The 57,671-nt window shown below is 33.5% G+C and carries 44 protein-coding genes and 1 other RNA gene (2 of these 45 cut by a window edge); 26 read left to right on the top strand and 19 right to left on the bottom strand.

Annotated features, from left to right (window positions below):
- Together IPZ78_RS06705 and IPZ78_RS06700 are read right to left on the bottom strand one after the other, a co-directional pair.
- A protein-coding gene (locus tag IPZ78_RS06705) for a hypothetical protein (RefSeq protein WP_225552225.1) crosses the window boundary here: on the bottom strand, positions 1-1,688 show its 5' portion. It extends 286 nt beyond the left edge of the window; 1,688 of the gene's 1,974 nt are visible here — the first part of the coding sequence; the start codon lies at positions 1,686-1,688; its stop codon lies beyond the left edge, outside the window.
- Positions 1,689-1,700: 12 nt separating this feature from the next.
- Positions 1,701-1,892, bottom strand: coding sequence for a hypothetical protein (locus tag IPZ78_RS06700; protein ID WP_225552224.1), 192 nt, complete (start codon positions 1,890-1,892; stop codon positions 1,701-1,703).
- Between the two features lie 404 nt (positions 1,893-2,296).
- Here IPZ78_RS06700 and IPZ78_RS06695 point away from each other — a divergent pair, with 404 nt between their 5' ends.
- Positions 2,297-4,060 (top strand): sigma-70 RNA polymerase sigma factor region 4 domain-containing protein, encoded by a 1,764-nt coding sequence (locus IPZ78_RS06695; protein WP_225552223.1) that lies wholly within the window; start codon positions 2,297-2,299, stop codon positions 4,058-4,060.
- 429 nt (positions 4,061-4,489) lie between these two features.
- Complete coding sequence (katG, locus tag IPZ78_RS06690; protein WP_317197569.1) at positions 4,490-6,748, top strand: catalase/peroxidase HPI; 2,259 nt, start codon at positions 4,490-4,492, stop codon at positions 6,746-6,748.
- 93 nt (positions 6,749-6,841) lie between these two features.
- Here the strand turns inward: katG and IPZ78_RS06685 are convergent, their stop codons facing one another.
- Both IPZ78_RS06685 and IPZ78_RS06680 read right to left on the bottom strand, forming a co-directional pair.
- A complete protein-coding gene (locus tag IPZ78_RS06685) occupies positions 6,842-7,978 on the bottom strand; it encodes a hypothetical protein (RefSeq protein ID WP_225552222.1) in 1,137 nt (378 codons plus the stop codon).
- A gap of 13 nt (positions 7,979-7,991) precedes the next feature.
- Positions 7,992-10,583: a TonB-dependent receptor gene (locus IPZ78_RS06680; protein WP_225552221.1), complete on the bottom strand. Its 2,592-nt coding sequence runs from the start codon at positions 10,581-10,583 to the stop codon at positions 7,992-7,994.
- A gap of 473 nt (positions 10,584-11,056) precedes the next feature.
- Between IPZ78_RS06680 and IPZ78_RS06675 the strand changes: the two genes are divergently transcribed.
- From IPZ78_RS06675 to IPZ78_RS06660, 4 genes are all read left to right on the top strand, one after another.
- Positions 11,057-13,624 carry a TonB-dependent receptor gene (locus tag IPZ78_RS06675; protein WP_225552220.1) on the top strand — a complete coding sequence of 856 codons (2,568 nt, stop codon included), beginning with the start codon at positions 11,057-11,059 and terminating at the stop codon, positions 13,622-13,624.
- A gap of 149 nt (positions 13,625-13,773) precedes the next feature.
- Positions 13,774-14,811 (top strand): UDP-glucose--hexose-1-phosphate uridylyltransferase, encoded by a 1,038-nt coding sequence (locus IPZ78_RS06670; protein ID WP_225552219.1) that lies wholly within the window; start codon positions 13,774-13,776, stop codon positions 14,809-14,811.
- Positions 14,812-14,814: 3 nt separating this feature from the next.
- A complete protein-coding gene (gene galK / locus IPZ78_RS06665; protein ID WP_225552218.1) occupies positions 14,815-15,972 on the top strand; it encodes a galactokinase in 1,158 nt (385 codons plus the stop codon).
- A 36-nt stretch (positions 15,973-16,008) separates the two neighbouring features.
- Positions 16,009-17,685 (top strand): sodium/sugar symporter, encoded by a 1,677-nt coding sequence (locus IPZ78_RS06660; RefSeq protein ID WP_225552217.1) that lies wholly within the window; start codon positions 16,009-16,011, stop codon positions 17,683-17,685.
- A gap of 49 nt (positions 17,686-17,734) precedes the next feature.
- Here the strand turns inward: IPZ78_RS06660 and IPZ78_RS06655 are convergent, their stop codons facing one another.
- Together IPZ78_RS06655 and IPZ78_RS06650 are read right to left on the bottom strand one after the other, a co-directional pair.
- On the bottom strand, positions 17,735-18,379 hold the full coding sequence (locus IPZ78_RS06655; RefSeq protein ID WP_225552216.1) for an MgtC/SapB family protein: 645 nt from the start codon (positions 18,377-18,379) through the stop codon (positions 17,735-17,737).
- A 292-nt stretch (positions 18,380-18,671) separates the two neighbouring features.
- Positions 18,672-18,977, bottom strand: a complete 306-nt coding sequence (locus tag IPZ78_RS06650; RefSeq protein ID WP_225552215.1) for a hypothetical protein — start codon at positions 18,975-18,977, stop codon at positions 18,672-18,674.
- Positions 18,978-19,074: 97 nt separating this feature from the next.
- Between IPZ78_RS06650 and mazG the strand changes: the two genes are divergently transcribed.
- Complete coding sequence (gene mazG, locus IPZ78_RS06645; protein WP_225552214.1) at positions 19,075-19,884, top strand: nucleoside triphosphate pyrophosphohydrolase; 810 nt, start codon at positions 19,075-19,077, stop codon at positions 19,882-19,884.
- Between the two features lie 25 nt (positions 19,885-19,909).
- Here the strand turns inward: mazG and IPZ78_RS06640 are convergent, their stop codons facing one another.
- A complete protein-coding gene (locus IPZ78_RS06640; RefSeq protein ID WP_225552213.1) occupies positions 19,910-20,134 on the bottom strand; it encodes a hypothetical protein in 225 nt (74 codons plus the stop codon).
- Positions 20,135-20,215: 81 nt separating this feature from the next.
- Between IPZ78_RS06640 and IPZ78_RS06635 the strand changes: the two genes are divergently transcribed.
- The 5 genes from IPZ78_RS06635 to IPZ78_RS06615 all read left to right on the top strand — a co-directional run bounded on the left by IPZ78_RS06635 (position 20,216) and on the right by IPZ78_RS06615 (position 24,808).
- Positions 20,216-20,722, top strand: a complete 507-nt coding sequence (locus IPZ78_RS06635; protein WP_225552212.1) for a pyridoxamine 5'-phosphate oxidase family protein — start codon at positions 20,216-20,218, stop codon at positions 20,720-20,722.
- Between the two features lie 46 nt (positions 20,723-20,768).
- On the top strand, positions 20,769-21,470 hold the full coding sequence (locus tag IPZ78_RS06630; protein WP_225552211.1) for an ABC transporter ATP-binding protein: 702 nt from the start codon (positions 20,769-20,771) through the stop codon (positions 21,468-21,470).
- Positions 21,451-22,401 (top strand): efflux RND transporter periplasmic adaptor subunit, encoded by a 951-nt coding sequence (locus tag IPZ78_RS06625; RefSeq protein ID WP_225552210.1) that lies wholly within the window; start codon positions 21,451-21,453, stop codon positions 22,399-22,401. Before IPZ78_RS06630 ends, IPZ78_RS06625 begins: the two co-directional genes overlap by 20 nt.
- Positions 22,402-22,471: 70 nt before the next feature.
- Positions 22,472-23,536 carry an ABC transporter permease gene (locus IPZ78_RS17310; RefSeq protein WP_225552209.1) on the top strand — a complete coding sequence of 355 codons (1,065 nt, stop codon included), beginning with the start codon at positions 22,472-22,474 and terminating at the stop codon, positions 23,534-23,536.
- Positions 23,537-23,539: 3 nt separating this feature from the next.
- Complete coding sequence (locus tag IPZ78_RS06615) at positions 23,540-24,808, top strand: TolC family protein (protein WP_225552208.1); 1,269 nt, start codon at positions 23,540-23,542, stop codon at positions 24,806-24,808.
- Positions 24,809-24,855: 47 nt separating this feature from the next.
- Here IPZ78_RS06615 and IPZ78_RS06610 read toward each other — a convergent pair whose 3' ends face one another.
- Both IPZ78_RS06610 and IPZ78_RS06605 read right to left on the bottom strand, forming a co-directional pair.
- Positions 24,856-26,754: a DUF2264 domain-containing protein gene (locus IPZ78_RS06610; RefSeq protein ID WP_225552207.1), complete on the bottom strand. Its 1,899-nt coding sequence runs from the start codon at positions 26,752-26,754 to the stop codon at positions 24,856-24,858.
- A 26-nt stretch (positions 26,755-26,780) separates the two neighbouring features.
- Complete coding sequence (locus IPZ78_RS06605; RefSeq protein WP_225552206.1) at positions 26,781-27,899, bottom strand: glycoside hydrolase family 88/105 protein; 1,119 nt, start codon at positions 27,897-27,899, stop codon at positions 26,781-26,783.
- Between the two features lie 108 nt (positions 27,900-28,007).
- Between IPZ78_RS06605 and IPZ78_RS06600 the strand changes: the two genes are divergently transcribed.
- On the top strand, positions 28,008-28,679 hold the full coding sequence (locus tag IPZ78_RS06600) for a hypothetical protein (protein ID WP_225552205.1): 672 nt from the start codon (positions 28,008-28,010) through the stop codon (positions 28,677-28,679).
- A 57-nt stretch (positions 28,680-28,736) separates the two neighbouring features.
- On the opposite strand, the gene leuS is transcribed toward IPZ78_RS06600, so the two are convergent.
- A complete protein-coding gene (gene leuS, locus IPZ78_RS06595) occupies positions 28,737-31,520 on the bottom strand; it encodes a leucine--tRNA ligase (protein ID WP_225552204.1) in 2,784 nt (927 codons plus the stop codon).
- Positions 31,521-31,742: 222 nt separating this feature from the next.
- On the opposite strand from leuS, the gene IPZ78_RS06590 reads away from it, so the two are divergent.
- Genes IPZ78_RS06590 through IPZ78_RS06570 form a run of 5 tightly spaced genes read left to right on the top strand, consistent with a single transcriptional unit; the run spans position 31,743 to position 35,414 of the window.
- On the top strand, positions 31,743-32,621 hold the full coding sequence (locus IPZ78_RS06590) for a cell division protein FtsX (protein WP_225552203.1): 879 nt from the start codon (positions 31,743-31,745) through the stop codon (positions 32,619-32,621).
- 32 nt (positions 32,622-32,653) lie between these two features.
- On the top strand, positions 32,654-32,884 hold the full coding sequence (locus IPZ78_RS06585) for a DUF3098 domain-containing protein (RefSeq protein WP_225552202.1): 231 nt from the start codon (positions 32,654-32,656) through the stop codon (positions 32,882-32,884).
- A 14-nt stretch (positions 32,885-32,898) separates the two neighbouring features.
- On the top strand, positions 32,899-33,693 hold the full coding sequence (locus IPZ78_RS06580) for an undecaprenyl-diphosphate phosphatase (protein WP_225552201.1): 795 nt from the start codon (positions 32,899-32,901) through the stop codon (positions 33,691-33,693).
- On the top strand, positions 33,693-34,418 hold the full coding sequence (gene truB / locus IPZ78_RS06575; protein WP_225552200.1) for a tRNA pseudouridine(55) synthase TruB: 726 nt from the start codon (positions 33,693-33,695) through the stop codon (positions 34,416-34,418). Before IPZ78_RS06580 ends, truB begins: the two co-directional genes overlap by 1 nt.
- 9 nt (positions 34,419-34,427) lie before the next feature.
- Positions 34,428-35,414: a bifunctional riboflavin kinase/FAD synthetase gene (locus IPZ78_RS06570; RefSeq protein ID WP_225552199.1), complete on the top strand. Its 987-nt coding sequence runs from the start codon at positions 34,428-34,430 to the stop codon at positions 35,412-35,414.
- Positions 35,415-35,465: 51 nt separating this feature from the next.
- Here the strand turns inward: IPZ78_RS06570 and IPZ78_RS06565 are convergent, their stop codons facing one another.
- Together IPZ78_RS06565 and IPZ78_RS06560 are read right to left on the bottom strand one after the other, a co-directional pair.
- On the bottom strand, positions 35,466-37,376 hold the full coding sequence (locus IPZ78_RS06565; RefSeq protein WP_225552198.1) for an amidophosphoribosyltransferase: 1,911 nt from the start codon (positions 37,374-37,376) through the stop codon (positions 35,466-35,468).
- A gap of 171 nt (positions 37,377-37,547) precedes the next feature.
- Entirely contained in the window at positions 37,548-38,867 is a 1,320-nt protein-coding gene (locus tag IPZ78_RS06560) for an ammonium transporter (RefSeq protein WP_225552197.1), read from the bottom strand.
- A 237-nt stretch (positions 38,868-39,104) separates the two neighbouring features.
- Here IPZ78_RS06560 and IPZ78_RS06555 point away from each other — a divergent pair, with 237 nt between their 5' ends.
- The 5 genes from IPZ78_RS06555 (at position 39,105) to ssrA (ending at position 42,788) form a co-directional block, all read left to right on the top strand.
- On the top strand, positions 39,105-39,935 hold the full coding sequence (locus IPZ78_RS06555; RefSeq protein ID WP_225552196.1) for an AraC family transcriptional regulator: 831 nt from the start codon (positions 39,105-39,107) through the stop codon (positions 39,933-39,935).
- Between the two features lie 94 nt (positions 39,936-40,029).
- A complete protein-coding gene (gene ygiD, locus IPZ78_RS06550) occupies positions 40,030-40,914 on the top strand; it encodes a 4,5-DOPA-extradiol-dioxygenase (protein ID WP_225552195.1) in 885 nt (294 codons plus the stop codon).
- 113 nt (positions 40,915-41,027) lie between these two features.
- Entirely contained in the window at positions 41,028-41,585 is a 558-nt protein-coding gene (locus tag IPZ78_RS06545; protein WP_225552194.1) for a hypothetical protein, read from the top strand.
- A gap of 37 nt (positions 41,586-41,622) precedes the next feature.
- Entirely contained in the window at positions 41,623-42,360 is a 738-nt protein-coding gene (locus IPZ78_RS06540) for a class I SAM-dependent methyltransferase (RefSeq protein ID WP_225552193.1), read from the top strand.
- 60 nt (positions 42,361-42,420) lie between these two features.
- Positions 42,421-42,788, top strand: a transfer-messenger RNA (tmRNA) gene (gene ssrA / locus IPZ78_RS06535).
- A gap of 215 nt (positions 42,789-43,003) precedes the next feature.
- Here ssrA and IPZ78_RS06530 read toward each other — a convergent pair.
- Entirely contained in the window at positions 43,004-46,804 is a 3,801-nt protein-coding gene (locus IPZ78_RS06530) for a YobI family P-loop NTPase (RefSeq protein WP_225552192.1), read from the bottom strand.
- A gap of 509 nt (positions 46,805-47,313) precedes the next feature.
- On the bottom strand, positions 47,314-47,772 hold the full coding sequence (locus tag IPZ78_RS06525; protein ID WP_225552191.1) for a hypothetical protein: 459 nt from the start codon (positions 47,770-47,772) through the stop codon (positions 47,314-47,316).
- A gap of 775 nt (positions 47,773-48,547) precedes the next feature.
- On the opposite strand from IPZ78_RS06525, the gene IPZ78_RS06520 reads away from it, so the two are divergent.
- Both IPZ78_RS06520 and IPZ78_RS06515 read left to right on the top strand, forming a co-directional pair.
- Complete coding sequence (locus IPZ78_RS06520) at positions 48,548-49,621, top strand: AAA family ATPase (protein WP_225552190.1); 1,074 nt, start codon at positions 48,548-48,550, stop codon at positions 49,619-49,621.
- Between the two features lies 1 nt (position 49,622).
- A complete protein-coding gene (locus IPZ78_RS06515) occupies positions 49,623-50,261 on the top strand; it encodes a DUF4276 family protein (protein WP_225552189.1) in 639 nt (212 codons plus the stop codon).
- Between the two features lie 114 nt (positions 50,262-50,375).
- Here IPZ78_RS06515 and IPZ78_RS17350 read toward each other — a convergent pair whose 3' ends face one another.
- The 5 genes from IPZ78_RS17350 to IPZ78_RS06490 all read right to left on the bottom strand — a co-directional run bounded on the left by IPZ78_RS17350 (position 50,376) and on the right by IPZ78_RS06490 (position 57,428).
- Complete coding sequence (locus IPZ78_RS17350) at positions 50,376-50,570, bottom strand: JAB domain-containing protein (protein WP_225552241.1); 195 nt, start codon at positions 50,568-50,570, stop codon at positions 50,376-50,378.
- Between the two features lie 139 nt (positions 50,571-50,709).
- A complete protein-coding gene (locus tag IPZ78_RS06505) occupies positions 50,710-55,521 on the bottom strand; it encodes an AAA domain-containing protein (RefSeq protein ID WP_225552188.1) in 4,812 nt (1,603 codons plus the stop codon).
- 167 nt (positions 55,522-55,688) lie between these two features.
- Complete coding sequence (locus tag IPZ78_RS06500; RefSeq protein WP_225552187.1) at positions 55,689-55,922, bottom strand: JAB domain-containing protein; 234 nt, start codon at positions 55,920-55,922, stop codon at positions 55,689-55,691.
- Positions 55,923-56,785: 863 nt separating this feature from the next.
- Positions 56,786-56,965: an AlbA family DNA-binding domain-containing protein gene (locus IPZ78_RS17345; RefSeq protein WP_225552240.1), complete on the bottom strand. Its 180-nt coding sequence runs from the start codon at positions 56,963-56,965 to the stop codon at positions 56,786-56,788.
- Between the two features lie 79 nt (positions 56,966-57,044).
- A complete protein-coding gene (locus IPZ78_RS06490; protein WP_225552186.1) occupies positions 57,045-57,428 on the bottom strand; it encodes a helix-turn-helix domain-containing protein in 384 nt (127 codons plus the stop codon).
- A 169-nt stretch (positions 57,429-57,597) separates the two neighbouring features.
- On the opposite strand from IPZ78_RS06490, the gene IPZ78_RS06485 reads away from it, so the two are divergent.
- On the top strand, positions 57,598-57,671 hold the beginning of the coding sequence (locus IPZ78_RS06485; RefSeq protein WP_225552185.1) for a hypothetical protein. Its footprint extends 1,048 nt past the window's final position; 74 of the gene's 1,122 nt are visible here — the first part of the coding sequence; its start codon is at positions 57,598-57,600; its stop codon lies off the right edge, out of view.

Below are 57,671 nucleotides of genomic sequence, written 5' to 3'. Positions count from 1 at the left end.
GTTCCTGTTCTAGGAGTCGGATCTGCCGTTAGATTTGATGTTCCAGTGTATGAGTAGGTCCATGAATTTGTAGAATGCACATTTCGGAAATACAAATACCAAAATCTAGATTCCAATTGACCTGCATATCTTACGTCGGCACTAATAATTGCATTTTTTGCCAATCTAGGTCTCCAAGTCGTGCTATTGTAAGCATCTGTTGTCCCCCCCCATCTAGAGGCTAACGAAGGATATGCATCCAATGGTAATCCATTCTCAATGTAAGATCCAGTATTTACATGTGCTACAACAACTTCTTGTGAACAGGTTGATCGTGCGGGGTTGTTACAAGTAATAGTAAAATTTCTCACGCCGCCAACAATATACTGACCTGTTGGTACCAATTGAATCCATTGATCGCCTGCAACAGTAAAATTACCTTCTGCTTTATAAGACACTCCATCAACTGTATTTGTACTAATATTATAATAATGTCCGACAACTGCTCCAGTAACTCTTACTTTTATTTTGTGCGCAGCAGGAATAGACACACCAGCCATGACTATAGTATTAACATCTTCTATTGCTGTTTGTGAACAATCAATACCGTAGGTAGCCTCCCGAATAGTAAACTTCAAAACTGTAGTAGAGCCAATGACAGGTGTTACATCAAATTGACGAACAATATCAGGAGGAATTACTCCTATCGTAGGGCCAGATGTACTGTTAGCCATATTAAGTGCCGTCATTCTTATAATGATTGGCGAAATTGGGGCTGTATTCACGGTAAAATATTGATAGGTACGCCAAATATCATAGTTGGCAAAATCTGGCCTATGAAAATTTTGATTCCCTGTAGGAAAATAGGTATAATTATCAATAACACCTGTTCTCAAATTTAAATCTCCATATTGAAAATAAGTAGCTCCTAACAATCCTTGTGAGTTCGGTGTAGATGATCCATCCTGATTGATGAATGACCCCGTTAAACCTAAAATCATTAATGAATGTTGCTCTGCATTATATTCTGCATATACCTTTGCCAATTTTTGTTTCAATAAGGCATTCAATGGTGGAACTGGTCCACTTGTAGGAATGGTGACAGTACCATTTGCATACACTAACTCTTTTATATTATTAGATATTTTTTGAGGTGTTTGCATTTTAGGATCTGATACTCCCACTGATGCACTAGGAGGAAGAAAAGTAGTATTGTAGGAATAAATTGCCCATTCATAGGTTTGTCCACGACTAACTGGCATACCCAAAGAAGTTCCTGAGGTACCAGAAGATGTAGAGTGTACAACCCCATTTTGAAATAAAATTATTCGATAAGCGGTTCCTGCAGTCATTGGATAAGATGCAGCAATTAACTGTTTTCTTGAAAATTTACCAATGTTTTTTTCTGATGTAGAATTAGAATAGTTTTCATGCCCTATAGGGTACTGCTCTATAGATGTAGACATCGTTATTCCTTCAGAAATTTTTATCACCTCAGGATTAGCCCTATTTAAGCTGTCTTGATTAGGAGTTGAACGCAGACCTTCGTTGTTATTAGAAGCTGATTTTTGGACATTATAATTTTCTATTCCACTTACATTAACCATTAATACATCCTCATTCAAAAACGGAGCATCCCCCATCTCTTTTGCACAGCTTGAAAGGTACAAAACAGCAAATAATATAAGTATTTTAACAATTGATCTCATAGAATTTTAAATTTAAAACCACACATCTTCGTTGTCCCCTGTTCCTGCATTCCAGTCTTCTATAGTTGGGGTATATGGACTACCCGGTGAGCCCACCTCTAATACTACAACAGAAGAAGCGGCTATGCATTCCTCATGAACAATAAATTGTACCGAAATTTTTGGTTGTACGTAAGGTCGTTTTTGATCATTTATTCCTTCCATATCTATTTAGTTTAATTGATTTAACTTAACACCAGCATATATTAATTACAGCCAGTTATTTTTAACTCACGACAAAAGTAGATAGGCACTTATACTTAAGAGAATATTTGGTATTACATATCATGTACATAGCTAATTCACGTGTGTACAATCTGTGTACAAAAACATACAAAACATTGTTAATCAGATTATTATAATAAAAAATAGATTTTAACGATACTATGATAGACTATTATATTGAAGAATATTAAGCGACCAGCTATTCTGAATGATATGTACTTCACATCGAATTCAAGATAGATGGACCAATTAAATAATAATCGCAATCGAGAATTAAATTAATATTTTTTTAAAACTTTAAATTATATTGATATATTGTATTTCGATAATACATCTACTAACCTATGAAAACTATTTACCTACAAATGAAATCACTTGGTGTTCTTGTCTTATTTCTGCTTTTATTTTTCAATGCTAAATCACAAAGCGATAATGACATTGATCAACAGAATGTATATAATTATTTATATAGCTATGCATTTGATGATTCAAAGAAAATTATCCATGATAGCTTCTTAAGATCGCCTAATGATTCAAAGAAAGTTATTGGATTCGTATTACTCTCTAGGTATTATCATATACAGAAAAATGATGCTGAACAATTAAAATCACTCAAGATCGCTAAACAGCTGGCTGAAAGAACAGGTAGCGAAATTGATCAAGCATATGTAGAATTAGGTTTTTGCTTTATATACCTAAAAGCAAAGAACTACAAACAATATATAAAATCCTTTAATTACGCAACTACTGTTTTTAATAAAACAGCAAATAACAATTCGCTGTTAGCTATTCTACATAGTCAAAAAGCAGGTGCTGGTGAGTCAATTAAAGATAAAAATAGTAGTAAACAAGATTATATATTGGCTAATCAATTCGCTATAAAATCTAAGGTGCCCTACTACATATTTATAACATATAATAATTTGGGAAATTATTATATGCATGAATATAAAACTCAAAAAATTGATTCAAAATCAGATACTTCTGAATATTATTTCAACAAATCCTATCAAACAATTTCAACTATCAAAAATGCCGGATTGGCAGACTTAGCGAAATGTCTAAATTATGTTAATGTAGGGACACAATTCTTTAATGGCAAAAATATTAATATTGACAGCGCAATATATTTGCAACAAGAGGCATTGAAAATCATTAACAATAATCCAAAATTAAAGATTTACGAATCTGCGGCATACATAAATACTGGCGTTGGTTATGAACTGAAAAAAGATTTTAAAAATGCTAAAGAAAGCTATCTGAAGGCTATATCCAAATTAAACAAAAGTAATTCGAATGATTATAATCACTACGAATTACTTCGGAATTTATCGCATATATACAAAGAAGAGGGAGAACTCGATAAAGCGTATGGATCCTTATATCAGTCCTACATGATATTCAGAGATATTAATTCTGGAAAGAATGAAAAGAACTTCCAATTAATCCAATCCCTATATGAAAATCAAATTAAAGAAAATGAAATTCTTCAACTTAATGAAAAAACTCAATTATTAAACAAGCAAAACATATTATTTTTAGTGATATTATTGGTGACTAGCACTTTGATTGTTGTCTTAGTCTATCTTTTGAGATTAAACAAGAAGGTAGGTAGGCAAAAATCAAAATTATTACAAAAAGAAAAAATACGTCTAGTTAATGAGAGCACCATACTAAAATTACAACATGAAAAAACACAAAGAGATGCGCTGGCTATATCTTTAAAATTAGATAATAAAAACTCTGTATTGAAAAGTTTAAATGATGATTTGCAGAAGAATAAACTTACCTCAATAGAAAAAATTCTAAAAGAAGATAAACATAACGACGAAAACTATAAACAAACCCAAAATATACACGAAAATATTCATCCTAAATTTTTTCAAAAATTAAATGAATTATCTAAACAAAAATTAACAAGTCTTGACTTAAAATATGCCTCCTTTATTTACCTAAATATGGACAATCAAGATATTGCAAATATTTTAAAAATTGATATTAACACTGTGAGAGTTACCAAATATCGATTAAAAATAAAATTAGGATTATCAAAAAACGAAGATCTATCAGATTTTATACAACAGGTGTCGGTAGATACATCCAAGTAAGACATTACACGATTCCATGAACTATATTACATGTAACTTGTTTAATTATTCCTAAACAAACCAATTATTTTACCAAAATGAGAATGACAAAAATTAAGATCGAAAGATTATCAACATACAATCTTTGTATGGAGAAAAATGAAACCACACAAAGATAAGCTATCTCTTATCACCTTAATCTTTATTTATTACTTTATGTAACACAACCTTTCAAATTCTTTCTACTTAACTAATGAAACAATAAAAGAATATTCATCACAATGATAATAGCATATTCTAAACAACAATATAAACAAAAACTAACTGAAATGTGATTTATATAGATTTTATTTATATATAATAAACTTATATTATTTTATAACTCAATCCATTCTACGTAAATTTATGTCAAATCACAATGAAATATTAATAATATATAAATAATATAATATGGAAAACACTTCTGGAGACATCTCAAAATGCCCATTTCATAATGGTTCAATGAAACCAACAAACAATGCGGCTGGTCGTGGTACTCAAAATAAAGACTGGTGGCCAAATCAGTTAAATTTAAACATATTAAAACAGCACTCTGAAAAAATCAACCCGATGGGTGAAGATTTTAATTATGCTGAAGCATTCAAATCGTTAGATTTAGAAGCATTGAAAGCTGATTTAAAAGCATTGATGACTGATTCTCAAGACTGGTGGCCTGCAGATTTTGGTCATTATGGACCATTATTTATCCGTATGGCTTGGCACAGTGCAGGTACCTATCGCGTACAAGATGGTCGTGGTGGTGCTGGCGAAGGTCAACAACGCTTTGCTCCATTAAACTCTTGGCCTGATAACGTTTCTTTAGATAAAGCACGCCGTTTATTATGGCCTATTAAACAAAAATATGGTCGTAAAATCTCTTGGGCGGATTTAATGATTTTAACAGGTAATGTTGCCTTAGAATCTATGGGATTCAAAACTTTAGGTTTCGCAGGTGGTCGTGCTGACGTGTGGGAGCCAAACCAAGATGTATACTGGGGTTCTGAAACAACATGGTTAGCGGGTGATGAGCGTTACGGTAAAGGTGGTTCTTCTGGTGTAGCAGGTGATGATGTAATCATTGCTGAAGATACAAACAGCGAAAAACATAAATCACGTGATTTAGAAAATCCGTTGGCAGCCGTTCAAATGGGATTGATCTATGTTAACCCAGAAGGTCCAGACGGCAATCCTGATCCTTTAGCTTCAGCAAGAGATATTCGTGACACGTTTGCTCGTATGGCAATGAATGATGAAGAAACATTGGCATTAATCGCTGGTGGTCACACATTCGGTAAAACGCATGGTGCAGCTTCTGCTGATAACGTAGGCGCAGATATTGAAGCTTCTGATCTAGAAGCTCAAGGTTTCGGATGGCATAATTCATATGGCACAGGTAAAGGTGGCGACACAATTACTTCGGGTCTTGAGGTAACTTGGACTTCTAAACCGACAGAATGGTCTAACTTATTCTTATCCTATTTATTCGGTTTCGAATGGGAATTGACAAAATCTCCTGCTGGTGCACACCAATGGGTAGCAAAAGATGTTGGTGAAATCATACCTCATGCACATGATCCTAACAAAAGAATTCGTCCTACGATGTTAACTTCAGATTTAGCATTACGCTTTGATCCTGAATATGAAAAAATAGGTCGTCGTTTCTTAGAAAATCCTGCTGAATTCGAAGAGGCATTCCGTAAAGCATGGTTTAAATTAACGCACCGTGATATGGGACCTCGTGAAAGATATTTAGGTGCTGATGTTCCTACGCAAGAATTCGTATGGCAAGACCCAATCCCTAAAATAGATCATGAATTAATCAACGATGCGGATATCGCTACTTTAAAACAAGAAATTTTAGGTTTAGGTTTAACAGTTTCTGAATTAGTTGGTACAGCTTGGGCTTCTGCTTCTACATTCCGTGGTTCAGATAAACGTGGTGGTGCAAATGGTGCACGTGTTCGCTTAGAGCCTATGAAAAATTGGGAAGTAAACACCCCTGTTCAGTTAGCTAAAGTATTAAACGCTTACGAAGGTCTAAAATCACGTTTCGGAAAACAGGTTTCTATTGCAGATTTAATCGTATTAGGTGGTGCTGCAGGTATTGAAAAAGCAGCTAAAGATGCTGGAAAAGATATTACAGTTCCATTCACAGCAGGTCGTGCTGATGCAAGTCAAGAGCAAACTGATGCTGATTCAATCAAATGGTTAGAGCCACAAGCTGATGGCTTCCGCAACTATCGTAAGTCAGGGAATTGGGGTGTATCTACAGAAGAATTGTTAATTGATAAAGCGCATTTATTGACATTAAATATTCCTGAATTGACTGTGTTATTAGGTGGTTTACGTTCTATCAACATCAACTATGACGGTTCTAAACACGGTATCCTAACAGATCGTCCTGGACAATTAACGAATGATTTCTTCGTGAATTTATTAGATATGGCTACAGAGTGGAAAGCTATGGACCATTCTAAACAAGTTTATTTAGGATCTGATCGCAAAACAGGTCAAGCACGTTGGACTGGTACACGTAACGATTTAGTATTCGGATCAAACTCTGAATTACGTTCAGTAGCTGAGGTTTACGCGGCTTCTGACGCTACAGATAAATTCTACAAAGATTTCGTAGCTGCATGGAACAAAGTAATGAATGCAGATCGTTTCTAATATCAAATCATAAAGTTCCTTTTAATGTAAAAGCCCTCACAACTAAAAGTTGTGAGGGCTTTTTATGATTTATTCTTATAAGAAATTGAAAAATTAATCTAGTTTTTCAACATAATTACCATCTTCACCCAATTCCAACCAAATTGTCGCAGTAGAATTAGGATTAAAAGTTCTATATGTCAATAAATAGCGTTGTCCAACTGCAGAATTAGGGAATTTAGCTTTCGTAAACTTAGTCAAAGCACTCAAAAGCATAGCTCTGCTTGTAAATAATTTTAAATCAAAATTACCATACTGTGCAATACTCGCTTTCGCGGCTGCATCATCTACATATTTAGAAACTTCATTTCTATGCTCATCCGCAGTGATTGTATATTTAATGGTATTATCTGCCAACCATACACCTTTTGTTACCGCAAATTGCATCAATGCTTTATCCGAACCACTATTTACAACCCATTGACCTCCTTGATATTTCATCAGAGCGACCGTTGGATTTATATTTGAGCTACTTAATCTCAAAATATAAATCACAGGTAAAGTGTAGCCTTCAGTTAAAATATATGGATATTTAGCTTTCATAAAAACTGGCAAATATAACTCTGCAGTTTCTTTTACACTAAAGTTTGCAAAGCCCTGTTGCATAGCTGTATAATCAGCGGCTAACAATTCGTAGCTCACATACCAATTTCCATTCAAGTAAATAACACTTGATGTAGTTTCAGTATTAGTCGCTGACCAAATATATGTGATTTTCACCCAATCACCTTGCTTCGGTGTTTTGTGAAAATACTTCACTCCGGCTAAAATTTGGGCTTCTGAATTAAAGTTTTTGAATCTCGTACCTCCAGTCACAGCAACATATGTTGCATCGTCAGCTTTGTAAGGATAAATCGTCGATAATTTCAAATTGCGATTTCCCAAATTGTAAGTCACTTTAGCTGTAGATTTTTCTCCCAAATATTGAAACTTCTTGGACAAAATAACAGGAATTAAAACTTTTGCAGAATCTTCACTATTAAAATATTGATTTGCAAAAGGAGTGCTCGCATTTTCTACACCTCTTAATAAATCATATTCTGATTTAGTCATTTCAAATTCTAAATCCTGAATACCAGATTTATCGATTGCATTTTGATCCAATTCTGTATAAATATCTTTCATTGGATCACAACTTTGAAATAAAGTTCCGAAAGACAAGGCTAATGCTATATAAAGTATTTTTTTCATTGTCATTTAATTTTTAGAAGTTAATTTTTAAACCAGTCGTCCAAGTTCTTCCTACACCATAATACACTTGCGTGTTTGAAGAATTACTAATCAATCTTGAAGAAGAAGCAGACTCAGGACTAAATATCGCATAACCATCAGAAATATACTCCGTATCCAACAGATTATTAACATTCGCGAATAAAGAAGTTTTCAAACCTGCAATTTTCAATTTTAAAACCGCATTTACACCCAACAATGAATAATTTGGTACCTTCCATACTTCCATGTTTTCTTGAATAAGCGTTGTAGGATTAAAATCTGAATGAAAATTAGCGAAATAATTATAATCAATGCCTAATTTCAAACTCTCAAATACGTCATAATTAACGCCAAGAAACATAGAAGTTTGAGGTGAATCACCAACTTTGATATCCTTCATGTAGATAGGTCCTACCGGTTGTCCTACTGGATTTTGAGCTTCGTCAAAAATTTGTAATTGCGGTAAATTATTTGTCCATTTCCAGTCTCCAACAGAAACCATACCTTTAATATTTAAGGCATTCGTAGGTCTATAATTGAAATCTAACTCAATACCTTTGTGCAAAGCATCAACTCCTAGGAAATTACCAAAATAGTTTATTCCATCATTTTGGAATGAACGGGTAAAGGACTTATCCTTCCAAGCTGTGTGATATGCATTAATATTAGCTGAAAAAGTTGACGTTCTAAATCCGTAACCTAATTCATAACTCATTATTTTCTCTCTTTCTGCTGCCTCATTTACCGTATTTGAATTGTTCATGAATACTGCATTAAAGAATGGTGCTTTCTCAAAATATCCGATGTTAGCAAATACATTGTGGTTTGTATTGATGTTATAATTCGCACCACCTTTCACTTGATAACCAAGTGTATTTACGACTTCAGATTTTTGCTTAGTGTCAGAATCTAAAAATTTAAAATAATCAATACGTTGGTAAGAGGAGTTCGATCCAGATAATGTCACAAAAGTTGACAATGGTCCATGGCTATACTCTCCTTGTAAAAATGCGCCTCCCCAGCCAATGACACCATCATTATCAAAAGAAACTCTATCACCTACTGTTGCTCTATTGTACGGGTTATTCAAGTCCGAATTATCCGCTACATATTTAGCACCTAGTAAATTTGACACCGTTTGATAGTGCTTACCTCTATAGTAACGTCCATCTATACCTGCAAGTATGTCAAATCTATCATTGACTTTCTTAGTATAAGTACTCAAAACACCATACCATTGATGATCGTTTACTGAAGTTCTTAAATAACCTAATGCACTACCATCTGGGTTAGCTATATTTTGTTGAACAATTGCATCGATATCAATTGGTGAATAAGCGCCATTCGTTCTAAAAGTATTAAAATCTAAACTTCCAGCATCTATAGTACTACCACCAGTAGCTATAGAAGCATAAGCTGAGGTAGATAAAGATGATGTTGAATTAATGGTCCAATTGTGATTTAATGAAATTTGAGGCTTGTGATACTCATTTTGACTTATAGTTTGATACTCACCATTCAAAACACCCCAGTTAGCATTATATTTCAACCCTTGTGGCGCATCTCTGTACTCTTGAATTGTCAATCGATCAAAGCGCTGAGAGTGATTTTGCGGAGCACCGAATGCAGTTAATGCTAATGTATGAGCTTCATTGATCTTTTTTGAAACATTAAAAAAGTAATTATACGCTTCAAATTTACCACCTTCCATCCAACCATTTCCTGTATTTTTAGAACCTAAAACAGAGAAAGCCCATCCGTTATCCATCAAGCCAGAAGAATATGAAAAAGAAGTTTTATTATATCCATCATTACCAAACCCCTGATATAAGTGCCCACCTTTAGTAGCATCAATAGTTTTTGTAGCAATGTTAATTGTACCTCCAATAGATGGTACTGCTACTTTTGAGGCACCCAAACCACGTTGTACCTGCATAAAACGAGTAACTTCAGATAGACCAGCCCAATTAGACCAATATATCTTTCCATTCTCCATACCATTTACAGGAACTCCATTAATCATAACTGCGACATTTTCACTTTGGAATCCTCTTAAGTTCAATCTAGAATCACCAAAGCCACCTCCCGCTCTAGTAGCATATACACCTGGAGTAGAATTAAGTAATTCAGGAAACTCTTGGCTACCCAATTTCTCTTCGATTAGAGAAGCGTTGATTGTAGATACAGCTACTGGAGTCTTTCTATCAATAGCCATACTATTGAATCTCACAAAAACCTCCGATATAGAAGTCATATTTGACTCTAATTCAATTACATTAAATTTTGACCTTTCGCCATCTTTTAAAGATATCTCCTTTTCATTATAGCTTAAATAATTTACAACCAGAATGATTTGTTGAGCAGTTGTGTTCAATACAAATTTCCCGTCAGTATTGGTTATCGTTGATGTAGCGGTTCCTTTAATTGAGACAGTAGCTCCAATAATAGACTCACGTGTAATTGCATCAATCACCTGTCCTTTTACAGAAACTTGCGCCATACTTACATTACTAATTAGTAAGAACAACAAACAAATCGTAAAGGATTTTAATTCATGAATGCCTTTAAGTAGATTTCTTTTCATATTTGCTTTTAAATAATTTTAATACAAAAATAAGAAGAGATTTAACACTTTTTAACTCTTAACAAAAGCTTAATACATATTTTTCTATCTCATACAATACTTAATTACAAATAGATAATATTTTTCAATTATATTTCCTATTTGACTGCTTTTGCTAATATTTTTTACAAATTTCATAAAGTGTAATTATACTTTTATATTTCTAACTAAAAAAGTAACAAAGAAATTACACGAATAACATTCCTTCATATCCATCCCCCCCTAGTAAATCTCCAAAACCTCATTTAAGAATCTGAATAGCCAAATTAAAACTTTTAAAAAATAGTTACACAAGAAACCAATGTCGCTATAGAATAAAAAAAAGTCCTATCAAAATAAAACAAAAAACACGAAATAATCAACAATTAACAATATTTTACACTTTTAAAAAAATAAGTTACCTTTGCAACCAATTTAACATTTATCTCAAAAAGATGAACAAAAAATCTACCCTCTTGTATGCCTCTGTGGCATTCATGCTTACTAGTAATGTTGCATTAGCCCAACAAGTAATCACTGGTAAAGTAACTGATGGCAAGCAGCCTGTAGCTGGCGCCACAATTTTAGTAGCTGGAAGTAAAGAAGGCACATCTACTGATGCTAACGGAAACTTCACCCTGACTACCAACCAATCTAACGGCCAACTTCAAATCAAATTCATCGGCCACCAAACGCAACAAATTAATTTCTCTTCAACAGCTCCAATTGGTACAGTAATATTGACACCTACTGATGAGCAATCCTTAGATGAAGTTGTAGTTGTAGGTAGAGGAATCATTGATATTGCAGAGGATCGCTTGACTCCTATCGCTGTATCAACAATTACAAGACAAATAATTGAAGAAAAAGTTGGTGGACAAGATATCACAGCAGCTTTAGTGAACACACCTTCAGTTTATGTAACTAGTCAAGCACGAGGTTTTGGTGAATCATCAATGACTACACGTGGTTTTGATCAATCCAATACAGCGTTTTTATTAAACGGTCAGCCAATTAACGGCATGGACAATGGACGTGTATACTGGTCTAACTGGAATGGTTTGTCAGATGTAGCTTCTTTGGTTCAAATTCAACGCGGTCTTGGTTCATCAAAATTGGCTATTTCATCTGTAGGTGGTACAATTAACTTTGTAACAAAATCTACTGAAATGCAAGAAGGAGGATTCTTCAAACGTACAGTTGGTAATGATATGTTGCGTAAATCCACAATCGCCTACAACACAGGATTGATGGCTAATGGATTTGCAGTATCAGCGATGTTCACAGACTGGAGAGGTGATGGATACATGAACAAAACAGGTGGAGCAGGTCAAAACTACTTTTTATCAGTTGGATACAAAGTAAATGACAACCACAATCTAAACTTTATGGTAACTGGTGCGCCTCAGTGGCACAATCAAGGTTTCACATCAAGTTTACAAAACTTCCTAAATAACGGTAGAAAATTCAACGGCAACGTAACTGTAATCAATGGAGAGGAAATAAACCCACGCAAAAATTTCTACCACAAACCTGTAGCAAATTTAAACTGGGATTGGAAGATTTCGGATAAATCAGCTTTATCAACTGTTGCTTACGCTTCGATGGCACGCGGTGGTGGTCAATCTCCACGTACTGATGCGACAACGGCTAAAGTTCCTTACTTAGCGGCTGATATGAACAATCACCAATGGTTTGGTATTGTTTCAAACTACAACCGTGATTTAACAGAAAATTTAAGCTTCAACTTAGGTTTTGATTTACGTGATTATAAAGGTACGCACTATAGACAAATTACTGATTTATTAGGTGCACCGAGCATTACTCATCAAATTAGAATGTTAGATCCTATATCAAGAACTAACTATGAGACTTCAAACGAATTTACAACTAACCCTTGGAAAACTTGGACTAACTCTGCTAAATCTAAAGAAGATCGTTTAGCTTGGGAGTATGATCAAACTATCCGTTATGGTGGTTTATTCGGTCAAATGGAGTATGCCAAAGACGGTTTTACAGCGTTTGTACAGGGATCGATCTCTCAACAACAAAATATTCGTGAGGATTATTACCAATATGAAGAAGGTAAGCAAAAATCAAAAACGGTTAACAACTTCGGATACAATGCAAAAGGTGGATTGAGCTATACTTTAGCTGGACACACTTTATTTGGTAATGCAGGATATTATTCACGTCAACCATACCAAAATAACATCTTCATGAACTATGCAAATGATGTTAATCCATATGCATTCAATGAAGAGATCTTGGGTCTAGAATTAGGCTACAAATTTGCTTCGAGGTATTTTGATGTAAACTTAAATGCATACCGTACCACTTGGGCTAACCGTGTAACAAGTAGCTCATATATTGCTTCTCAATTAGATATCACTGATAATAATTACAATCCTGACTTAGTAGCTGTCGGTGATTTGATATACCAAACGAATTACGGCGTTAAACAAGATCACCAAGGTTTAGAATTGGATTTTGCAGCTCGCGTATTCACTGGTTTCACATTGAAAGGTTTCGCTTCTTTGGGTGATTGGAAATACGATGGTAATGCAATTACAATTTCAAGAAATGAAGACCGTCAGGTTTTAGGAACTACAGATAGAGATCTTACCGGCGTAAAAGTTGGTGACGCTGCACAAACGGCTTTCGGTGGTGGTTTCAGGTATTCAATTATCAAAGATTTATCTATTGATGCAGATTACAGATTCTACGACAGATTACATGGTGCGCTACCTGCTGAAGCTAAAAATGGCTCTAATACTTTACGATTACCTTCTTACGACATCGTAGATGCAGGTATCTCTTATAAAGTTGCTATTAGTCCTAAAAACACGATGAGTTTCCGTGTTAATGTAAACAACTTATTTGATGAGTTTTACATTTCTGAAGCTACTTCATATAGAACTGCTGGAGCTAATGATACTGTATGGAAAGGTGTAAACACATCTAACAACGTATTAATGGGCTGGGGACGTACTTGGACTGGTTCAGTGAAATTTACATTCTAAGAAATATCACACACTAGATATTTATCTCAATAAGGGGCTTCCAGTAAAAAGGAAGCCCCTTTTGTTTGCTTTGTTATTGTCAAATCAATTGGACTAAGGTAAAGAAATCATTTTTTTTACTAAATTGGCTCCCCAATAAACTTAATCACATGTTAGACCTTAATCAACCCCATCACCGTATTAATATACTCACTGGTGAAAAAGTATTAGTTTCACCTCATCGAAACAACCGACCCTGGCAAGGTAAGGTAGAAGAAATAGCAAATGACGATCGACCTCAATACGATCCGACTTGTTACTTATGCCCTACAAATAAAAGAGCTGATGGAACGATCAATCCCGATTATAAAGACACTTATGTCTTCACCAATGATTTTTCAGCAATTCTTGAAAATACAGAGGAGGGCGAGTATAACAATGTAGATTTATTACAAGCAACAGCAGAACGTGGTATCTGCAAAGTTATCACCTTCTCCCCTAGACATGATTTGACCTTACCAGAAATGGATGTTCCATCAATCTTAAAAGTTATCGATCTTTGGCAAAACGAATTCGAGGAACTATCCAAGAAAGATTGGATTAAATATATCCAAATATTTGAAAATAAAGGTGCAATAATGGGCTGTAGCAACCCTCATCCGCATGGTCAAATCTGGTCACAGAGCTCTTTACCCAATGAAATTTTGATAGAAACAGCTAGGCAAAAAGAGTATTTTGCTAAAAATAGTGTTTCGCTCCTTAAAGCTTATTTGGATTTAGAATTGAGTCTGAAAGAAAGAATCATCATCGACAACGCACATTTTGTGGCACTTGTACCTTACTGGGCTACTTGGCCATTCGAAACCATCGTGATTAGCAAAAGACATATTCAAAATATCACAGAATTCACACCTGACGAAAAAGAAGATCTAGCAAAGACATTGCAAGAATTAACTATTCGATATGACAACATTTTTAGCACTTCTTTTCCATACTCCGCAGGTATGCACCAAGCTCCTGTTAATGATGGTATACATCCTGAGTGGCATTGGCATATGCACTTCTATCCTCCTTTATTACGATCAGCTTCTGTTAAGAAATTTATGGTAGGCTATGAGATGTTAGGTGGACCGCAACGAGACATAACTCCTGAAACAGCGGCAGAAATTATAAAGAAACAAAGCACAATACATTATAAACAAGCATAAATTATGAGTTTAGCAGAAGTTATAAAAGAAACTTTTAATCAAGTCTTTAACAAAGATCCCGAAGTTATAGTAAAATCACCTGGAAGAATTAATGTAATTGGCGAACATACCGATTACAACAATGGATTTGTGCTTCCCGCAGCAATTGACAAAAGTGTGTATATAGGAATTGCAAAACGTAATGACGATCAAATCGTATTACATTCTATAGATTATAACGAGAGCTACCAAACAGATGTAGCATCATTAGCTTTTGGTCCAGAACTATGGACAAATTATATATTAGGAGTCACGCGCATACTTCGACAAAGAACAGACGCAGTCAAAGGTTATAACCTTGTAGTTGTAGGCGATGTTCCATTAGGATCCGGTCTATCATCATCCGCAGCTTTGACATGTGCAACTTCATTCTCATTAAGTAAATTATTTGATTTGAATTTGAGCAAATTAGAAATTGCTCAAATTGGACAACAAACTGAGCATGAAGCAGTAGGTGTTCGTTGTGGTATCATGGATCAATTTGCTTCTGTTTTTGGACAAGACAATAGCCTAATTAAATTAGACTGTCGAAGCTTAGAATATGAATACATTCCAATAGAATTGGATGGCTATGAAATTTTACTATTAAATACGAATGTAAAACATAGTTTAGCATCTTCTGCATACAACAAGCGTCGCGAATCATGCGAAGCCGCTGTCGCGCTGGTAAAAGAAAAATACACTGAAGTAGAATCCCTACGTGATGTCACATTAGACCAATTGGATGAATTAGTAAAACCAGTGAATGCGGAATATTACCAAAAAGCAAAATTTGTAGTTGAGGAAAATGAACGTCTATTAAAAGCTACTCAAGCGTTAAAATCAAATGATATCAAAACTTTAGGAAAATTACTATACGATGCGCATTGGGCATTGAGTAAAGAATATGAAGTAAGTTGTGAAGAATTAGACTTTTTGGTCTCTACCGTTTCGACATATCCTGAAGTCGCTGGAGCACGTATGATGGGAGGCGGATTTGGAGGCTGTACTATAAATATTATCAAAAACGGAAAATCAAATGATGTTATAAATAAATTAAGTGATTTGTATTTTAATAAATTTAGTTTAAATTTAAAACCGATTACAGTTTCAATCTCGAATGGGACACATGAAATTCTATAATCACCTAAACTTTTTTTTAAAAACCAACTTAATATTATGAAATTTCAAGATTACATTGTTTTTTTCGTCTATTTTATAATAGTCGCAGGATATGGCTTATACATATATTATAAGAAAAAATCAGCTGTACAAGATTCGAAAGATTATTTCTTAGCAGAAGGCTCTCTCACTTGGTGGGCTATTGGAGCATCCCTAATAGCTTCCAACATTTCTGCCGAGCAGTTTATTGGAATGAGTGGATCAGGCTATACTATCGGATTAGCTATCGCCGCTTATGAGTGGATGGCGGCTATAACCCTAATTGTGGTGGCTATATTTTTTATGCCAGTATATCTTAAAAATAAGATATTTACCATGCCACAATTTTTACATCAACGATATAACGGCACAGTAGCGATGATCATGGCGGTATTTTGGTTGATGCTATATATCGTTGTTAATTTGATGTCAATACTCTTTCTTGGAGCAGTTGCAATCTCTGGTATTTCAGGATTAGACGTCACTTTATGTATTATTTTACTTTCCATTTTCTCGGTTATAATCACTTTAGGTGGCATGAAAGTAATTGGATATACTGACGTAATTCAGGTATTGGTATTAGTTATTGGAGGGTTTGTTGCAACATATATCGCACTAAATATAGTATCTGAAGGACAAGGATTTTTTACAGGTTTATCAAAATTACAATCAGGTGCTTCTGAACACTTTGATATGATCTTTACACCTGACAAAAAAGGTTATATGGACTTACCAGGTATTAGTGTATTAATCGGCGGAATGTGGATTGCAAACTTAAGCTATTGGGGCTGTAACCAATACATTACACAAAGAGCTCTAGGTGCTTCCCTACCTACAGCCCGTAATGGTTTGTTATTTGCTGCATTTTTGAAAATGCTAATGCCACTCATTGTTGTGATACCAGGTATAGCTGTATATTATATCATAAAACATGATATGGATGCAATTCATCCAGACTTATTATTAACAAGTAGTGGTACACAAGACCCCAATAAGGCATACTCGGCATTACTTACGCTATTGCCCACTGGACTTAAGGGGCTATCGTTCGCTGCGTTAACTGCCGCTATTGTCGCGTCGTTAGCTGGAAAAGCGAATAGTATAGCTACAATCTTTACTTTAGACATTTATAAAAAAGCTATTAATAAAGATGCAAGCGAGGCAAAATTAGTGAAGGTTGGTAAGGTATCAGTTATGGTATCGATGCTGTTAGGTACATTGCTTGCACTAATAGTAGGTAATGAATTAATGGGAGAAGGAAAACAAGGATTCCAATATATCCAAGAATACACAGGTTTTGTTTCTCCAGGAATATTCGCAATGTTTATTTTAGGGTTCTTCTGGAAGAAAACCACTTCAAATGCAGCTTTATTTGCAACCATTGGTGGTTTTATTTTCTCTGTGATTTTGAAGTTCTCCGGACAACTGATGGATTTGGAATTCCTTTCGGCAATCAATTTCGCTATACCTAATGCAGAAGGTGTTTATGAAATTCCATTTATGGACAGAATGACTTTAGTTTTCTTATTCTGTGTTGTAGGTATGGTAATCATAAGTCTTTATGAAAATGCAAAAGGAGTCGTTCCGAATGGTCTAGAAATAGATACTAAAATGTTTAGAATGTCCCCTACTTTCTTAGTGCTATCTTTACTAATAATCGGAGTAACAGCTGCATTATACATTGCATTCTGGTAATAAAAATATAGGGTAAAAAAAAAGGCGCTCATTTATTGAGCGCCTTTTTTTACATATTACTAAATGCATAAACATATTCCAATTGAATAATAGATTCATTGAGAATACGTACCTTTTGTTTCTTTCCCGAAACCTCAAATACAACCTCCAACCTATTATCATCCTTTTCCATTCCTTTACGCACAGCTTCAACTTGATGAGTTTTCAAAAACTGTTCAAATGCTCTTAAATGCTCAATTGAATTATCTTTAAATGTGATATGCAAGGTACGCGTAAGGAATATACTAGCTAGAAGGGTTTCAATCTTTTGGAATAATGACAAAATAACAACCATAACTACAGCTAACGAAATCCCTACTAAATGTTGTCCAAATCCAACCAACATTCCAATAGCCGCCATTGTCCATATCACAGCAGCGGTTGTCAATCCCTGCACCGAAAAGCGACCTTGATATATCACTCCAGCTCCTAAGAAACCGATCCCTGTTACAATATTTGCAGCAATTCGATCATCAGACAAATTACCTAGACGAGAGGCTATCGTAAAAATTGTCGCTCCAAAACATATTAAAATTACCGTTCGGAATCCAGCAGATTTATTTTTGTATTCGCGTTCTAAACCTACTATTGCTCCGCAACAAATTGAAATTAAAACTGAATGGAAATATTCATTATCAAGTAAAAAGTCTAACATATTCGATGATTTGATATTTAAATCAAATAAACATAATTATTTATAAAAAGCATACAACTAAGATTACTTTAATATTGAAAACTTATTGACTATTGAATTTCAGACAGCAATCGTCAACAGATCTTCCTCTTGATCCTCTGAATCACTCAGCAGTTTTTCGACAGCGTCAGTCCAAAAATCACACATATTTTGTTATAATTTTATCTAAATCTAGAGCAATAAAAAAAATCATGCTGCACGATAAGTCGATGTAAAGGATTACACCCCACAATTATCCTGTTGTAAAAAAACACTAGCTTTGACTCTTTGATTGAATCTCCAAATTAATAATGATTTCACGTTTTTTACCTTCTATCAAGGAAAGATTACCTACGACAAACACACCTTTTGTTCCTGTATTCTGATTTCGTAAACCATAAACAGTTGATTCATCACTTGGGTTAGTATTTCCTTCATATCGATACAAATAGTCAATCACATAATCCGCTGAATTATCTAACAATTCATTAAAATCTATATTAAAATCATCCCGATACCCCAAATCGCTTAATTCTTGCAATGCTACAACGACAGATTGATAATCAAATTTTGTTTCCATACTTCCTCATTTTTATACTTATTATAGCATAACAACTTAACACCCTATTGTGTTTAGATTAATTCATTTATACTTAGATTTGCACAAAACTTACACTATGGCACACCCAGCTCCACAAACACAACATACGCCTGCATTAGCATTCGATCGGTTAATAACTGTTATGAATACTTTACGTATCGAATGTCCTTGGGATAAGAAGCAAACTTTAGAAAGTCTACGTCATTTGACTATTGAAGAAACGTATGAATTGGCGGATGCCATATTAGAGAATGACTTAGACGAAATCAAAAATGAATTAGGTGATTTGCTGATGCATATGGTTTTCTATGCTAAAATCGCTGAAGAGCAAGAAGCTTTTAATATCACCGATGCATTAAATGCTGTGTGTGACAAATTAATAACACGTCACCCCCATATTTATGGGGATACTATAGTGAACGATGAGGAAGACGTAAAAGCAAATTGGGAACAGATTAAACTTAAAGAGGGCAATAAATCTGTACTTGCGGGAGTTCCAAAAAGTCTACCTGCTTTGGTCAAAGCTTATCGAATTCAAGATAAAGTACGTGGGGTCGGTTTTGATTGGGATGATAAAACTGAGGTTTGGAAAAAAGTAGAAGAAGAATTACAGGAATTCAAAAACGAGTATAATATCGTTGAGCATAAACATATTGACCTAGAGAAGGCTGAACAAGAATTTGGTGATCTTCTATTTGCGCTTACCAATTATGCTAGACATATCGGAATTAATCCAGAAAACGCATTAGAGCGTACTAATAAAAAATTCATCAATCGTTTCAACTATCTCGAAGCAAAAGCCAGCGAGAGAAATCTAAAATTACCAGAAATGACATTAGATGAAATGGACGTGTTTTGGAATGAAGCTAAATCAAAAGGACTCTAAACAGAGTCCTTTTTCAGTTAGTGTGTTATTTTTTGCTTTTTTTAGCTTTGTGATCAAAAGAGTTCCGTTCGTTATTAATGTGGTAAGTAAAATTTGTACAGATAATTATATCATTCGCATCAAAATGTTTCACAATACCATTATCTTCCATAGCTACCACCCAACATGAATTTTGATGCATACCATAATCAATAATAAACAGGGCATGCCCCCTTCCAATTGGGGTATCTACATAAATAGTTGGATTCATTTGTAATATCATAACTATCAATCTCCTTTTCTATAAAACATATTTATAGCAGAAATTGTTCTAAAGAAAAACATTAACGTCATGAGCAACGAAAATTTAAGTAATAAAGAAGCTATCGATAAGTTAAAAGATTTGGTTAATCGCATAGACATCGCGATGATGATTTCCTTTCCAAAAAATAGTCATTATCCATATATGACCCCTATGAGTAGACAAGAAGTTGATGACGACGGTGATATTTGGTATCTTATATCTTCCGAAAGTGAAACATCTAAAAATTTGCAATCAAACAATAAAATTTCTCTAGCATTTGGTGATCCAGGATCATACACATTCTTAAGTATTGATGGAATTGCTGAGCTATCACAGGATAAATCTAAAATCGACAAGTATTGGAGCAAATTCATGGAGGTATATTTTGAGAAAGGAAAAGAAGATCCAAGTATTCGTGTTTTAAGAGTAACACCTGTAGAATCACATTATTGGGATTCTAAAACTAATAAGTTTATGACATTGATTAAAGTTGCTTCTGCTGCAATTTCAGGGCAAAAAATTGACATTGGACGTGAGGGTGAATTAAATATTTAATATATTTATTGAAATTCGTTATTTCTCTAAAGATTTATAGCTGCTAATGACAACAGAAATCGTAAAATTAAACGACGTAAATAAAATTTACAAAACTGGAGACACGACAATAACAGCTTTAGATAAAACATCTATTAGTTTCGAAACAAGCAAATTAACACTAATCATGGGGCCATCAGGAAGTGGAAAGACAACATTACTTTCTATTTTGGGTTGTGTCATTTACCCTACTTCGGGCCAAGTATTTTATAAAGAAAAAGAAGTTACCAATCTAAAAGAGTCTAAATTAGCAGAACTACGCCTACGTGAAATTGGCTTTGTATTTCAACAATTCAATTTGATAGAACCGTTAAATGCGCTGGAAAATGTTATGCAACCGTTAATTTTGCAAGGTATTTCAAAATCTGAAGCTGCGGAAAAAGCGAAGAAAGCATTAGATGAAGTAGGATTATCGGATCGAATATACAATCTACCTAAAAAATTAAGCGGAGGCCAAAAACAGCGTGTTGCCATCGCTCGAGCTTTAGTCACAAATCCATCCATGATACTTTGTGACGAACCAACGGCTTCTTTGGATGCTAAAAGTGCTGAAGTGATTATGGATGAGTTGAAATCTCTAGCTTCTAAAGGTAAAGCGGTAATAATAGTTACACATGATTTACGTTTGCGAAAATTCGCAGACAAAATTATATATGTTGAAGAAGGACAAGTTTCCAATACCATAAAGAATGAAGAAGATTATAAATAAGCTAAGTATCTTTACACTAACCATCACATTACTTAATTCTTGTTCTTCTGAAAAGAAAGAGAAAGAAAATAGTATGACAAATGAACAAATACTAAATGCAATAACTGATGTTAAAGCTATTGGCAAAGTAGTTCCCGCAGATGACATCGCTATTATATCAAGTATTACATCAGGCAGAGTAAGTAAAATACATGTTAATGAAGGAGATTCAGTTTATGAAAACCAACTTATCATTGAATTAGAATCAGGAAATTCTTCATTAGATATTGAACAGGCTATAGCTCAATTTAACAGTATTCGAGCTAAAAACAACACTCTGATAGAAGACATTTCTAAAGCAGAGATCTACGCAAATGAATTAAAAGAAAAATACGAAACCTCAAAAAAGTTATTCGAAAGAAACGCTGAAACAAAGGAAAATCTTGACACAGATTATTCCACTTGGCAGCAACAGCTAGCTGATTTAAGAGGCTTACGTCAAAATTTGAAAGCACAAAGAATTACAGAAACTGAACAACAAATTCAAGTTAATAAAGTAAAGAATAGCAATGCTAATTTCAATGTTAAAGCCCCAACCTCCGGCACTATTACGGACTTAACTGCCAAATTAGGACAAAGTGTAGGAGCTTCACAAGAATTAGGCAAAATAATAAATATCAAGAACCCGATAATAGAGGCTGAAGTAGATGAATTGTTTGCTAATGATATTAAAGTTGGACAAAAGGTATTTATATCTCCTATAGGCAGACAAGACACCATCGCTACTGGTGAAGTCTTTTTTACAAATCCTATCTTATCAAATAAATCAATTCTATATGAAACAGCAAACGAGGGTGAAGATAGACGTGTTCGAAAAATTAAAATCAAATTAGAACAAGGTAATAACCTAACTATCAACGCTAAAGTTGATTGCAGTATAAGAATCAGATAATATGCTAAAATTAGCTTTTAAGTTTATAAAGTTCGACAAGGCCAAAAGTATTGGTATTATCACTGCTATTGTGATAAGCATCTTTTTAATTGGCCAACAGCTAAGCTTACTATTCTTTCTAATGGGCTTGATGGGAAATCTTGTTGGCAATGCTCCGATAACAGATAAACAACTATGGATAATTGAAGCTCAAAGTACAAATGTAAATGCTGTTAATGCCATTGACCAGCGTTTAGTACAACAAATTGCCAGTCTTCCTGAAGTAGAATCTACCTTTCCAGTAGTATTAGCCCCTGGACAAGCTTCATTCTTGGACGGCAAGACTGCTGGAGTAACTTTAGTCGGTGCAAACTCCCCTCAATTTATTATGGGACCTATTCCAGATAAAATCGAAGAAGGTAATTTATCAGACTTAGTACAACCATTCTCCGTTTCAGCAGAACTCTATAACGCAAAAACTTGGAAAACTGACTTATACCTCAACAAACCAATTGAAATAAATGGTAAAAGTGCAAAAATCGGAGTAATTACGAAAAATGCACAAGCCTTTGGTGCTAGTCTGATGTACACATCAATGGAAAATGCAATAGTTTTAGGCAATGCCTCCCCTTCCAAGGTCAGTATCATAATCGCCAATCTAAAGAATGCAGAAGAGAAAGAAAAAGTCCAGCAAGATATTGAGCAACTATTCCCACAATTACGTGCTTGGGACGCACAAAAACTCAAAAGCTCTACAGTTAAAGAGATTTTAATTAGCTCAAACATGGGCATGAGCTTTGGTACATTAGTTATATTTGCTATGATCAGTGGATTTTTTATTATAGGACTAACATTATATTCTTCAGCCCTTGATCGTATTAAAGACTATGGTACATTAAAAGCTATAGGCGCAACAAAAGGCTATGTAAATAAGTTGATTATCGCACAGGCATTTTTGTATGCTGTTATAGGTTATATGATAGCCATCCTCCTGCTCTTTGGATTCAAATATGGAGTTGCTAACTCAGGTTTAGCAATCGATATTACATGGGGATTTGCACTTTTCCTTCTATTTATCACACTATTAATTTCTGTAGGTGGTTCTTTATTCGCTGTACGTAAGATTGCAAAACTAGAACCTGCCTCAGTATTTTAACCTATGAAAAAATTAACATTCTACATACTCTTGGCTTTCCCTGGCTTTTTGAATGCACAATCATTGAGTATTGAACAGTTGTGGATGCATGCAAACCAAAATTTGCTATATCAACAGAATCAACTCAAAACACAAATTGTACAACAAGAATTATTAGAAATAAAATCAAATAGAATCCCTGTATTTTATATTGATGCAAATATACAGCGTAATTTAATAATCCCTACAACACCAGTCCCTGCAATTGCATTTGATCCAAAAGCAGAAGATGGCGCCATAATCCCACTTAGATTTGCGACCAAATGGTCTTCTAAAGCAGGTGTACAAGTAGAATGGAATATTTTTGATCCCAAGCGTAAAGTAGAAGAACAGCAGAAATCTTTGGAAATTGAAAAATCAACATTGGATCAACAGTTGGCAACACAAAATTGGAAAAGCGATGCCACACTAGCATATGCTTCTATTGTATTTGCGACCGAGCAGTATAAGTTGACAGCAGCGGATACTAAACTTTACGAAGAGATTGTCGCAATTAGTAAAGAGCGATATGATGCAGGCAGAGAGCCATCTTCTACATATATTGTAGCACAACAGGAACTGGAAAGACATCAAATCCAAGTTTATGATTCCTGGTCGGTATTACAAGATGCTGATCAAGAATTACGCAAATACACAAATTTGGATAGTATTCAACACTTAACATCCAACTTTGCAGAGATTATCCTAATGATTAAAAACTTAGATAATGCAAATTATGATATTAAATCCCTTGAAATAGACAAAAATATTTCAGCATTACAATTAGCATCAATAAAAAGACAGCTTCTTCCTTCTTTAACTTTTAACGGCTATTTAGGTCAACAATATTTTAGTAATGAATTAAAATTGGCGCGCAAAGAAGAGTGGTATGGTAATAGTTTTGTGAATTTAGCCTTGCGAATTCCTCTTTCAGGCTATTTTATAACACAACCAAGTATCAAAAAGATTTCCTTAAATGCTAAACTAATAGACAAGCAAATTCAAGAGATAGCACGTAATGAGGAAATCGAAAACAATCAAAACAATTTGAAAACCATAGCTGCGGAGAAAAAAATTGAAGCATACAAAAAAATTGAAACACTTGCCTTACAAAATAAAAACGAACAGCATGAAGCGTATAAAGGAGGAAGAATTTTACTTACTGCATACAGCGAAGCGTTGAAAAATTACCACAAGGCAAAGCAAGATCTGTGGCAAGCACAGTTTGATTTATTAAAGACACTATTGAATTAAATAACTATAAAAATATAATAATCATAACTTTATAAAAAGATAATTTATCACAAATCTGATTTACTCCATTTTTCCCCACTTTTTTTGAACAAGAGCATGGTTTCAAATATATGGTTCTCGTCTTTAATTTTAGATGAGGTCTGAATAACATAACTTGTTTTAGATTCTGGATGTAAACCAATAGCTTTTTCAATTTTTACTTTATCCCATCCTTTTAATGGAATTAAGGCCAACTGATATTTTCCGTTATCAATTACTGTTACTTTATAACTTCCAATCGTTACTTCTGATAGTCGCATTGGTTTTCCCACAAATTCAGGAAGGGCGTAATGTCCGAAATTGACTTGCTTCCCACTTGCATTTACTAAGGTGTCCTTGCGTACGATTCCATTATGTTTCATATAATCACCCAAGCGCATGTGTACTGTGGTATCTGCAGCCCAAATAGCTTTCCTGTTGTACACATTATCTTTATAACTCTGAAAAATATAGTAACGAAAAGTTTCAAATAAGCTGCCTGATGTAGAAATGGCATAATTCATCGACACCACACCTTCCTTCGTATCAGCTTGCCACGGAAATACACTATTGTAAGATAATTTAGTGTAATTTTCTGTCCCCTCATAATACCCCTTCTTCCATGTTTGACTCCATGAACGAATTTCCGAAGCACCAATATTTGCATAATCTGTAATTAAGACTTTAGAGCCTTCCGAATATTTTTGAACTATTTTTTGTTTTACTATCTCCTTATTCCATGCCCCATTATTTTCTTTAGCTGTCCAGAATATATTATCCTTTGGCAAGAGCAAAGAAGTTATAAAAACTTTTCCTAACCAAAACACACTTGCTCTACAACTATATTCCTGCACAGCAGGCTCAAATGCGCCATAAAAACCTAATGTTGGCAAATTATCTTTCATAAAATCAGGGTGTTTTAAAAATTGTAAAACTGTACCTGAAACTATTCTGCGCATCCAGCCAAAATTTATATCCTTCTTATCGTCCAAGTGAGCCAATAATGGAAGTGGAGAAGATGCCCCCATGCGGTAAGCTATACTTCTGCCATACATAATCATTCTGCCATCAGCATCAAACATATACGGATAAATGTTACCTAAATCCCTCAAATTTGCCAAATATTGATTGGCCATTTCAGGATAATGCCTTTTACCAAATAACTCAGACCAAAGTCCACCAAACATTTGAAATCCCCACATACTGTAGTAGTCGTAATACGGACTATCGGTATACCATCCTTGTCCCTTATAATCATTTAAGCATTTTTCCAGCAATGATTTTAGCAGCACTTCGTTTACCGTATATCCTTCATCCTTGAAGAAACTCAATATAAAAATATTGAAAAAGCGCCAATTCATGTCAATAGTAGGGCCGTCACCATAACTCAACATCAAATGTGCCAATTGATCTTTTTGTTCTTTGGTCAGCGGATCCCACAATACTTCTTCAGCTGCTTTCAGCGATATAGCTAAAGCACCAAACTCCACCAAAATCTGACTTGGGCCACCATTCTTTGCACGTAGTGCAATATAACCCTTGCTTTTAGGATTTGATAATTTCAAAATTTGATTACGATAATAATCTGCCAAAGCTATATTTTGGAGCTTTAAGTTAGGCTCCTCTTTAAGTAATGGTGAAGCTAGAAAAAGTGTTCTAACTAATCCCTCTAATAATTCCGTCGCATTGTGTTTTCCATCACGGGGATAACTTTTACCCGGTTGCTTTGGAAAAATAAATGGATCATCGACAGTTTTAACATAAGAAAAAGCACCATTAAGCAAATATTTAGCTGCATCTTTCCAATGCTCTCTATTCATTCCAGTTAAAGGGCTCAATTTATAATCAGGATTTTTAACTTCAAATACTACTTGAGCCTGACTTGATAAGCATGAACATAATAGTACAAAACCTATGATAAATCGCATAATTCTAAAAATTAGGTTGATTAATTTCACTTTACAAAACGATACATCTCAGCTGCAGCCAATAAAAAAGCACCTACACCAAATGGAGCTGTAGAATTCTGATCAACGATCTGCCCTGGAATAGCACGTTCGCCTATGGGTTGTACATACCCTAGATGACCATTTTGTTGTAATGCAACTTGATTTAAATATGTCCAGGATTTTCGCACTACAGGTAAATACTCCCTCTTACTCAAATATCCATTATTTATTCCCCAGAGAATACCATATGTAAAAAAAGCTGTACCACTTGTTTCGGGACCCGGTGCATGATTTTTATCTAACATACTGCGTGTCCAGTATCCTTCTGGTTGTTGCACATTTTTAACCGCCATAGCCATCTTTACAAACCTATCCTTAAATGAAGATTTATATTTCGAATCCTTAGGCAGGTCTTGTAGTACCTTAGCTAATCCAGCCAATACCCAACCATCTCCTCTAGCCCAAAAATCCTTTTTACCATTAGCCGATTTATGCTTAGGATACACGTATTTAGCATCGCGATAATAAAGATTTTCATCATTATCAAACATGATACTATTTGCATATTCAAAATATGCATTTAGCTTATCTAAATATTGCTCGTCACCTGTTAGCTTATAAAGCTTCGTCATGACAGGCATAACCATATACAAACCATCGGCCCACCACCAATAATCATTCTGATGTGTACTCATTTGATAACTCATCACTTCCTTGGCGCGCGCTATTTTGTAATCTGCGGGTTGCATATTATACAAATCGATGTAGGTCTGGAAGCAAATTTGCCAATCACCAAACAACACATAGTCATCCTTCTCGCCATAACTATATTTCCACTCAGATTTGTTATTTGACTTTGCACCTTGCCATTGATTATATTCAGCCCATCTGATTGAATAATTTAAATAATCCTTATTTTTAGTGATTCTATAAACCTCGATATTCCCCGTATGATAAGCTGCAATATCCCAAAAAGCCCATTTATCTGGTGAATTTTTCTTTTGCCAATAGGTATTAGTCAAATTCAAAACATGTAAAACGTCTTTCTTCTTTGGTAATTTTTGTGAAAAGGTTAATATGGGAACAATAAAAAGTACCAGCAATAGCTTTAGCCTTGAATTCATAGGTTGATGTTAAGTATAATCGATTAAAACCTTAAGATAAGAGGTTAATATTTCATTTCAAAATTAGGTTAAATTTTAATTATATTTAGGTAATATCAAAGGATTCGCATGAAAATAAACATCCCCAACCCGTGTAGAGAGAAATACGATAGCATGTCCCCTACCGATCTTGGAAGGATGTGTAAAGTCTGTAATACTGAAGTGGTAGATTTTACCAATTGGAAAACTAAAGATATAGTGAACTATATCCAAAAATCTAATCAGAAGGTGTGTGGTAAGTTAAAACCTTCGCTACTAGAAAAAAACTATTCTATCAGAGGGATAAATTGGCTAGCTATTAATGCTACCCTTCTTTTATTTGGAAGTTGGATTACAATAAAAGCTGAACACAAATTAAATTCGAAATTAATTTATGAATCTAATGACAATCAGATACAAATTCATAATGCAGTAAATGACTCTATTCAATTTATATTTAAGGATACAAAAGGAAAAAATATTCCAGGAGTAATTCTTAAAAATATACAAACTAATGAAATATTTACTTCTGATATTAACGGAATAGTCATTTTACCTTCATTTAATTACGAAAAAAATATTCTTAAAGCATCTTGCAATGGATATCAATTCGAAAATATTCAAGCGAATAAAAAAACAAAAAAAATGAATATAGTTTTACGGGATGAAGATTTTACCGTCGGTTCTGTCGAATTCAATTATCCACTTAAACATCGAATCAAGAGATTTTTTAATATCTTCTCAATAAAAGATGAAGAATAAATTAAAAAAGCCTCGAAAAAATAATTTCGAGGCTTTACTTTATATCATTGAAGCTAATTAAACTACGATATTAATAATCTTACCTTTTACAAAAATGAGCTTCTTGACAGATTTACCATCCAAATAACGTTGAACATCTGCATTGGCTAATACAATTTCTTCTACCGTTTTAGCATCCAAATCTAACGCCAATGGAAGATTCATTTTCATCTTACCATTTACCGATACAGGATAAGCAAATTCTGATTCCACCAAATAGTCCGGATTAAATTTTGGATATGCTGCATACGAGATTGTACCTGCTTCATTACCTAATAATGACCACAATTCTTCAGTGATATGTGGAGCGTAAGGTTCCAACACAACGATTAAGTCTTGAAGGATTTTACGCTTGTTGCATTTCAAATCTGTCAACTCATTCACACAAATCATAAAGGCAGAAACTGAAGTATTGAACGAGAAACGCTCGATGTCATCTTCCACTTTTTTGATGATTTTGTGCAAAGCTTTGTATTCCGCTTTCGTAGGCTCTTCATCCGACACATTGAAGTTTCCTTCTGCATCATGGAACAAACGCCACACCTTACGTAAGAATTTATATACCCCCTCAATACCATTTGTATTCCAAGGCTTTGACTGCTCCAGTGGACCTAAAAACATCTCGTACAAACGTAAAGTATCCGCACCAAAATTCGCAATAATATCATCTGGATTTACGACGTTGAATTTTGATTTTGACATTTTCTCCACCTCAGTACCACAGATGTATTTTCCATCTTCTAACACAAATTCTGCATCCGCAAAATCAGGACGGAATAATTTGAATTTCTCTGTATCCAAAATATCGTTGCTCACGATATTTACATCAACGTGTAATGGAATGGTATTGAACTGATCTCTCAAGCCTAAAGAGACGAATTTATTTGTACCCCTACCTTCTTCATCCAACGCACGGTAAACAAAGTTCGAACGACCTTGAATCATACCTTGGTTAATCAACTTTTTGAAAGGTTCTGCCTCATTGTGGAAACCTAAATCTTTCAAAAACTTATTCCAAAAGCGTGAGTACAACAAGTGACCTGTAGCATGCTCAGAACCACCAATGTATAAATCTACTGCTTTCCAATAATCTACAGCTTCTTTTGAAGCAAAGTCGCCTGTATTTTGAGGATCCATATAGCGAAACCAATACCATGACGAACCCGCCCAACCTGGCATCGTACTCAATTCGTATTCGTATTGATCTTGGTATTTCCAATTTTCGGCACGACCTAAAGGTGGCTCTCCTGTTTCTGTAGGCAAATATTTATCTACCTCAGGAAGCAATAATGGCAATTCCCCTTCTTTAATCAAATACGGTAAACCATTTTTGAAATAAACTGGAACTGGTTCTCCCCAATAACGTTGACGACCAAAAATCGCATCACGCATACGGAAGTTAATTTTTGCTTTACCTAATTTCAACTCTTCCAACTTCGCAATTAAAGCAGGAACAGCCTCTTGATAAGTCATTCCGTTGATAAAACCTGAATTGATGTATTTACCATCCTTATTTGAGTCCGCTTCTTCTTCGATATTTTGAGAATCCGAAATCGGAATAATTGGCAAATTAAAATGTTTCGCAAATACATAATCACGTTGATCGCCTGATGGAACTGCCATGACAGCACCTGTTCCATACCCTGCCAACACGTAATCTGCAATCCAGATTTGTACGTCTTCACCCGTGATTGGATGCTTAGCGTATGAACCTGTAAAAGCACCTGAGACAGTTTTCGTATCTGCCATACGATCTAACTCTGACTTTTTCGAAGTTTTATCGATATATGACTCTATTTCAGATTCTTGCCCCACTGTTGTTAAAGCAGAAACCAACTCGTGTTCTGGAGCTAACACAACGAATGAAACACCAAAAACAGTATCTACACGTGTGGTAAAAACTTCAATATTCGTATCCAATTGTGGAACAGGAAACTTCACCGTTGCGCCTACAGACTTACCAATCCAGTTACGTTGCATCTCAATCAATGGCTCTGGCCAATCGATCGTATCCAATCCGCGTAATAAACGGTCAGCATATGCCGTGATACGCATAGACCATTGCATCATTTTCTTTTGCTCAACTGGATATCCTCCACGCTCAGACACCCCATTGATCACCTCATCATTTGCCAATACCGTACCTAGTGCTGCACACCAGTTTACTGTAGATTCGCGTAGATAAGCTAGTCTATATTTTAAGATTTCTCTCTGTTGTTGTTCTTCCGAAAATGCTTTCCATTCAGCAGCCGTAAAAACAGAGATGTCCTCATCAGATTCTGCTTTAATATTTTGTGATCCAGAAGTTTCAAACTTCTCAATTAAAGTTTCAATTGACTCCGCCTTATCCGTATCCTTATTGTACCAAGCATCAAACAACTGCATAAAAATCCATTGCGTCCACTTGTAATAAGATGGATCCGAAGTACGTACTTCACGCGACCAATCAAAGGAGAAACCAATATTGTCTAATTGCTCGCGGTAGCGATTGATATTTGTTTCAGTTGTGATCGCTGGATGTTGTCCCGTCTGGATTGCATATTGCTCCGCAGGAAGACCAAAGGAGTCATACCCCATTGGATGCAATACATTAAAACCTTTTAATCTTTTGTAGCGTGAAAAAATATCTGAGGCGATATAGCCCAGCGGATGTCCAACGTGTAATCCTGCTCCCGAAGGATAAGGGAACATATCTAATACATAATATTTAGGCTTTTCTGTAGACTCAGACGTCTTAAACGTTGCGTTCTCAGCCCAGAATTTTTGCCACTTCTGCTCAATTGATTTATGCGAATAATCCATTTCTTGTACCTTATAAAAGAATTGCGAAAATAGCGATTTTAAGCCAATTTTTGAAGATAACTTTTCGTTATCAATAATATTTTTGGGATATTAGATAGATATAGTTAATTCAAAAAGTAAATAAATGTTAAATATGCATCAATTAATGGAGATAAGTTGATATTTATTCAATTAAAACCATCTAAAATCCTTACTTTCGCACTATTAAAAAACAAAAGCTTTATGTCAGAAATAGAACAAGGCTCTCCAAGAAAAAAAACAAAATCAGTATACATTTCAACTGTAATTAGTATTGCATTGGTTTTGCTAATGACAGGACTTCTAGGGTTAATTTTAGTACATGCTAAAAACCTATCTAAGTATGTAAAGGAAAATATTGTCTTGAATGTCATTGTGAATGACAATGTCAACGAAGGTGATGTATTGTCTTTACAGAAGGACTTGGAAAAGGAAAATTACGTATTACGCACAGAATATGTTTCTAAAGAACTGGCGGCAAAAAACCTAAAAGAAGACTTGGGTGAAGATTTCGTTGAATATTTAGGAACAAACCCTCTTTTACCTTCTATCGATATTTATTTAAAAGAGCAATATGCTAATGCAGATAGTATCCAGCCATTTATTGATAAAGTAGCTAACAACAGTCGTGTTAAAGAGATCGTTTATCAGGAATCTTTAATTGATATGGTGAACAAAAACATCCGTATCATTTCGATCGTTGTATTAGCATTTACTGTCATCTTGTTGATTATCGCAATTGCTTTGATCAATAACACTATTCGTTTAGCTATTTACTCGCAACGTTTTTTAATCAAGAGTATGCAGTTAATAGGTGCGACAAAGGGCTTCATCCGCAAACCTTATATTATTTATGGAATCGTTCACGGCCTAATAGGTGCATTGATTGCTATTTTATTACTAATATTCACATTACAGTTTGCACAAAAGCAAGTTCCTGAAATCGTATTTTTACAAAACTGGGGACAATTTATCACAATTTTTATTATTGTAGTTGCCTTAGGTATCCTAATTTCTTCGTTAAGTACATATTTTGCTGTGACTAAATACCTTAAAGCAAAATCAAATAGTCTTTACCGTTAATTGACCAACCTAAAATTTTGAAATAGATTATTATGTCAGAAAATAAAAATAATTCAAATTCAAACAAAAGTACTGGATTTGTATTTCAAAAAATTAATTACCAATTATTCATTGCTAGTATTCTAGTTGTTGCTATTGGATTCATTTTGATGATGGGTACAGAGGATATTTATAGCTTCACTAAAATTACTTTAGCACCTCTTGTTGTTACATTAGGATTTGCTTTAGGTTTTGTATCCATATTGTATAAACCCAAAAAGTAATCAAATAATATATAATGAACTATTTTGAAGCTATTATTTTAGCAATAATAGAAGGACTTACGGAATTCCTTCCAGTCTCTTCAACAGGGCACATGATTATTGGCTCGGCATTAATGGGCTTAGAGCCATCTGCTTTTGTCAAGTTATTTACCATTGTCATTCAACTAGGAACTATCTTATCCGTATTAGTTTTATACTGGAAAAGATTTTTTAAATCGATGGACTTTTACTACAAGCTTGTGATAGCAGCGATTCCTGCATCTATACTTGGGTTAGTATTAAACGATTTTATTGATTCTTTGCTAGAAAGTCCAATGATGGTAGGCGTCATGCTGGTTATTGGTGGTATCATTTTATTATTTGTAGACAAATGGTTCAATAAACCAACTATTGATATTTCAGACGAAATATCGTTCAAACAAGCTTTCATAATTGGTTGTTACCAATGTTTAGCTCTGATCCCCGGTACTTCACGATCAGCTAGTACAATTGTCGGTGGTATGACTCAAAAATTGACACGTAAAGCAGCAGCAGAATTTTCATTTTTTCTAGCGATTCCTATGATGTTAGGAGCGTCTGCTGTTAAATTGTATAAGTTTTTCAAAGAAGGTCATACATTTACCGGAGAGGAAATCAACCTACTTATCGTAGGTAATATTGTTGGCTTTGTGGTTGCCATAATTGCCATCAAAACATTTATAGATTTACTAACGAAATACGGCTTCAAGTTATTTGGTTGGTATAGAATTGTGGTTGGATTAGTGATAATAGCTATGCTTTTAAGTGGTCATAGCTTACAGATTGTTTAATGGAGAACATTCAAAAGAAAGATAAAAAATTTGCATTTGCTGAAGGTGAAGTATTGCTGGTAGATAAACCAGTGACATGGACTAGCTTTGATGTCGTAGGTAAACTTCGCAACACAATGAAGCCCCTAAAACTAAAAGTAGGACATGCAGGAACTCTCGATCCTTTAGCGACAGGATTATTAATAGTTTGTACGGGAAAATTAACCAAACAAATTGATTCCTTTCAGGCAGAACATAAAGAATATACAGGGACGATTACTTTGGGAGCTACTACCCCATCTTATGACTTGGAAACAGAAATTGATCAAACTTTTGATATTACAAATATTACAGAGAATGATATTATTGCTGCAGCCAAAACTTTCGAAGGAGAAATTGAACAATTTCCTCCTGCACATTCGGCATTAAAGATCAATGGCGAACGTGTCTACGAAAAGGCAAGACGTGGTGAGGAAGTTGAGTTAAAAGCACGAAAAGTAACAATAACATTATTTGAAATAGAAAAAATTGAGATGCCTAACATTTTTTTCAAAATCAAATGCTCTAAAGGTACTTATATTCGTTCTATTGCAAATGACTTTGGAAAAGTACTTAATAACGGATCCTATTTATCCAGTTTGAGACGTACTATGAGTGGAAATTTTCACGTCGATCAAGCTTGGAATTTAGAAGAACTTATTGAAGCTATTCGAGAACAGAAATCAACTGATATTCAACCAGCATAGTATTATTCGATGAAAATATATAGAAGCTTAGAAGAATTTGAGCCACTAGAAAATGCTATCGTTACCATTGGTACTTTTGACGGTGTGCATATCGGTCATCAAAAAATACTTAAAAAATTAGTCGATTGTGCTAAAGAAACATGTGGTGAAACAGTGTTATTGACTTTTTTTCCTCATCCTAGATTAATACTAAACCCCAACGACGATAGCTTACGTTTAATTAATGATATTGAAGAAAAAGCGCATCAGCTAGCTCTGTGCGGTATTGACCACTTAATCATTACACCATTTACACGTGATTTTTCTAATTTGAGTGCTGAAGAGTACATTCGAAATGTACTGGTCGACAAATTAGGAACCAAAACGATTATCATTGGCTATGATCATCATTTTGGAAAAGACCGTAAAGGAACAATAAAAGATTTATTGCATTTTGCTCATATTTTTGATTTTCAAGTATTAGAAATTGCAAAGCAAGATATTGAAGACGTTGCCGTTTCATCGACACGCATCAGGGAAGCATTAATTAAAGGTGATATTGAAATTGCCAACAGGTACTTAGGTTATCCATTTGAATTGACCGGAACTGTAGAAAAAGGTGATCAAATTGGACGTCAAATTGGATTTCCGACAGCAAACCTCAACGTTCATGAATCACATAAACTAATACCTGCGTACGGGATTTACGCTGCGGAAGTGGACATCTACCCTAGTGTTCCACAAATAATAACTGGTGAATACAAAGAAAATCCAATCATAAAAAAAGCATACGGCATGTGTTATATCGGCACTAGACCTACTGTAGATGGGATGACTCGTAAAATCGAAGTAAACGTATTAGATTTTGAAGGTGATCTGTACAGTAGCACAGTACGTATACGCTTCAAGAAATTTATTCGTGGAGACGAAAGATATGACTCTCTAGAAGAATTGCAACAACAAATCAAATTAGACGAAGAAGCAATAAGAACTTTTTTTGATCAAAATAACTCTTAATAAAAAAGCCTTAATCAAATGATTAAGGCTTTTTTATTATATATGGCTCAATTAATTACTGAAATAAGCCCTTACATTTTTTCCTTCCACCCAGTTCATATAAGCACGATTTACGGTCTTATTACCACCTGGTGTTGGATAATCACCTGAAAAATACCAATCACCTTTGTGATTTGGACATGCAACATGTAAGTTATCTAAGGTTTGGAAGATAATTTCCAATTCTGCATTCAAATTATGTGGTTTTACAATTCGTCCAATTTCTTCAGATATTTCTTCATCCGTAAATGGCTCATAAATTGCTTTCACATAATTCTCTACCTCATCTTTAGGTAATGTAACTGAAGCAAGACATTTTTGATAGACCTCATCAATAATATGAGACATACCATTTTTCTTCAATAAATTAATTGCTGCCTCAAATGCAACGAATTCTCCCATGCGAGACATATCGATACCATAACAGTCTGGATATCTAATTTGAGGAGCAGACGAAACAACAATGATTCTCTTCGGATGTAAACGATCCAAAATTGTCAAAATTGACTGTTTCAACGTCGTACCACGGACAATTGAATCATCAATAGCTACAATTGTATCCTCATGATCACGTACAATACCATAAGTCGTATCATAAACGTGTTGTACCATATCTTGACGATCTGCATCTTGCGTGATGAAGGTACGCAGTTTAGCATCTTTGATATTCAATTTTTCAAATCTTGGATGCAAGCTCAGTATTTCATTCATTTCCTCATCAGAGATCTTCTCATCACGATTCAATAAAACTTCTTTTTGGTAATCACGCACATATTTATTCATTCCCTCCATCATGCCATAGTATGATACTTCTGCTGTATTAGGAATAAATGAGAATACCGTATTTTTTATATCATTATTAATAGATTTCAACACTTGCGAACATAACAATTTACCTAATTGTTTACGCTCTTGGTAGATATCTGCATCTGATCCACGTGAGAAATAAATACGTTCAAACGAACAAGATTTTTGTTCGGTTGGCTGTCTAAACATCTCTTCAGTTACAGTACCATCTTTTTTCGCGATAAGTGCATGACCTGGTTTAATTTCTTTGACAGCACCCAAAGGAATATTGAAGGCTGTTTGAATAACCGGACGCTCCGAAGCAACCACAAGCACCTCGTCATCTTGGTAATAAAATGCTGGACGAATACCCGATGGATCGCGCATCACAAAAGCATCACCATGCCCCATAATACCAGCAATAGTATACCCCCCATCCCAAGTTTTCGCTGAACGAGTCAGAATTTTAGCTACATCAAGATTTTTACCTATTTGAGCCGAAATTTCGATATTTGAATAGCCATCCTTTTTGAATTGATCAAACAACTCTTGATTTTCATCATCTAAGAAATGTCCTATTTTTTCTAACACCGTAACCGTATCCGCCTGCTCCTTAGGGTGTTGACCTAAATCATACAATTGTTGCAACAACTCATCAACATTAGTCATGTTGAAATTACCTGCAACAACCAAATTTCTTGTCATCCAGTTATTTTGACGCAAGAAAGGGTGGCAACTTTCAATACTATTTTTACCATGAGTACCATAGCGCAAATGCCCTAATAATACCTCACCCGTAAAACTAACATTATCCTTTAGCCATTGTGTGTCTTTAGATTCTTTAGGATAAGCCTTTTGAACAGCAGCAAATTTCTTCTGCACATATTCAAAAATATCGGCCACAGCCGTAGAACCCATTGCGCGATAACGACTGATGTACCTATTTCCAGGTTTTACATCAAATTTAATAGTAGCAATACCCGCTCCATCTTGACCACGGTTATGTTGCTTCTCCATAAGGAGATACAATTTATTGATTCCGTAGTAAGGAGTTCCATATTTTTCTTGATAATATGAGAGGGGTTTTAGTAATCTGATTAGTGCGATACCACACTCGTGTTTTATAGCGTCACTCATAGCTTGAATTGATGATGCAAAGGTACAAAAATTACAAACTACAAATACTACATCATATATTTTTTTGTAGTAAAAAAATACTCGACCATGTGTTATGGTCGAGTAAACATAATTTAGATAATATTAAGGAGGGTTATTTATTTCAATTTCAATTATTTTTTAAGACACAACCTAAAGCTTTTCACCATGTTGTGACAAATCTAGACCAATTTCTTCATCTTCTTCCTTTACACGAATTGGAGTTATCGTATCTACCACTTTCAACAATATAAATGCTACCACTAAAGTGAAGGCAGTAGCGCCTACTAACCCAATTAGATGCGAAACAAATAAACCAGTCTCTCCATAGTATAAACCATTCGTTTCTACTACACTGTTGATTGAACTGTGCGCAAACACACCTGTCAAAAGCATACCCACCATACCTCCTACTCCATGACTAGGGAATACATCTAATGTATCATCCAAGTTTGATTTAGTTCTCCAAGCAATACATAATCTACTCACTATCGCTGCTACAGCACCTATGACTAGTGAGTGAGGCACAGTTACAAAACCTGCTGCTGGGGTAATCGCTACAAGACCTACTACTACACCAATACAAACCCCCATTGCTGATGGCTTAACACCTTTAGCTGCATCAAAAAAGATATATGTCAACGCTGCTGCAGCTGAAGCTGTTGATGTCGTTGCTAAAGCAGTAGCTGCTAATTGAGTTGCACCAAAAGCCGACCCTGCATTAAAGCCATACCATCCAAACCATAGTAAACCTGTACCTAATAATACATAAGTAATACGCGCGGGTGTATGTTCTTTAAATTGTTTACCATGTTTCATATAAATCGCAGCCGCTAGCGCTGTCAATCCTGCTGACATATGTACTACAGTACCACCAGCAAAATCCAATACGCCTAATTTGAACAACAAACCATCCGGATGCCATGTGGAATGTGCTAATGGAGCGTAAATGAATACAAAAAATAAACATATAAATAATACATACGAAGTAAATTTGATACGCTCAGCTACCGCACCAGTAATTAATGCTGGAGTTATGATAGCAAATTTCAATTGGTACATAGCAAATAATGTAAATGGAATTGTAGGAGCTCCTGGCCAAGGAGGACCATCGACCACACCATTAAACATAAAATATGTACTAGGATTACCGATTATCCCGCCTACAGATTCACCGAACACTAACGAGAAACCAAATACAACCCAGAGCACGGCCACTACTGCCATACAGATAAAACTCTGCAGCATGGTAGAAATTACATTCTTTTTCTTAACCATGCCACCATAAAAGTACGCTAAGCCGGGCGTCATAATTAACACTAAGCCAGTAGACGCTAACATCCAAGCAACATCAGCACCATTATACTCGTAGATTTTACTTGAATCTGGAACACCAGGAAAAAATAAACACAGAATCACTAAAATTGCTATAACAATTAGTGGGATTGGGGATTTTTTTTGATTAGTTTGCATATTATTTTTGGTTAATTTTCAATCATAACCCAAAGTAAATGCAAAAATTTCACAAAAACAAAAGAAAAATTAATTTTTTACCAATTATTTGTTAATAAAAATATTAAAAACATCATTTTACAAAAAAAATATTACAAAAAACACAAATAAACAACCTAACACAATTTAAAAACATCTTAAAATCAATATTTTTTTATATTTTTTGAATATTAATAGCAAAAAAGTACCTTTATATATATGCACGAGCTATTTAACATCTTCAAAATAGACAATTCATTGGTTGAATCCATTGCAAACAACCCCAATATTCCACATCAGCACAATTATGAAGAACTAATTATTGTATTAAGAGGAAAATTGAGTCATTTTATTGATTACAAAACTCAAAATTTAGAAGCTCCATGCATATCATTTGTGACAAAAGGCAAAATTCATCGTCTACAGCCAGAAATACTCGATAATGAATTTGAAGGTTGGGCTATTCGATTCAAAAGTGAATTTATACCCGAAATCACTTTTCAACTGTACAATTACTATCATGACAGAGCAAACTTTCGACTTTTAGACCATAAATCCGCATCAAGACTCCACATCTTATGTCAATTGATCTTTGAGGAACACACAAGCGACACGCAAGAACTATCAATCATCAAAGAACTACTTTCGGCATTATTTACTATCATCGAAAGCGAACGCAAAAAAGCACACACGGACGACAATAATATCACGAACAATCAAAACACAACTTTCAAAACTTTTTTACAGATATTGGAAGAAAATTTCAGGAGACCAGAGGGGGTGAATTTCTATGCGGAGAAATTGTTCATGAGCAGCAAGTCTTTAAATAACATCACTCAACATATCCTACATCTTCCTGTATCTGAGATTATCGAAACTCGCAAACTTATTGAGGCAAAGAAGTTACTTTTTACCACAGACAAAAGTATTGCTGAAATTGGTTTTGAATTAGGTTATCAAGACAAAGCCTATTTTACGAGTGTATTTAAAAAGAAATCAGGACAAACACCAAGTGAATTTCGGGAAGAAATGAAATCCTTACTTTCCTAATATCACAACATTTTTTCCAAAAAGTCATACCTACAGCTATTCCTTTATTAAGATCTTTGCATGAGTAATTGAGAAAGACACTATGCAAGAAGAAATGAATAGAAAACAATTTTTAGCTGCAGCTGCTGTATTACCTTTATCTGGAGCAGCGTATAAATTAAGTAAATTACACAATTTTTCTACTCAATTAGAAAACACGAGCAAAATGCCTGTTCTTTTTTTAGGACATGGTAGCCCCATGAATGCTATAGAAGAAAACGAATTTGTACAAGGTTTCCGAGATATTAGCAAAAAAATAGAAAAACCAAAAGCCATTCTTGTTGTGTCAGCACACTGGGAAACACGCGGTACATTTGTTACAGCAATGGATATGCCTAAAACTATTCATGATTTTGGTGGATTTCCACAAGAATTATTTGACGTACAATACCCTGCACCCGGAAGTCCTGAATTAGCACAATTAACAAAGGAAATTATTACCTCAACTGACATACATTTGGATGATAAGTGGGGATTAGATCACGGGGCTTGGTCTGTAATCAAGCATTTGTATCCAGATGCAGATGTACCGGTTATCCAAATGAGTATTGACTATACACAACCTCCTGCATACCATTATAAATTAGCCAAAGAGCTCACTGCGCTACGCAGTAAAGGGGTCTTGATTGTAGGAAGCGGTAATAATGTACACAATTTACGCATGGTATCATGGAAACATTTGAATAGCACTGGATATGCATACGACTGGGCGAAATACGCTGACGAAACAATGAAATCGTATATCCGTGAAGGAAATCACAACCCATTAATTGAATACCACAAGCAGGGAAAGGAATTTGAATTAGCGATCCCCACTCCTGAGCATTATATACCGATGTTGTATGCACTAGGCCTACAAGACAAAAATGAAAATATTGATATTTTCAACGATCAAGCAATCGGAGGATCATTAACAATGACATCATTCAAAATTGGTTAACAATATTAAATCTATCTACCCAAACTAAGACAGGAGTTTAATTAATTTAAACTCCTGTTCTGATTTTAACCTATTGTATTCTTTTGTATATTTAATAATTAAAATTTTAAATTATGAAAAGTTTATATCTCATTTTTCCTTTATTTCTTATTTTTTCTTGCCAACAAAACCCACAAAGCAACAAAACGATTAATGATGATCATAAAATTATAGATAGTTTACCAAAAGATAATCTAAACATCAGAAATCAAATTGACTCGTCTAAGGTAAAAGAGTGGCTTACCACCACAATCCTTAACTTTTTCCAGAATGAGAATCAAGATATGCAACAAATCACCACTGCTGAGTACTACGAATTTAAAATGGATGCTATGAATGTTGATATGGGGTCTCAAGGAAGTTTGTCCGAACAAGAGTTTATAAAAAAATGGGGCAACAAATACAATTTACAGCTCCACCCTATACAAACAGGATTTCTAATATCGGGTCAAGATTGGGGTAAAATTAGCCTTAAAGATATCAGTGTAAAGAAGATCAATCAGAGCCAAAATTCAATCGTATATCGATTAATCATTAGAGATGATGAATTTCAAGTAGACTACGACAGAGACATCACTGTAGTGCAAAATAATGGTCAAAATCTAATATCTGACGTATTGGAATACGACTAGAAATACCTTAACTTTATATGAACTAAGCATTTGAACCATGAAAGATCACTTCTCGACATCACCTGAACAATATGCGAAATACAGACCCGATTACCCTCAAACTATATTTGACTTTATATATCCTTTGCTGAATGAAAAGTCAGTAGCTTGGGATTGTGGAACTGGAAATGGACAAATAGCACGTGAACTTTCTAAAGATTTTAAACTTGTTGAAGCCACAGACATTAGTAAACAGCAATTAGAACATGCTTTTATTGCAGAAAACATCAATTACTCAGCCCAACCTGCCGAAAAAACAAACTTTACTGATAATACCTTTGACTTAATAACCGTTGCACAAGCCGTGCACTGGTTTGATTTTGATAAATTTAATACGGAAGTGAAAAGAGTTGGTAAACCTAATAGCATAATTGCTTTGATTGGTTATGAACTATTTAATATTACACCAGAAATAGACGCTGTGATCAACCATTTTTACAAGAATATAATTGGTCCCTTTTGGCTTCCCGAACGCAAACATATACAAGAAAGGTATCAAAAAATACCATTCCCCTTCCGAGAATTGGAAACACCAGAAATAAACAACATCAAACTGTGGAAATATGAACACTTAATTGGCTACCTCAATACCTGGTCTGCTGTCAAACATTTTAAAGAAAAAAACAAGTATAATCCAATCGATGATATTGAAAATGATTTAAAAAATGCTTGGGGTAGTTCAGAAATAAGACGTGTCATATTCCCTATTATATTTCGAGTAGGGCGCGTAAAATAAAGCTATCGCTTGTTTGTCTATGACATTTTAAGTATCTTCGCAAATCATAATCAGAATATTGGGGTCGACCGGAATTGACAGGATAGCGATGGTTATGTAAGCATGTAGTGCGTTGTTAGTAGAGCACTTTAATCTGAACTTTCACACTTATAACTGGCGAAGAAAACTACGCCTTAGCTGCTTAAGTTAGACTTAACATAGCTATTTGTCCCGTTAGATCCTGTTCTTTGGTTTAACAATAGGGGCATCGATCTATAGAACTGGTCACTGTGATTTTGCTAAGCAGTGATGAGACTCAGCAAATACGGAGAACGGTATAGGTAAGCGACTCACCTTCCCTCTCTCGACAATCAAAGAGAAGCTAAACATGTAGAAAGCGTAAATCATACTATGTTTGGACGAGGGTTCGAATCCCTCCGACTCCACAGAACAAATTGTTAATCAGCGGATTACAAAAGACACACCCAAAAACACACCCAGTTTCGGGTGTGTTTTTTTTTAAAACTAATTTAGAATAATAAATAATGTTAAATCCAATTGTCGAACATTATTGATGCTGATACTATATTCAGATGTGAGCGAATATGATGCCCCACTGTGATATATGAAGGTTCTTCTAAAATGGCTCCTATGTAAGGGAAAATTAAATTTGCTTATTATTTTTATTGCTATACATAATAAATCCATTTCGATCTTTATTTTCAATAGAAGAAGTGCTTATGTATCCTTCGGATTTCATTAGATTAAAAAAATCAATATATTTATTATGAGATTCTAATTTAATAGTCCCTTTTTGACGTACATTGAAAAATTTATAAATCTCATTGTCCTTGAAATTATTAATTATTTCTTCAAAGTTTGATTTAGAAATGCTTTTGTAATAATTTGCCAAAATTTGAGGAACTTTGGCTGAATACGGAAGCTTAATCAAGGAATTTGTAATCAAGTCTTTTTGAATTACTAAAGTATTTGCTTTAGTCAACCTATCCCTAACGGCTTCGAAAAATTCATCCTTATTCCAAATAGTCAAATTTTCTTTTATCTTTTCGTAGATAATATTAATGTCGTTTTCAGTATATGATACTGAGTTCAAAATGTTTGTAAAAACATCCTCATTTATCTCGAAATCACCTTGTAGTTTTATTAGTTCATCTTTATAAATGAACAAATACTGCATCCCTGAATTAAAACTAGATTCTACAATATTGTAGGTTTCATTATCGAATTTAAGATTTTGGGATTCAATCAATAATTTCACTTTATCGATCGTCAAACTATTTAAATGAATTTGGTTGCTATCGAAAGGTACCGTTTTGATTAAAAATTTAAATGAATCGAATGCTAAATCAGACTCGTCTAATATTTGGCCCCAAAAATCAGACTCAAACTTAGATCCTTTTGTATATGAAATAGATTTAAGAAACGCGATATTAGTTGACTCATTTAGCAATTCGACAATTTTGGTTACGTCTTTTTCAAATAGATCATAAATACTTATAAGATTATCCCAATTTAGTTCTATCCTTTTATTCTCGTGAAGATATTTTTTTAGTTCAGAATCATTAATTAGCGATAAAAGTTTTAATTTGATCTCTGAATTATCGACGATAAGATTTTTTAGATTGTATTCTAAACTCTTATTATTCAATAATTCAACAAAATATTCTTCATCCTCTGATTGTTTATTTTTCAGCTTAATGTAAATTGATTCGATATACTCACTAATATTAGATTCTATGTTCTGAATCAGTTTAATATCCCCGGATTTTTTGATTGTTGTGAAATTCTTTGATTTAAAATTCTTGCTATCGCCTCCAACGAAAATAATTATCAATAGAATGTTTTCTTTCGTTAATTTATATCTATTGTTATCGATTATATGTCTGAAAATACGAGCCGTTATATCTATTGGATCGTCTAATTGAATAAATTCAATTCCCAAAGTATCAATGGCTTTTGTAAGTCTTTCAAAATTTACACTAGAGGAATCGTCTACCTTAAACTTTAGAAAATCGGACATGTTTTCAATTAGCGACTTTAAATGCTTCCTGTCATCTGGGTTCGAATTAAGAAGCTCATCAAAACAATCAAGTCTCAAAATGAGTTTAATATAATCCTCAAAAATTTTATTATCAGATGGATTTTCCTCTAGCTGATGATGAAAAAAATTATTCGGATTCTTGAGAAGATCTCTTACCAAAGATTTTAATGGATTTTTCGGGTTATCAAAATATTGCAATAAAAATTTAGCTGTTAATTCCGATTTACTATTTAGAAGATTCAATATCCCCTCATATTGGGACTTGTACTCATCTTTATTTTCCACAATAAATGACACTAATTTGTTATTTAGTATTTGATCTGTTTTAAAATTGATTATTTCTAATCTTTGAACGATTTCCTCAAAGTTTTGTAGTTCATAATTGAAATTATTGCCTTTTCTTCCTCTTACATTTCTAATAAATACTTCTTCAAGTTTAGTAATTTTATCTGAATGGAAGTGCGAGATAAGCTCATTGAAGTTTTCGTTTATATATCCTTCAGAGACCAAACTACGCAATAAGTTATTAGTCGAAAAATCATTAAAATAGGATTCTACATTTGACGATGCTAAAAGTTCAGAAAGACTTTTAAGTTCAAGTTCACTTTTTTTTAACGCTAAAAAGTCAATCTCACGCTGAAGCACGATAATCATACCGTCAACCTTTTCTTTAATTAGTTCTTCCCGTTCCTTATAAGATTGCTTTGGGTTAATTTTGTCTTCAATAATTTTAAAATTATAATTCCGATTTGAAATACTTATACTAAAGAAAGAACGAAGGTCTGAATTATTTTGAATTCTATCAAAAACATCATCCTCAAGCATTTCTGATATCGCAATAGAGGGAATTATATACGGGTGAAAATAGTCTAGAATTGCGGTGACATATATTCTTCTTAATTCTCTGATATCAATATCTGGCTGATTTTTGAGTTTTTCAATCAAACTATTTTTATTGTTTATACTTTCATCAATTGAGACACTTTGTGAACAAATTAGTTGTTTTTTGCTAATGAGTATATCAAAAAGTTTTCCAGAATTATTATAAAGTAACTGAAAATCATCGGGCTCAAGATTTTTATATACGATTAACGAAAGAAGTTCCTCCTCTCTACCTTCTCGGTGTTCCTTATTCAATAATTCCCTATATATCATGAATTCATGAAAGATATTGATCAGCAAACGCATGTCAATATCATCAATAAATGTAGTAATGTTGGAAACAAAGCCTTTTTGAAAAACAACATTTTCATCATTCAATTTCTTAAATAATTTCTCCAGTTGGTCTTGCGCATTTGAGGAATTTATAAAAGGTATAATGGGTATTATATAATCGAAAAACTTAACTCGGTCTTTTTTATCTTTGAATACTCCATCTCCAATAGCATAAATGAATTTAATTTCTCCAGCAGCAACTAAGGAATCAATGTTATTTAAAATGATATTTATTTCCCTGAGTTTTGTAAAGATGTTAGTAGGCTCAAATCTATCGAGATCTTCGAATATTACAATTTTATATTGAGTTTTTTCGAAAAAATAGATAATTTCTTCTAGATGTTGATTAAAAACAGATTGATTTAATTTATCACCAAGTTCAATTTCACCAGCGATACTAACTCGTCTAATTTTAGAGTTCTTGAACAAATCAATAAATAAATTCACGCCATAACCAATGCCTGCTAAAAAAATCAAGAGTACTATGCAAGCCCAATAATTCAAGTCAGCAGAACATGACCAACTCTTTGGATTAGCATAATCAAAAAAATTATATTTGAAGACTAAAACTGCAGCCCAAATCCAAGCAATAATCAAAGAAGCAGTTGTATAAAGCCTTTCTGATTTTACATTTTCAATTCTTTTAAATCTGGAATTTGGCAATCGTTCTGGATCAACTTTATATATAATTTGCTGAAGTATACTGATTTCAATTAACTTTTCAAGATTTTTATCGATTTCTTCATTCCCAACTTCATTGTCTATTTTTTTGTGGGTGGTTAAACTAAATGATGCTAAGGATATGTTTAGAAATTTATAATTATTCTGATTTTGAAATTGGAAAGTTTTTAAAATAGTACTTTTTCCGGAACCATACCCCCCAGTAATAGCAATATTTCTAATATTTTTTGCTGAAACTGCGCTCTTTAATCTTTCTAAATAAGGTGTAGCCTCTTGTAATTCTGTTTCTGTTTTTAGAATTCTAGGAATTAATGCTCCTAACAAATCTTCGCTATCAAGGTTTAACTTTGGAGCAACGGTATTTTCAAAATTCCCGGGATTTGGATATTTTGAACCCTCAATACTAATCTCGTTGATTGGAATTTCATTTTGAATGCGATCGAATTGATTTAAAGATTGGGAAGGTAATTCAATCCTAGAATTCGAATGTTTTGATTTATTTATCATAGATTCTATGTTAACAAGTGGCGCTTCTAATTTAATTGAAAAAAGTGATTATTAGTAATATTCAAGAAAACTCTTTGCAATATTCTTTACTTATAAAATGTTTTTCTAAATAGGTGAAGCGTTGTTTAGGGACTAATTATGGCATTATGAAACAGTTTCAATAGAGCCAATTTACATCATCCCGAAAGTATTCGACGATAGTGTCATAGTTGAGCTGATTAAGTTTATTAACATAATATCCTAAACGTGTTAATAATTTCATTAAAAATACTTTACAACATTCTAATTCTAAAATATCCGACCGTTTAGTTAATAGTTTGAAACCTGCCACCTCGACAAAACCTACTGATTATCAGTGGATTTTTTTCATCTTCAGATAAAATTCGGGCAAATTATGGATGAATTGTGATTGTGTTAAGTAGAGACAGGTTTTATAATGATATTTAACACCTTGATTTTTTACAGTTTTTTTTTGCTGAAAGTTTTTTTTGTTTCGCAATTACTGTATACTAATCTTTTGCTAGTCTGAATCTTATTCCATTCTGTGTAATTCCTTCATACAATGTTTGATTAAACCTTGAAAATTCATCTAAAGTATTATAAAATTGATCTTTGTAAGTTTCTCCAGTCTGTGGTATTTCAATAATATGTTTGAAATCGTTCATCCAAAGGCTTAATGCTAGAATTGCTAAAACACATAAATTGCTTAATTTTTCTAATTCAAATCTCTCAATAATCACCCGTAAACGGTCATCCTGAAAAGGATGTTCATTTCCATTACTTAGACCCTCATAAAGAAAGAAAAAGGATAATGCCCCCATCAATATACCTATTTTTAAAAACGGCCCATTAATGCTATTAAAATGATTAGACATTATATCTATTGCGAATAAATCAACAAAATGTTCATCTACTTTTGACTCATCATTTGACGAAACATAGTTGTAGTGTCCACGCGACTGACACAAAACTTATGAAAAAAATAAAACGTAATATCGCTAAATATATAGAATTCTTCTTTAGAATATATTCTTGCTAATCATGTATTTCAGGGTTTGGTAATTAAAAAATAAATTTCGGCATTAAGGGTTTCATAAAGAGAGACCCGCATGAAATACTTTCTATAACTGTTAAACTATGGGGGGTATTAACTATACGTCTATTGATATATTCCTACTAATCTAGTTTCGTGGATCGCTTTTTCAAATAATACCAACAGTGAATAAAAAAGATTCCACAAATATTGATTAAAGTTTTAAAAAAGAACTATTTCCTGCTTTTGACTTTATTCTAAAATAGATTCCCTAACAATTATTCTTAGCATTACAATGTCTCCTATTGGTGTCCAAACTATATTATAGATACTTTTGACTAGTAGCGCGTTTGAAAATTCAAATTCATAAAGACCTCTAAAATAGGGGGTATTATTAAAAAACAGTTCGCCAAGATTTGAACAAAATACACGTATTGGAAGGAAACTTCTATCGTTTGATTTTCTAAGAGCATCAGCTATTGCTTTTTGATTTTCTCAATTCATGACTGGCTTTAATAGATTTTACTTTTTTGTCTACTTCCGGCTTCTGCTAATAGCTAAGACTTTTTGATTTTAAAATAAGAAGTATAGCGAGTTTTAGATGACAATAGACGAATTTTGATCTGTTTAGAATCCTTGTGCATTGCTTATTTCTATGTTTGAGAATTTAATGTAAGATATTTCGTTAATTTGTACTAAGTTTAAAGTATATGATATCGTTAGTTGCCGTCCAAGGATATAAGTCAATAAAAAATCAACAAATTGAATTAAAGCCTCTTAATGTTTTAATTGGTGGTAATGGTGTGGGTAAAAGTAACTTTATTTCTATATTTTCTTTAATTCGGAATCTATATGAAGGTAACCTACAAAATTACATAGTTCGAAAAGGGGGGGCAAATACGTTTCTACATTTAGGTGATAAAGTGACGCAAGAGGTAGTGATTGGAATTCAGTTTGATGAAATCAATAGGTTTTACTTTACGCTACAGAAAGGAGATTATTCATTATTTATTAAAGATGTCGGAACTTCTTTTAAAGCAAGTAACGGTTGGCATGAAGCGCATTTTGAAAAGAATGTTTTGGAAACTACTTTCAGATATTCAAAAAAAAGACAGGCTTTTTATGTAAATGACTTATTAAAGGAATTTGAAGTTTATCACTTTCACGATACAGGAGATACATCTCCAATAAAATCACAGTCCAATATCAATGATAATTTTTCTTTAAAAAGAGATGGAAGTAACTTGTCCTCATTCTTATATCTATTAAAGCAAATGCATAATAAGCATTTTTTGAGAATTGAAAGAACAGTACAATCTATAGCTCCTTTTTTTGAGAAATTTCAGTTGGAGCCTAATCGCTTGGATCCTAACACAATTCTGCTTGAATGGCAAGAAAAAGGTAATTATGATTCTTATTTTAATGCTCATAATCTATCGGACGGAACATTAAGATTTATTTGTTTGGCTACGTTATTATTACAACCTACCCCTCCTAAAACAATCATAATTGATGAACCTGAATTAGGATTACACCCAATAGCTATAAATAAGCTTTGTGGTTTATTTAGAAAGAAATCAGAAGAGGGAACACAAATTATAATTTCGACACAGTCAGTAACCCTGTTAAATAATTTTAATGCTGAAGACATAATTGTGGCGGATAGAAGTGAGTATGAAACTGTTTTTAAGAGACTTAATAATGAAGAGTTATCCAGATGGACTTCAGAGTATAGTTTAGGAGAAATTTGGGAAAAAAATATCTTTGGAGGGCAACCATTTTAAAATGAAAAGATTAGTAATTTTAGTAGAGGGCGACTCGGAATTAGTTTTTGTAAACAAATTCTTGAATCCTTTCCTTGTATCTAAAGGGCTTAACATTTCAATAAATGCGCAAAAGATTATTACAAATAATAAATTGCAACAAAAGGGAGGGAATATTTCCTATCAATATCTGAAAAATGATTTAACTCGAATTGAAAGCCAAGGGAATGTTGTAATCTCTACACTTTTAGATTTTTTTAGAATTCCTACTGATTTCCCTGGTCATACTTTAACTGACTGTGATCAGATTGAACTTGCTATGCATTCAGATTTTCATTCAAATCCAAATTATTTACCGTATATACAAAAGTATGAATTTGAAACTCTACTTTTTGCATCCATTGCTGGGTTTAAATTTTTATTAGACGATAATGGCAAAATTGATGCAATACAAAAAATTATAAATACTTACCCTAACCCTGAAGATATAAATGGTGGAGCAAATACCTCGCCCTCAAATAGATTAAAGAATATTTTTAAGTATGATAAAGTTAATGATTCAGAACTAATCTGCACCGAAGTTTCTATTGAAACAATGTGTTCAAGATGTCCTCGATTTAATAATTGGATCAATAGATTGTTATCTCATAATTATAATTAAAGATTAAAAACACTTAACATGAATCGAAATATAACAATTATTATAATGAGAAGAAACGTGAAATTTGGTTAGTTTATCGCTAATAAGTTTTCCGAATTTCCTTTAAATATGTGTTTATTTAATTTGTGGATATTTATAGTTTTCCTGTTCAATAATTTTATTTGTTAACAATCTATCTGCACTGCTAAGATTAAGTAAACAAAAAGGATGATTATGAGCTACAGCGTTTCTTGTAGGAATACATAATATAGCGTCGGATATAATCAACTTCAAATCAATCAAAACGGCATCTAATCCTACATCGGCTATTTTCCGATATATTAATATCTAATTTAGTATTAATATATAAAAGCATAGAACTTTCTCATATTTCTAATCCTTCCAAATCCAAATCATATGTAAAGTCTATCAAGATCCCTAATTAATTAGAATTTGTATCATTGTGTCATTAATCCACTATTTTAATAATTTCGACAAAGTTGTCAAGTTTTCCAACTTTTACTATATCACCAACTGAATGTCCAATTAGCGAAATGGCTAAAGGGGATTTTTCGTAAATCTTTTGAATACTGTTTGATGTAAGTTTATTATTTTGTGTAGTAACAATATGTATATTTAGGTCTTTTCCATTGTTCATATATTTTACTTGAACTTTGCTGTTTAATTTTACAACATTGTCAGCGAGTTTTTTTATTGGTACAGCCTGTTCAATTGCTTGAATGTATTCTAATTCAGTTTCAAAATCAAATAATGAATTTTCAGCAACATATTGCTCCAAAATTTCAATATCGTCCGTAAAAGCAAAGTTCGTTGTAGAATAATCTTTGATTTTTTCGTTTACAGTTGATTCTGTTTGTTTGATAAAATCAACAAGCCGTTTGCTTTCTCTGTTAGAGTTTCGCCACCAATTTGTACTCCAAATTCTATGAAACACAAAGCCGTGATTTTCTAAAATTTTCTGCCTGTGTCTATCGTATAAATACGCTTCACGGCTTGAATGATATTTTGCTCCGTCACATTCAATCGCAATTTTTGGAACTCCTATAATTTTAGGATCGTATACAATGTCTATTCTAAATCCCGCAAATTGTAATTGCGGAATTAGTTTTTCTGTTCCAAAATAGTCAACCAAACTTTGATATACTTCTTCTTCAAAAGGCGATTCTAACTCACCAAAATCTCTTGGATTTATACCTGCACTATTCGTAGTATTTTCAGCAAGTGTTGTAAGAACAGATAAACGTGAATCATTGTCTGCCTCACTTACTGCTTTGCAGTATGCCAAATAAGCATATAAAACTGCTCTTTTATTGTTTGAACCTTCTATAGTTAGATGTTCTTTGTAGTTCATAAAAACCGTTTCGGGTATTGATGAACAGCAATACACTTTATACTTAGCTCTTGTAACAATCACATTCAATAGTTTATAACCTTTTGAGTGGTTGATTGGTCCAAATCTTTGGGCAAATTTTCCGTCTTTACCTTTTCCGTAAGTCGTTGAGAGTATGATTACATCTCGTTCATCTCCCTGGATGTTCTCTAAATTTTTTACAAACATTCCGTTTTCTTCCAATTCCTGAATTTTAGCGTTGAAATCCGCATATTTTGAAAACTTTTGTCGTTCTAAAATCATGCTTTTTATCAGGTTGCGTTGTGCAATGTTGAATGTTGCAATTCCAATTGTTGGATATTCTCCATTTGGTAAACGGTTAATGTTCTTGTCAATGATAGACAAAACCATTTCCGCTTCCGCTGTGTTGGTGTGTTCAGAAAAAGTTCCATTTACTTGAATGTATTTTATCGGAACATAATCAAAATTGTTAGGCAAAGGTTTTAATCTTTGATTGTAAAAAGCGTAATTTGAAAAATCAATCAAAAATGGGTGTCGTGAACGGTAATGAAAATCTAAATGTTTCTTTTGAAAATTCAGCTCTGTACCAAAATCGAGAAGTGATTCACAAGACAATAAAATATCATCTTTATCAACTCTTATTACTTCTTCTTCTTCAATATCGTCTTCATCTTCAACTGAACCGTCAAACACTTTACTGAAATAATTGGACGGTGGCATTTGGTGCTCATCACCTGCAATAATTATTTGTTTACCTTTTAAAATTGCTGGCAAATTATCTTCTAATCGCAACTGACTTGCTTCATCAAACATCACAATGTCGAAGTAGCCGTTCATTCCTTTGAACAAATTACTTGCGACATCTGGAGAAGTCAGAATAATAGGGAAGAATGTAGAAAATAAATCAGCATCTTTTTGAACAATTTGCCTTAATGAAAGCCGTTTAAAATTTCTACTGCTTCTTTTGTTGTATAAATTTTCAACGGATAATCCGTAGTTGTTTTGAATAAATAATTGTGTTGCACCAATTTGTTTAGAATACCAAAACTGTTTGATGTATTTTAATTGTTCTTTCTCAATTCCGCTTAATGTTGCGTCAAGCTCTTTGTGTTCTTCATCATTTACAGGTAAGTCGCCACCACTTGCAGAAACACGTAGCAAGGAATCCAAATAGAAGATTAAAAACGGTTTACGCCAATTTGTTTTTGGCTTTAATTCCTTTACAATCGTTTTTTCGTTTTCCGATAAGCTATTATAGAACTGAAACCATTTGAACTCCGCTAAAAACAAATCTTGTTCAGAATTGAAATATTCATTCTTGACTTCAATGAATGTTTCTAACTGTGTCAAAAATGAATAAAAATCAGTTGTTTTCAATTGGGCTTTCAACCAATTATCTGAATTGAATTTGCTAACCAAACTATTAGACTTTTCTTGAAGTATAGGCAAACTTTTTATATCAATGTCGCTTGCATTGGCTTTCAGCAAACTGATTTTTTGAAACTCGTTTTGAGTTTTTGCTTCAAATTCATTTTGTATTTCTTCAATCTTGGGTTGTATTATTAGAAGAGTTGCTTTGTTATCTGAAAATGATTTATCAAAAGTGTAATGAAGTTTTATGTCCTTACTTTTGTTAAGTTCATTGGCAAGCGTTTGTAAAAGCTTTTCTATTTCAGCTAAATAATTGCTGAAATCAGTTTTTATAGATTGTAATAACGTATGTGTTTCAGTATTAGCATTACTTATTTCATTTTCTATTTTCTGAAAATGATTGTTTGAAACTTCTAAAATTGTATTGAGATTGAATCCAGAAAATTCTGTTTCAATTTTTGTATCAAAACTATTTTTAATTTCTGATAGACTACTTTTTACGTTTTTAAAAGTTGTATTATTGTTAGTTAATGAACCTTGAAAACTTTCTGATTTTATGTCTTTAGCATTAGACAAATGTTTTTCCAATTGTGAAAAACTGTTTTGAAGTGCAGAATGGTCGGTAATAGTCTGCTTTTTATTTTTTGAAAAAGTCGCTAATAATTTATAGATAAAGCTGTTTATCTTTTTTTCGTTTATTAAATCAGAATTGTTTATGTTCTCGTTGAAAATCTTTTCAATTTCTTTAGCAATAAGATTGAAATTTTCAATCTGTAAACAAAATTCATTTTGTCTGAATTTGCAGTATTTTTCTTTTGTAGTTGATATAAGAGAACTTAACTCATTTTCTTTTGCAAGTATTTGTTTAATAGCATTTTGAATATTGGTTATTTGCTTATCTAATTCTGCTTTGCGTAACGTTTTGTATTCATCTCTGTTTGTTTCAACAAGTTGTTTTATTTGTTGCAATTCACTTGTATAGAAATCAAAATCATCATTGATATTTTGTTCGATAATGTACGGATTATCGCCAACTAATTTAGTAGGATTGAAGAATGACTTTGATTCAATTGGTTTAAAATTTGTATAAAAAGTTTGTCCCTTTTGAACAAGATCAAGCAAAGTGTTTAATTCATGTGCAGAATAAGAAAAACCTGCTTTTTCAATGTTCAATTTATTGTTATCATCGTTGTTTCTCAATTCAGCCAACAAATTGCCAACTACATCAGTCCAAGATTTACTTCCAATTATTTTTTGGTCAAGTTTGTGATGTTTGCCATTAATGTTTGTGATTAAAGTTTTGGCTTTATTGATGATATTTTCCAAAGTGTCTTTGGAAGATTTGTAAGTGTATGATTTGTATTCCGAATTATCTACTCTGTCTCTCACAGAATCAACAACGGTTTTTCGGTCTTTTACAATATCCCGAATTAAAACACAATGATAATCCAAACCTTTTTCAATGAGTGCATTGTACAATACTTCAAGGGCTGTTCTTTTTTCACAAACGACAATCGTTTTTTTGTTGTTTTCAAGTGCATTGATTAAAACAGCTGTCAATGTCTGACTTTTTCCTGTTCCGGGAGGCCCTTGTATCAAAACATTTCTCGTTACTTCCAACGAATGAAGAATGCTTTGCTGAGAGGGGTCGGTTTCAACCGATGAAATCGGTTGAAATGTGTGTTCTTTTAAATCATCAAGCGAAATGTCAATTCCTTGTAACTCCATAAGGTTTCCGTAATCATTGATGATGTTTTGTTTTTGAACTTCAAAAATTGAAAATAGCCCGCCAAACTCAACAAACGAATTGGTAGAGTTTAAAGGCAGTTTCTCGTAATGTGCTTTATCTCCGATTGAAACTATTTTATCTAATTTCTCTCTGAAAATTTCCTCTAAATCATCAGGTGAACTGGTATTAACGATTTTGATAAGTTTAGTGCAAATATCAATGAGTTCGTTTATTTTAATTAGTCCGTCATCGAGCATTTCGCTTGGTATTTGTTCTATTTCAACATTTGAGTCACTTTGCAAATGGTTGATTAAAACTTCGTTTATGTAAATTGGATCGTCTTCGTTTCGCAAGATTTCCCAAGTATTAAATTCTTTTGTTCGTTTAATTTTTAAACTCCAAATCAAAACCGGTGCAACTGTCAGTTTGTTGTCGGCTTTATCCCGTCTCGCCAAAATCGGGAAACCAAATCCGAACGTATTTATCCCTTTTTCGGATTCAATCACTTCGGTTTGATTGATAAGATTTTCAAAGGCTTTGGTAATTCTCACTAACTGTGTTTGTTCTTCTTCAAAAAGTGAATTTAGGTCGGGGACATTTTCTTTCCAACTAATTCGAAATTTTAGCGGTTGTTCTGAAAGTAATGCCTTTATAAAATTGTTAGGTAGATCTTTGTCAATGTGAGAAAGCCTATTTAGATCAAACTTATATCTTGAATTTGCAGGAATAGCGTTTAAGTGAACGCCTCTGCGATTTCCAATTTTTAATCGTCTTTGTAGTTCTGCTAATAACTTTTCACTTAATATCATTTTAGATTAACTTATATGGTTTAAGAGATAATAAATTGCTATACTTGGCATTAATTTCATATAAAAATAGTAAAATATTAATTTAAAACTCTCCTTCATCTCTGAATGAATAATAACTAATCGAGGTAAGGACTAACTGCTCTAATAACTGTATATCTAGGACTTTTTCAAGCTTCGATATATTTATTCTTCAATGATTTAGCAATTCGTCTTGCGTTAATTAATAGTGCCGATGACATAATCAATCGCATATATCCAATTACAGCATATAATACACCATCTGCTATTTTTTTTCGGCAACCTATAACATCTAATTTTGTATTGAAATATAAAGTGTAAAAGTTTTCTTGAATTGCAAACTCTTCTAAATTCCAGATTATTCTAAATTTACAATCTATCAATTTAAAGTTGTTGCTACATTTAAAATCATCAAAAGATTATTAAATTAAAAATTTTCTAGACTAGATGCTTAAAGTCTTTTAGTAATTAAGAATGTTGCAAATCTCTAATCTCTCGTTGAATTTTTTGATATTACCAAAGATGACTTTTACATTTTCCTTGAGAAAAAAGTTCAGATCACTTTGAAACGCAAGAATACGATGAAAATCTATTATCTAATGCTGCGCATGATATAATTTATAAGAACCAATATGAAAAATTTACTGAATTGATATCGAGCAGAACTAGATTTAAGGATTAGAGTCAAAATTTATATAAGTCTGCACTAGAGAAGTATCTAATTTTAAGCTAAAATATTCTGTATATCAGCAAGCATAATGTTTGCCCTTATTCTAGCCTGTATTTGTTTCAAAAAACAATTTACAATGGAATAGTGAGAATTGAATGATTCATATGTTAATAATTTGAGCCCATTGGCAGTCCATTATTATATATGTATAATTTTATAAGTGCCTATTTATCAAAAATTTTGACATTTATCAATTTATTTATGAGCCAATGATGAGCCCATTTATTTCTACCTAAAATTTAACTATGAGCTTTTCAAAACATACGTTGTTCCTTCTCCTGTAATTCCGATTTTAATTATATATTTTTCTCTAGTTCCGGTAAATATCTTTTTGCTTTAAGGTTACTAACTTTGCAAAGTTCTTGGACGACCGACTGAATTAGAATATATACCTTGTCGTTGTAATAAAAATTTGGATAATGCAGCACCGTTAAGTTCTTGAAGTGTACTTCCTGATCTTTAGTAATATTTACCTCTTAGACTGATTGGAAATGGATAAAGTTCAACAGTGATTTCTTAATAATCAATATTATTTTCAGTTTGAAGGTTAATATCAATCATTAGACCGAGAAGATCTCTGGATTGATTTGGAATATCTTCTAGTAATTTATCGGTGTTAGATATATGCTGGATCTTACCACCGTCATTTTTTCCAATATATATTGTTCCACCTTGGGCATTAGCAAAGCCACAAATCCATTTAAAATAGTCTTAATGCCAAGATTCTTTCCATTCTATATTCTGAGATTCGCTCGGCATTAAATATTATGGTCTCTTATTTGTTTAATAACTTTTCTAGTAATTCTACTTTAGATTTTTCGGATTCAAGAAGGCGCTCATAGAGTTCAACAATTTTTTCAATAGGGTTAATCGTACACATGTAATTATTGTTATTCGAACTGCTGTCTTGAAATGTATTATTAATTATACTGAACACTGCCTCCTCACTAAAATTCTCGATCGCTTCAGGAGTAACGCCTAATATTTCTGCTACTTGTGCCAATAAATCAGCTTCGATAGCAGCACTTTTCTCAATATTGGATACAGTCTGCTGACTTACTCCTAATTCAATAGCTAAGGCTTCCTGCTTCATACCACGAAGTTCGCGGATACGGGTAATTTTTCTTCCTATATGGTTTGTCGTATTAGTTGTACTCATAGCTCCAAAGTTAACAATTATTCAGCATTCAAGATACGAAAGATATCCAGATAGTACAACATAAGATAATTCTAGTATAACACCAATTCAATTGGTAAAATACAAGCATTTTTAGTTCGGTACATGAATAATACTAAGTTCTTTTGCTTACAAACAAACCCATAACATTATGCATCATGTAGAATATGAAAATAGTTACATCGTATTACTTAAGGAGGAAGAGATACTAAATCCATTTGCAGT

It is taken from the genome of Sphingobacterium bovistauri, assembly GCF_020295405.1.
In the GTDB taxonomy this organism is placed as follows: domain Bacteria; phylum Bacteroidota; class Bacteroidia; order Sphingobacteriales; family Sphingobacteriaceae; genus Sphingobacterium; species Sphingobacterium bovistauri.
The sequence above is the reverse complement of the archived record's forward strand: the minus strand, read 5'-3'. Positions and strand labels throughout refer to the sequence as shown.

Excerpts from the sequence above, each read along its gene's own strand:
- IPZ78_RS06700 (WP_225552224.1), bottom strand. The coding sequence starts at position 1,892 with ATGGAAGGAATAAATGATCAAAAACGACCTTACGTACAACCAAAAATT.
- IPZ78_RS06695 (WP_225552223.1), top strand. The coding sequence starts at position 2,297 with ATGAAAACTATTTACCTACAAATGAAATCACTTGGTGTTCTTGTCTTA.
- katG (WP_317197569.1), top strand. The coding sequence starts at position 4,490 with ATGGAAAACACTTCTGGAGACATCTCAAAATGCCCATTTCATAATGGT.
- IPZ78_RS06685 (WP_225552222.1), bottom strand. The coding sequence starts at position 7,978 with ATGAAAAAAATACTTTATATAGCATTAGCCTTGTCTTTCGGAACTTTA.
- IPZ78_RS06680 (WP_225552221.1), bottom strand. The coding sequence starts at position 10,583 with ATGAAAAGAAATCTACTTAAAGGCATTCATGAATTAAAATCCTTTACG.
- IPZ78_RS06675 (WP_225552220.1), top strand. The coding sequence starts at position 11,057 with ATGAACAAAAAATCTACCCTCTTGTATGCCTCTGTGGCATTCATGCTT.
- IPZ78_RS06670 (WP_225552219.1), top strand. The coding sequence starts at position 13,774 with ATGTTAGACCTTAATCAACCCCATCACCGTATTAATATACTCACTGGT.
- galK (WP_225552218.1), top strand. The coding sequence starts at position 14,815 with ATGAGTTTAGCAGAAGTTATAAAAGAAACTTTTAATCAAGTCTTTAAC.
- IPZ78_RS06660 (WP_225552217.1), top strand. The coding sequence starts at position 16,009 with ATGAAATTTCAAGATTACATTGTTTTTTTCGTCTATTTTATAATAGTC.
- IPZ78_RS06655 (WP_225552216.1), bottom strand. The coding sequence starts at position 18,379 with ATGTTAGACTTTTTACTTGATAATGAATATTTCCATTCAGTTTTAATT.
- IPZ78_RS06650 (WP_225552215.1), bottom strand. The coding sequence starts at position 18,977 with ATGGAAACAAAATTTGATTATCAATCTGTCGTTGTAGCATTGCAAGAA.
- mazG (WP_225552214.1), top strand. The coding sequence starts at position 19,075 with ATGGCACACCCAGCTCCACAAACACAACATACGCCTGCATTAGCATTC.
- IPZ78_RS06640 (WP_225552213.1), bottom strand. The coding sequence starts at position 20,134 with ATGAATCCAACTATTTATGTAGATACCCCAATTGGAAGGGGGCATGCC.
- IPZ78_RS06635 (WP_225552212.1), top strand. The coding sequence starts at position 20,216 with ATGAGCAACGAAAATTTAAGTAATAAAGAAGCTATCGATAAGTTAAAA.
- IPZ78_RS06630 (WP_225552211.1), top strand. The coding sequence starts at position 20,769 with ATGACAACAGAAATCGTAAAATTAAACGACGTAAATAAAATTTACAAA.
- IPZ78_RS06625 (WP_225552210.1), top strand. The coding sequence starts at position 21,451 with ATGAAGAAGATTATAAATAAGCTAAGTATCTTTACACTAACCATCACA.
- IPZ78_RS06615 (WP_225552208.1), top strand. The coding sequence starts at position 23,540 with ATGAAAAAATTAACATTCTACATACTCTTGGCTTTCCCTGGCTTTTTG.
- IPZ78_RS06610 (WP_225552207.1), bottom strand. The coding sequence starts at position 26,754 with ATGCGATTTATCATAGGTTTTGTACTATTATGTTCATGCTTATCAAGT.
- IPZ78_RS06605 (WP_225552206.1), bottom strand. The coding sequence starts at position 27,899 with ATGAATTCAAGGCTAAAGCTATTGCTGGTACTTTTTATTGTTCCCATA.
- IPZ78_RS06600 (WP_225552205.1), top strand. The coding sequence starts at position 28,008 with ATGAAAATAAACATCCCCAACCCGTGTAGAGAGAAATACGATAGCATG.
- leuS (WP_225552204.1), bottom strand. The coding sequence starts at position 31,520 with ATGGATTATTCGCATAAATCAATTGAGCAGAAGTGGCAAAAATTCTGG.
- IPZ78_RS06590 (WP_225552203.1), top strand. The coding sequence starts at position 31,743 with ATGTCAGAAATAGAACAAGGCTCTCCAAGAAAAAAAACAAAATCAGTA.
- IPZ78_RS06585 (WP_225552202.1), top strand. The coding sequence starts at position 32,654 with ATGTCAGAAAATAAAAATAATTCAAATTCAAACAAAAGTACTGGATTT.
- IPZ78_RS06580 (WP_225552201.1), top strand. The coding sequence starts at position 32,899 with ATGAACTATTTTGAAGCTATTATTTTAGCAATAATAGAAGGACTTACG.
- truB (WP_225552200.1), top strand. The coding sequence starts at position 33,693 with ATGGAGAACATTCAAAAGAAAGATAAAAAATTTGCATTTGCTGAAGGT.
- IPZ78_RS06570 (WP_225552199.1), top strand. The coding sequence starts at position 34,428 with ATGAAAATATATAGAAGCTTAGAAGAATTTGAGCCACTAGAAAATGCT.
- IPZ78_RS06565 (WP_225552198.1), bottom strand. The coding sequence starts at position 37,376 with ATGAGTGACGCTATAAAACACGAGTGTGGTATCGCACTAATCAGATTA.
- IPZ78_RS06560 (WP_225552197.1), bottom strand. The coding sequence starts at position 38,867 with ATGCAAACTAATCAAAAAAAATCCCCAATCCCACTAATTGTTATAGCA.
- IPZ78_RS06555 (WP_225552196.1), top strand. The coding sequence starts at position 39,105 with ATGCACGAGCTATTTAACATCTTCAAAATAGACAATTCATTGGTTGAA.
- ygiD (WP_225552195.1), top strand. The coding sequence starts at position 40,030 with ATGAATAGAAAACAATTTTTAGCTGCAGCTGCTGTATTACCTTTATCT.
- IPZ78_RS06545 (WP_225552194.1), top strand. The coding sequence starts at position 41,028 with ATGAAAAGTTTATATCTCATTTTTCCTTTATTTCTTATTTTTTCTTGC.
- IPZ78_RS06540 (WP_225552193.1), top strand. The coding sequence starts at position 41,623 with ATGAAAGATCACTTCTCGACATCACCTGAACAATATGCGAAATACAGA.
- IPZ78_RS06530 (WP_225552192.1), bottom strand. The coding sequence starts at position 46,804 with ATGATAAATAAATCAAAACATTCGAATTCTAGGATTGAATTACCTTCC.
- IPZ78_RS06520 (WP_225552190.1), top strand. The coding sequence starts at position 48,548 with ATGATATCGTTAGTTGCCGTCCAAGGATATAAGTCAATAAAAAATCAA.
- IPZ78_RS06515 (WP_225552189.1), top strand. The coding sequence starts at position 49,623 with ATGAAAAGATTAGTAATTTTAGTAGAGGGCGACTCGGAATTAGTTTTT.
- IPZ78_RS06505 (WP_225552188.1), bottom strand. The coding sequence starts at position 55,521 with ATGATATTAAGTGAAAAGTTATTAGCAGAACTACAAAGACGATTAAAA.
- IPZ78_RS06490 (WP_225552186.1), bottom strand. The coding sequence starts at position 57,428 with ATGAGTACAACTAATACGACAAACCATATAGGAAGAAAAATTACCCGT.